Below are 56,718 nucleotides of genomic sequence, written 5' to 3'. Positions count from 1 at the left end.
CAGGCATTGTCCGGCGCCGTGGTGCGCGTCAGGGTCACGGTGAAGGACTTGGTTTCGCCCGGCGCGAGCGCCAGGGTGGCAGGCGAAACCGCCACGCTGTAGCCGCTGACCGAGGCGCTGGCCGTGTAGGTGGCGCTGCTGCTGCCCACGTTGGTGACGCGGCGCGTCACCGTCTGCGTGCCCAGCACGTTGCCGATGGTGATGGACGGCATGTTCAGGTTGTAGCCGGCCAGGGTGCCGCCCGCGCATTCGGCCGTCATGCCGACGCCGCACATGTATTTCTTGTAGTCGGCCAGGCTGGCGTCATACACGAGGCCGGGATCGGTCGCCTTGTTCGGCGTCACGTGGCCGGCGCCCTGGCCCCAAGGCAGGATGCCGCGCGCGTCGCCCGCCTGAACGTCGGGCAGGGTGGTGCTGCCGGTCGTCATCAGGGCCGATTTGATGGCGGCCGGGCTCCAGTCCGGATGCTGCTGGCGCAGCAGGGCGGCCAGGCCGGCCACGTGCGGGCTGGCCATCGAAGTGCCTTGCAGGAAGATGTAGGCTTGCGGCGGCACCAGGCTGCCATCCTGCACGGCGTCGCGCTGGGCGCGCGACAGGGCAGGCGTGCCGCCGGCCAGGATGTCCACGCCAGGGGCCGTGACGTCCGGCTTGAGTAGGTTGGCGTCGTACAGGTTCGGCCCGCGTGACGAGAAGTCGGCCACCACGGGGGCGGCGGGGCCGTTGCCGTTGGTGACGAAACGCGAGATGGCGGCCGTGGCCGTGCCCGTTTGCGCCTGGGCATTGATCAGCGCGCCATCGGCGGCGCTCACGTGCACGGCCGGCAGCACGTGCGGGTCGGATACCAGACCGATGCCCGTGTCGACCAGCACCATGCCGGCGCCGCCCGCTTCGAGCACGGCGACGCCCTTGTCGGTACGCGCCGTGGTGCCGCGCAGGCAGCTGACGACCTTGCCGGCCACCTTGGCCGGGTCCAGCAGGGCCACGCCGCCGTTGTCGCCGGCGCGGTAGCACAGCGCCAGTTTTTGCGCATCGGCGCCGGGCAAGCCCGCATCCTGGGCACGGATCAGGGTGGTGGCGGGCAGCGGGTTGTAGTTGAGCGAGGCGCCCGTGTAGCTGGCGCCGTTGCTGAGAGTCACTTTGGCCTGGTTGGCGCGGTTGTGCGTCGAAGCGGCCACGGTGGTGATCCATGGGCTGACGTGGGCCACGGTATTGGCTGGCCCCGCATTGCCGGCGGACGCGGCAACGAAGACGCCCGCGTTCGACGCGTGCAGGAACGCTTGCTCGACCGGGTCGTTGACGGTGCCGCCGCCGCTGATCGAGTAATTGATCACGTGTACGCCGTCCTGTACGGCTTTTTCGATCGCCGCCACGCTGTCGCCGCCGTAGCAGCCGTTTTTCGCGCCGGTCGGCTGGGTGGCCAGGTTGTAGGACCAGCACACCTTGTAGACGGACAGGCGGGCGCGCGGCGCCACGCCGGAAATGGCGCCCAGCGGCGAACCGCCGACGGTGACGGGCACGCCCGCATTGCCGCCCGCGGTGGATGAGGTATGCGTGCCGTGGCCGCCTTCGCCATTCGGGTCGCCGATGGAATCGCGCGGCGAGGTGTATTCGCTCCAGTGCTGGATCTTGTCCGTCTCGGTCAGGCGCACGGCGTTGAAATACTGCGCGCCGAGCAGCTTGTTGTTGCAATGGTCTTGCGTAAAGCCTTCACCCGTCTGGCAGCTGCCTTTCCAGGCGGCTGGCGCGGCGCCGTAGGCCAGGGTGGCGTTCGGGTCGAAGGTCGGTGCGCCGTTGGCGTCGACCTTGTCCGCATACGACAGGTTTTCCGGCCACACGCCGCCATCGACGATGCCGATGATGATGTCTTCGCCCGCATGCTGCTTGCCGCCCAGCTGGCTCCACAGGCCGCCCGGCTGGTCCAGGCCCAGGAAGGTGGGCGTGTAGTTCGTCTGCAGGGCGCGGGGCTCGTCGGGGGCGATGCTGGCCACTTCGCCGCTCGCTTGCAGCTGGCGCACTTCGGCGTCCGTCAGCAGGGCGGAGAAACCGTTGAGGACGATCTTGTACTGGTATTGCACGGGCGCGGCGGCGACGAGGGCTTGTACCCGGGCCTGTTTCTGCTCAAGGTAGTCGCCGTACAGCTGCACTTGCGCGCTGGCCAGGTCGAGGCGGCCGCCGGCGGCAGGCTGGGTGGCGCCCAGTCCTTCCACCGAGCCGGTGTAGGAGGCGATCGGTTTGTCGGTCAGTTGCACGATGTAGGGACGGCGCAGGTCGTCGGCGTGGGCCTGGAAGCTGAGGCTGGCAAACAGGCTCAGCACGGCGAGCGAAATAGGACGCAAGGCGGGACGGAATGTCATGTCGGGTTTCCTGGTGACGGTAGCGGGAATCGAAAGGGATAAATCAGGCTTGCTGGCGGCGGCGCGCCGCGAAACCGATGCCTGCCAGGCCCAGCAGCATCATCGCGTAGGTCGATGGCTCCGGTACCGAGGCGACGATATTGTCGAGTGCAAACTGGCCCTTGTTGCTGCTGAAGGCGTTGCAACTGCCGGCCGTGTTGCAAGTGAAACCGAAGAAGGCCAGCGAGGCGAATTGCTGGCTGCCGAAGTTGGCGCTGGTGCTGTAGCGCTGGAACTGGAAGTTGCCGCCGAGCGGGCCGCCCAGCTGGTACGTTTCATACAGGGAAGAGCCGTCCGCATAGAAGCCTTGCACGCGCAGCAGGCCGGCCACGGCCGGATAGGTGACGCCCTGGGCATAGCCGATGAAGCTGGCGTCGAAGCCCTGCAGGCTGACGCTGCCGCCCGTCTTCAGCGGGTCCAGGTAGACGATGCCGTCGTTGAGGGCCGCATAGTAATTGCTCGTATTGTTGGTCGGGCACGCCATGCCGCAGGCGGCCGGGTCCGTGCCGTCGAAGACTGCGCCGACCAGGTCGCCATTACTGGCGCCGTCGGCATTTGAGAGGCCCGTCAGCAGGAAATTTTTGAATTCCAGCGAGTCGCCGTGGCCGACGAACTGGCTGTCGAGATTATCGAAGTTGATCACGTCCGCGACGGCGGCGGGAGCCCAGGCGGCGGACAGGGCCAGGATGGCGGCGCCGGTCCACTGCTTGGCCGAGAAAGGACTTGCTGCGGCAGTTGCCTTCGGATGCACAATACGAGTCATGAATTTTCCCTTGGTGATTATGTCGGATGCAATATGTTTTGCGTCTTGGATGCTGTCTTGGATGCTCTTTCCTGCGCGGCCGGATAGGATCAACGCGGACCCATGCGCAGAAAATTGATTTTTACTATAGCAAAAGAGGCAATTACATTGTTTGATATTCTTTCAAATTTAATTTGAAAGTTACAAATAATGAATGAATAAAATTCATCATTTACTATGGTTTGACAACCAAAAGTAGATAGTTTCCGCATTGAAAATAGTTGAATAATTGACTAGCCAGTCAGGCGCGCGCGGCGCCGTGGCCCTTTCGTACACACTGGATGGTTTCCGCAGGAATTTGTTGTTCACAGAGCAAAGAAAAGATTGTATTAACCATAACCGGCATGGTAGGCTGATAAGCATCAGGCAAGCGCGTGTCGCCCGTGCGTGGTCATCCGCCGCGCACAGCGACGCAATGTATTGAAGGTAGGCAATAAGGAGTTACCGGATGCATGCAGCACACAGGCAGAACCTTGCGGCAACGCGCCATACGCGCGGCTTTACCTTGCTCGAACTGCTGGTGGTCATCGTGATCATCGGCTTGCTGGCGGCCTATGTGGGCCCCAAGTATTTCGCCCAGCTGGGCAAATCCGAAGTGACGGTGGCCAAGGCGCAGATCGAGGCGTTTGAAAAATCGCTCGACACCTACCGCCTCGACGTGGGCCGCTATCCGACCACGGAAGAAGGCCTGGCCGCGCTGCTGGCCGCGCCGCCCGCCGCCGGCACGCGCTGGAATGGCCCTTACCTGAAAAAAGCCGTGCCGCTCGACCCCTGGGGCCATGCGTATCAATACCGCGCGCCCGGCAGCAAGGGCGAGTACGACATCGTCTCGATGGGCAAGGATGGCCAGCCCGGCGGCAGCGGCGAAAACGCCGACATCAGCTCGCAATAGCGCCAGCGCCATTCTTTTTCCTACGGACAAGCCATCATGCAGTTTGAAGTACGCGCGCTTTCCACGGACCAGGCCGTAGCTACCTTGCATACGTGCGTGATCGACGGCCGCGACGAGGCGGACGCGCGCCGCCAGGCCGAGGCGCGCGGCCTGTTCGTCAGCGCCATCCGCCCCGTGCGGGCCACGCCGTTCAGCGCGGCCGGGCGCCAGCGCGCACGGGCCTTACCCCTGCTGCTGTTCAGCCAGGAATTGCTGGCGCTGCTGCAAGCGGGGCTGGGCATCGTCGAAGCGCTGGAAGCCTTGCTGGAAAAGGAAGCGTCGCCGGCCACGCGCAGCGTGCTCACGCGCCTGCTGGAAGGCTTGCGCGAAGGCAAGCGCTTTTCCGCCGTGCTGGCAGAGCAGGCCGAACTGTTTCCCCCCTTGTATATCGGCATCGTCAAGGCGGCCGAGGGCACGAGCGACTTGCCGCGCGCGCTGTCGCGCTACATCGACTACCAGCAGCGCATCGATACGGTGCGTGGCAAGATCGTCAGCGCCGCCATCTATCCGACTATTTTGCTGGCCGTGGGCGGCGGCGTCAGCGCCTTTCTGATCAGCTATGTGGTGCCCCGTTTCGCCGAGGTCTACCAGGGCGCCGGGCGCAATCTGCCGTGGATGTCGCAAGTGATGCTCAGCTGGGGCCAGTTCGTCACGCAGCATGGCGTGCTGCTGTTGCTCGGACTGCTGATCACCGGCAGCGGCGTGTTCACTGCCGTGCGGCGCGCGCTGCGCCATGGCGGCGTGGCGCGCCTGCTGGCGAAACTGCCCGGCATCGGCGAGCGCGTGCGCATCTATGAACTGTCGCGCCTGTACCTGACCCTGGGCATGCTGGCCGAAGGGGGCATTACCATCGTACAAGCCATTTCCACCGTGCAAGCGATGGTCTCGCCGGGCATGCAGGCATCCTTGCAAGGCGCGCGCGGCGCCATCGAGGCGGGCCAGCCGCTGTCGTCCGCGTTTGAGCAACATCAATTGACGACGCCGATTTCCCTGCGCATGCTGCGCGTGGGCGAGCGCACGGGCGACATGGGCCCCATGCTGACGCAGTCGGCAGCCTTTTACGACGGCGAAATCAGCCGCTGGATCGACCGGTTTACGCGCACCTTCGAACCCTTGCTGATGGCCGCCATCGGCCTGGTCGTGGGCGCCATCGTGATCCTGCTGTACATGCCCATCTTTGACCTTGCCGGCGATATTTCATGATGCAGAGCGCAGCCGAATCCACCGCGGCCATCGCGGCCATCGACCCCGCGCTGCTGCAGCATGCGCGCATCCTGAGCCGGCAATCGAAGCGCAGCCTGGTCGAGGAATTGCAGCAACTGAGCGGCATCGAGGCGCGCGCCGTGGTGCGCGCACTGGCGCTCCCGTTCGGCCTGGACGTGCTGGAAACGGCCGACATGCTGGCCTTGTCTCCCGCCTTCGATGTGCTGCCCCTGTCGCAGGCACTGGCGCGCCACAGCGTGCTGCTGCGCGCCGCCGACGGTCAGCTGCTGGGCGTGATCGCCGACCCCTTCGACCTCGACCTGCAAACCTGGCTCGGCGCGCGCGCGGGGCAGGGCGTGTTGGACGTGCGCCTGGCGCTGCAGGCCGACATCGGCGCCTACCTGTCGAAGCAGGAAGAATCGGCGCGCGCCGTCGACAGCCTGCTGCCCGGCGCGGCGAACGATGCGCGGCGCGACGGCAAGACGGCGGCCGTGCTGTCGTTCGCCAGCGTGTCGGAAGCGGCCAGCCCCGCCGTCAAGCTGGTCAACTCGACCCTGTATGACGCCCTGAAGGCGGGCGCCTCGGACATCCACCTGGAAAGCACGGCCGGCGGCCTGGCCGTCAAATACCGCGTCGACGGCGTGCTCGATCACGCCACGTCCGTCAACGGCATCGAAGTGGCAGAACACATCATCTCGCGCCTGAAAGTGCTGGCCGAACTCGATATCGCCGAGCGCCGCGTGCCGCAGGACGGCAGCTTCCGCGTCGAGGCGGGCGGGCGCGAAATCGATTTGCGCGTCTCCATCATGCCCAGCATCCATGGCGAGGACGCCGTCATCCGCATCCTCGACAAGCGCGCCATGATCGAGGCCTACGGCGCGCTGACCCTGGAAGCGCTGGGCTTTGACGCGCCCTCGCTCGAAGCCCTGCGCGCGCTGGCCCAGGAAGCCTACGGCATGCTGCTCGTGACCGGTCCCACGGGCTCGGGCAAGACGACGACCCTGTATGCGGCGCTGACGGAAATCCATAACGGGCGCGAAAAGATCATCACCATCGAGGACCCCGTCGAATACCAGCTGCCCGGCATCCTGCAAATCCCCGTGAATGAAAAGAAGGGGCTGACCTTCGCCAAGGGCTTGCGCTCGATCCTGCGCCACGACCCCGATAAAATCATGGTGGGCGAGATCCGCGACCGCGAGACGGCGGAAATTGCCGTGCAATCTGCCCTCACGGGCCATCTGGTGCTCACCACCGTGCATGCGAATAATGTGTTCGACGTGTTTGGCCGCTTTACGCACATGGGCATCGATCCGTATGCCTTCGTCTCGGCCCTGAACGGCATCTGGGCACAGCGCCTGATCCGCACCAACTGCCCCCATTGTGCCACCGGCTACACGCCCGACGACGCGGAGCTCGCCAGCGTGGGCCTGGCGCGCGCCGACGTGGCAGGCTATGAATTCAAGCAGGGCAAGGGCTGCGGCGACTGCCGCGGCACGGGCTACAAGGGACGCCGCTCGATCGCCGAGATTCTCGTGCTGACCGATGAAATCCGCGAACTGATCGTCGATAAAAAACCGATCCGCCAGATCAAGGCGGCCGCGTATGCGAACGGCACGCGCAGCCTGCGCCTGGCGGCGCTGGAACTGGTCAAGCGGGGCGCCACCACCATCACGGAAATCAAGAGGGTCACCCTGCATGCGTAGCGGTTTTGCGAAGTTGAGATTTGGGAGATTTGGACAGGGATTGCGCCTGGGCGTGGCGGCGGATGGCTTGAGCTTGTGGCGGGGCAGCCGCTGGCGCGCGCCCGCCTGGACGCCGTTGGGCGAAGCCGCGTATGTGCCGGACGTCGCTCATGGCCTGCATGGCGATTTTTCCGCCCTGGGCCAGGCGCTGGCGCAGTTGCTGGAGCGGCTGCTGCCGACGGACCAATACGCGGGCTGGCCCTTGTCCGTGGTGCTCGACGACGCTTTGGCGCGCCTGTGGCAGGTGGACCTGCCGCAGGGCGCCGCGCGTCTGGCCGACATCGAGGCGGCCGCCGCGCTGCGCTTCCAGTCGCTGTATGGCGATGCGCCCGGCCTGTGGCACAGCAGCAGTGCCTGGGATGCGCGCGTGCCGTTTTTCTGCGCCGTGCCGCGTGCGCTGCTGGCGCAGCTGACGCGCGTGGCGGCCGAACGCAAGCTGGCTTTGATTTTTATTACGCCGCAATTCGCGCGCCACTGGAACCGCTGGCACGGCGCATTGAAACCGGGCGCCTGGTTCGGCCAGTTGCAGGAAAACGCCTTGACCCTGGGCGTGCGGCACGATGGCCGCCTGTGCGCCGTGCGCGCGCTGCCCGTGCCGGCTGGTGCCGACAGGGACTGGCTGGTGCAGACGCTGGCGCGCGAGGCGCTGCTGCAAGGCGTGACCGCGCCGGCGCTGCTGCAGCTGTGCGGCGCGCCGCCGCCCGCATGGCTGACGCCGACAAAAGAGTTCCACTGCCAGGTTTTTTCCACGCCGGACGGGGAAGGCGCCTTGTCGCCGGCCGCCCGGCTGGCGCAGCGGAGGCGTGGCATGACGCGCCTCGATATCGATTTCGCGCCGCCTGGCTGGCGCCGCAGCCTGCACCGCGTGCCCGCCTGGGCATGGGGAACGGGGGCGCTGGGCATGGTGCTGGTCGTCACGGCGGCGTACAGCGGCAGCGCTGCGCTGCAGCGCCAGCAGCTGCGCGAGGGGCAGTTGCAGCGCGCGCAGCAACGCGTGCTGGCCGCCACGCTGGGCCCGGCGCCTGCGCCGCAAATGGCCATCGCACCGGCGCAGGCGGCGGCCGTGAATGCGGCCATCCTGCAATTGAACCTGCCGTGGCGCGACCTGCAGGATGCGCTGGCCAGCGCCACGCCGCCCGCCATCGCGCTGCTGGCGCTGGAGCCGGACGCGCGCAAGCGCGTGCTGAAGATCACGGCCGAAACGACCGGCAGCGACGCCATGGTGGCCTATATCGCGCAATTGAAGCAGCAGGAGCTGTTCGGCTCCCGCGTGCAGCTGCTGCGCCATGAAATCAACGCGCTCGATCCGAACAAACCTTTGCGCTTCCAGCTTCAAGCGCAGTGGGGCACGCCATGACGGCCATCGATATCAATATCTTGCGCCTGCGCGCGCAACTGCTGCTGCGTCGCCTGGGCGTGCCCGCCTGCCTGGCCGTGCTTTTGCTCGCACTGGGGATCGCCGCCTGGGCGTGGGCATGGCAGCAGCGCGCCGTGGCGGCGCAGCTGGAAGCGCGGCCCTTGCCGCAGCCAGCGCTGGCCGTGGCGGCCCTGGCGCCGCCGGCGACGGCCAGCGAAAACCTGGCCCGTTTTTATGCCGCCCTGGGGCAGCAGCGCCATGCGGAGCAGCAGGTCAAGCAGCTGTTCGACCTGGCCGCGAAAAACGGCTTGCTGCTGACGCAGGGCGAATACAAGAGCGGCTACGACAAGGCCAGCCGTGTCGCCACCTGGCAGGTGACCTTGCCGCTGAAGGGCAGTTATGCGGCCGTATGGCAGTTCGCGCTGCAAGCGCTGCGCGCCGTCCCCTTTGCCTCGCTCGACGAACTGAGTTTTCGCCGCGAGCAGATCGCCGATACGCAACTCGAGGCGCGCCTGCGCCTGACCTTTTATCTGACCGATACGCCTGGCGTTGCGGGAGAAACACCATGACCCCACGCCATTGGCTCATGCTGGCCGGCGTGCTGGGCGCGGGCGCCTTGCTGCTGTTCGACGAGCGCCAGCCCGTGGCCGACGTGGCCGAGGCGGTGGAGCGGGCCGTCGCGCCCGCGCGTAAGCCGGCCGGCAAAGCGGAGGCAGCGCAGCCGGCCATCCTGGCCCTGCTGCCGCGCAGCGAAGTGGCGGGCGAGGATGGCGACACCTTTGGCGGCGCCGGCGCTGTCTTCCAGAGCCAGAACTGGAATCCGCCGCCGCCGAAAACGGCGGTGACGGCTGCGCCGCCGCCACCGCCGCCGACGGCGCCGCCGCTGCCCTTCGTCTACTTGGGCAAGGCGGCCGCCGACGGTGCCTGGGAAGTGTTTTTGTCGCGCGCCGACAAGACGTATATCGTGCGCGCCAATACCGTCATCGATGGCGCCTACAAGGTCGTGACGATCGCGCCGCCCGTCATGACGCTCACCTATCTGCCGTTGAACCAGGTTCAGCAGCTCAACATTGGAGTACTCGAGTGATGTCTCGTTCCTTTTCACCGGCGCCTTTGCTGGCGTTGCTGGTGCTGCTGTCCGGCTGCGCGGGGCAGCAAGCTTACCGCGACGGGCGCGAGCTGATTGCGCAAGATCAGATCCCGGCCGGCCTGCAAAAACTGCAGGAGGCGCTGCAGCAGGACCCCGGCAACGCGCAATACCGCAGCGCGTATCTGCAGGCGCGCGAACGGGCCACCAGCAGCCGCTTGCAGCAGGCCGAGCGCCAGGCGCAGGCGGGACAGGGCGACCTGGCGCGCACCTCCTTCATGAGCGTGCTGGAAATCGATGCGCAGAACGAACGCGCCAGCAGCGGCTTGCGCGCGCTCGAACGCGAGCAGCGCCAGGGCAAGCTGCTGGCCGAAGCGCAGAAGGATCTTGACGCCAAGCGCTACGACCCCGCGCGCCAGCGCCTGAACGCCATCCTCACGGAGCAGCCGAATCACGCCGGCGCGCGCGCGCTGCTGCGCGAGGTCGATGAAAAAACGGCGCCGCCCGTGGTCGAATCGGGCCTGGCCAAATCGTACAAGCAGCCGATCACGATCGAGTTCCGCGACGCGCCGTTAAAACAGGTGTTCGAGCTGATCGCGCGCCGCTCGGGACTCAATTTCGTCTTCGACAAGGACGTCAAGGCGGACGCGAAAACCTCGATCTTCCTGAAAAACAGCACGGTGGAATCGGCCGTCTACTTCCTGCTGGTGACGAACCAGCTGGAGCAGCAGGTGATGGATGCGAACACGATTTTGATCTACCCGAACGTGGCGGCAAAATTGAAGGAGTACCAGGAAGTGCTGGTAAAGACCTTCTTCCTGGCGAACGCGGATGCCAAGCAGGTGGCCAACACGCTCAAGACCATTTTGAAGACGCGCGACGTGGTGGCCGATGAAAAGCTCAACCTCGTCATCGTGCGCGACACGCCCGAGGCGATCCGCCTGGCCGAGCGCCTGATCGCGCTGCAGGACGTGCCCGAAGCGGAAGTGGTGCTGGAACTGGAAATCCTCGAAGTCAAGCGCAGCCGCCTGATGGAACTGGGCGTGGCCTGGCCATCGAGCCTGACCCTGACGCCACTTTCCACTTCGGGCGGCGTGGGGCTGACCATCAACGACCTGAATAACCTGAACCAGCGCACCATCGGCGTGAGCGACCTGTCCGTGACGGCGAATGCCAAGAAGACGGATGGCGACGCGAATATCCTGGCCAACCCGCGCATCCGCGTGCGCAACCGGGAAAAGGCGAAGTTCGTCATCGGCGACAGGGTGCCCGTGGTGACCACCACCATTTCGCCGGGCACGGGCGGCTTCGCTTCCGAGTCGATCAGTTACCTGGACGTGGGCTTGACGGTGAACGCCGAGCCGACCATCTATTTGAACAATGAAGTGGGCATCCGCATTTCGCTCGAAGTGAGCAACCTGGGGGCGGCCACCACCACCCGCAGCGGCTCGACCCTGTACCAGATCGGCACGCGCCAGGCCTCGACCATGCTGCAACTGAAGGATGGCGAAAACCAGGTGCTGGCGGGCCTGATCAACAATGAAGAGCGCAGTTCGGGCAACAAGGTGCCGGGCCTGGGCGACATCCCCGTGCTGGGACGGCTGTTCGGCAGCAGCAAGGACGACAGCCAGAAGACGGAAATCGTGCTGTCGATCACGCCGCACCTGGTGCGCACCGTGCAGCGTCCGGAAGCGAAGGAATCGGAATTCTCTGCCGGCACGGAAGGCAGCTTCCGCCGCCGTCCCGACATGGCGGCCAAGGCGCCCACGCAGATGCCGGGCACGGTCATCGTGCGTTCCGGCCCGTCGGCCGTCGGCATGCAGCCGGCGCCGGCGCAGCCGATGATGACGCCGGGCCAGGTGCCATCGACCTTGCCGCAGAGCGTGGCGGCGCCGGAAGTGGCGCCGTCGCCCGAGCCGGCCGCGTCGCCTTTGCCGATATCGTCGGGCCAGCCCGTACCGCTGCAGGCGGCACCCTTGCCGCTGTCGTCGAGCCAGCCGGTGCCGGTGGTGCCGCCGCCCGCCAAATGAGCGTGACGCGCGCGCAGGGCGGATTCACCCTGATCGAACTGCTGGTGACCCTGGCCATCCTGGGCGTGCTGGCCACCCTGGTGATCCCCGTCACGCAGGTGACGATGCAGCGGCGCCAGGAGCAGGAATTGCGGCGCGCGCTGCGCGACATCCGCCAGGGGCTCGACGCCTATAAACGGGCTGGCGACGAGGGCCGCATTCTGCGCGCGCCCGACGCCAGCGGTTATCCGAAAAGCCTGGAACTGCTGGTCGAGGGCGTGCCGGACCAGCGCAACCCGAAGCGCAGCAAACTGTTTTTCCTGCGCCGCGTGCCGCGCGACCCGTTCAACGGCGACGCTGGTCTGAGCGACGCGCAAACGTGGGGCAAGCGCAGCTACGCCAGCGAAGCGGCCGAGCCGCGCGAGGGCGACGATGTCTACGATGTGTATTGCACGTCCGGCAAGACGGGCTTGAACAACGTGCCTTACCGTTTATGGTGAACCATGTCCGCTGAAAACGCCCCACGCCGCAGGCGCGGCTTTACCCTGATCGAATTGCTGGTGGTGCTCGGCATCGTGGCGCTGTTGCTGACCCTGGCCGTGCCGCGCTACTTTCCCAGTCTCGACAAGGCGAAGGAAACCGTGCTGGCGGATAACTTGCGCAACCTGCGCACCACCATCGACCAGTTCCACGGCGATACGGGGCGCTACCCCGATTCGCTGGAGCAACTGGTGGAAAAGAAATACCTGCGCGCCATGCCCATCGATCCCATCACGGACAGCGACAGCAGCTGGCTGATCGTGCCGCCACCGGACGACACGCCGGGCCAGGTGTATGACGTGAAAAGCGGCGCGCCCGGCAAGGACCGCAGCGGCACGCCGTTCGCCGACTGGTAGCGGCCATGTACCGTTCTGCGCGCCGCCAGCGCGGTTTTACTTACCTGGGCCTGATCATTCTGGTGGCTATTCTGGGCCTGGTAGGGGCGGCCGGGCTGAAGATGGGCTCCTTGCTGCAGCGCCAGGCGGCCGAGCAGGAATTGCTCGATATCGGCGCGCAGTTTTCAGACGCCCTGTACAGTTATGCGGCGGCCACGCCGCCGGGCCAGCCGCAACAGCCGCCGACCCTGGCCGCCTTGCTGCGCGATCCCCGTACGCCCGAGCTGCGCCGGCACCTGCGCAAGTTGTTTGTCGATCCCATCACGGGCCGCGCCGAGTGGGGCTTGCTGTATCAGCCGGGCAGCAACGGCATCATCGGCGTGTACAGCCTGTCCCAGGCTGCGCCATTAAAGGTTGGCAACTTCGAGGCCCGGTTTGCCGGCTTCGAAGGCAAGGCGCATTTCTCGGAATGGCGCTTCATGGTCGATGCACGGGTGTCATCCGTGCCGTCAGCGGGACCGGCAGCTGTGCCAGCGAGTGATGAGGACAGCATCGCGCCCGCCTTGCCCGCGTCACCGTTGTTTTTTCGCCCTGTTACCCCACCGCAAGAACAAACGCCACCAGAGCCAAATGAACAGCTTGAACCGCAAAATTCCGCCGAAAACACTGCCGAATAGACGGTTTTACCTTAAAACATGGAAAAAATAAATGTATGCCTCGGTAACTATTTTTCCCTGGAAATTCATAGATGCCGGCAAATAGTTCATTTTGAAAATAGTTATCAGCGGTGAAACTTAGATAAAAAATTTATAAGTAATTCAATGCAATTATGTTACCATTCTGTTCAGTACTTCCGGTACTAATAAACTATTGGTGGCCTGCGTATTGCAGCCATAAATTACTTTTTAAGGGATAAGCTATGAAATTGAAATTTATCGCTGCAGGCATCATGGCAGCAGCATCGTTCAGCGCGTCGGCAGCAACCTACGACCTGGGCATTCTGGACCCAGCCGGTTCCGATACCCTGTCGGCTTTCACGACCAAGTTCGCGATCAATTCGCAGATCAATGATTCGTGGACCTTCCAGTTGCTGGCTCCATCGTCGACTTCGTTCGGTGCACTGCAAACGTTCTCCGTTGCTAACGGCGCGATCAAGGATTTCGCCGCGACCCTGGTCGGCTATGGCGACCTGGCCAAGAGCACGGCTAGCGGTATCCAGAATCTGAGCTGGGCAGGCGAATTGGCCGCTGGCACCTACACGGTGCAAGTCACGGGTCTGACCCTGGTGAAAAATGTTCAGTACGTAGGCACGGTTTCGGCCCTGCCAGTACCAGAACCAGAAACCTATGGCATGCTGCTGGGCGGCCTGGCATTGGTTGGCGCCGTGGCACGCCGCCGCGCCAAGAAAGCTGCTTAAGCTTTCGCTGCAATGAAAAAAACCCGCTCCGGCGGGTTTTTTTTCGTCTGGATCATTTGTGCAAGGCAGTACGCCGGCAACAACATCCTGCGCAATATGGGCAATCTGCGCAGGACCAGGCGCCAAGTTGAAGACAGTATGCGAGTACGGCGAGACGCCGGCAACAACGTCCTGCGCAATCGGGACAAGCTGCGCAGGCCCAGGCGCCAAGTCGAAGACAGTACGCGAGTACGCGAGACGCCGGCATCAACGTCCTGCGCAATCTGGACAAGCTGCGCAGGACTAGGCGCCAAGTCGAAGACAGTACGCCAGTACGGCGAGACGCCGGCAACAACGTCCTGCGCAGCTTGTCACGCGTGGCGCTTGAAGTCGCGGAAGCGGAAGCCAACTGCAAATAACGTCGCAAAGTACGCCACGCCGCACACGGCCACCACCAGGGCCAGGGCACCGGCCCGCAGCAGCGGATGGGCTTGCATGGCGATCCAGTCGATGCGCATGGCGCCAGCATACGCCACGCCGCCCATCACGATGAGTGCCGGCAGCAGGCGCGCGAAGAATTTGGCCCAGCCCGGTTTCGGCTGGTAGATGCCGCGCTTGCGCAAGCCCCAGTACAGGAAACTGGCATTCAGGCAGGCGCCCAGGCCGATCGACAGGGCCAGGCCGGCCACGGCGATGTAGGGCACGAACAGCAGATTCATCAGCTGCGTGGCGATCAGCACGCCGATGGCGATTTTCACGGGCGTGCGGATGTCCTGGCGCGCATAGAAGGCGGGCGCCAGGGTTTTGACGAGGATGATGCCGATCAGGCCCAGGCTGTAGGCCACCAGCGGCTGCGTCGACATGGTGACGGATTCGGCCGTGAACTTGCCGTAGTGGAAGAGGGTGGCGATCAGCGGCGTGGCCAGGGTCGCCATGCCGACGGCGGCGGGCAGGGCCAGCAGGAAAGTCAAACGCAAGCCCCAGTCCAGCAAGGCCGAGTATTCCGTCTTGTCGCCGTCCACGTTCGCTTTCGACAGGCTGGGCAGCAAGATGGTGCCCAGGGCCACGCCCAGCATGGCGGTCGGGAACTCCATCAGGCGGTCCGCATACGACAGCCAGGAAATACTGCCTTCGGCCAGGCGCGAGGCGATGCTCGTGTTGATCATCAGGCTGATCTGCGCAGCAGACACGGCGAACACGGCCGGGCCCATCTTTTTCAGCACGCGGCGCACGCCGCCGTCGGCCAGGCCGATGGCGGGATTGATCGACAGCCGCGGCAGCATGCCGATCTTGATCAGCGCGGGAATCTGAATGGCCACCTGCAGCAGGCCGCCGGCGAACACGGCGATGGCCATGGCGTAGATCGGCTGTTTCAAGTATGGCGCGAGGAACAGCGAGGCGGCGATGAAGGACAGGTTCAGCAGCACTGGCGTGAACGCGGGAATCTTGAATTCGCGCCAGGTATTCAAGATGCCGCCGGCCAGGGCCACGAACGACATGCAGGTAATATAAGGGAACATCAGCCGCGTCATCCACACGGCCGCGTCAAAAGCGCTCGGGTCCTTGGACAGGCCCGTGGCGATCACGTAGACGAACCACGGCGCGCCGACGATGCCGATGGCGGACACGAGCAGGGTGGCCCAGACGAGGGTCGTGGCCACATGGTCGGCCAATTGCTTGCTCGCTTCCTGGCCGTGCTGGTTCTTGTATTCAGACAAGATCGGTACGAAGGCTTGCGAGAACGCCCCTTCGGCAAACAATCGGCGCAACAGGTTGGGGATGCGGAAGGCAACAATGAAAGCGTCCGTGTAGGCGCCGGCGCCAAAGGCGCGCGCGAACAGGCTTTCGCGCAATAATCCGGTTACACGGGACAGCATGGTCATGCTGGAAATGGCGGCGAGGGTTTTAAGCAAGTTCATGGGGGCAGATTATAGCCGGGCGCGGTACCGTTAAACGCTTAAAATATGGTAACAAACGCTGCCGATTCGCTGCGCATTCGCCCTTGCCAGCCCCATTTTCAGGTGTTTTTGGCGTGATACACGGTTTTTTGATTTGCCCCCGCTTGAAAATATCGCTATAATCGAAGGCTGTACAGAATTCTGTTACGCAGACACTAATGTTTGACAGGCACTGGTTTGGCACACATGGTTCGGCAGACGCACAGAACGCACCGGTTGGCAAACACTAATGTTTGCAAACGCACTTTGACCCTGTTTTAGGAAATTCCATGGCAAATACCGCACAAGCGCGCAAACGCGCTCGTCAAGCAGTTAAGCAAAACGCACACAATTCGTCCCAACGTTCGACCTTGCGCACGGCTATCAAAGCTGCTCGCAAAGCGATCCAGGGCGGCGACAAGGCAGCTGCTGCTGCAATCTTCCAGGCATCCGTGTCGACCATCGACCGTATCGCTGACAAGAAGATCATCCACAAAAACAAGGCAGCTCGCCATAAGAGCCGTCTGGCAGCTGCTTTGAAAGCACTGTCCGCTTAATATTCGCCAGCAGGCAAGCCACCACGGTGGCCTTGCCTGTGCCGGTATGCTGGCACTGGTTGAAAAGCAAAAACCCGCAGATTCGTTCTGGCGGGTTTTTTCGCGTGCGCGCGTGCTTTTCCGCGCAACTGCGGCGGCGGTTTCCGGCAGCGCCTTGCTGCCGGCCGCCACTGTCTAGCGCAGCGCCGGCAAGTTACCGATGCTCATGCCCGGCTTGATGTTCTTTTGCTTGAACCAGCCCAGGTGCATTTCCAGCGCATAGCGCACGGGCACGGTCTTCGTGGAGCAATGGCTGTCGAGCGTATGCGGCTGCATGTCTTCGATGTTGACGATCTTGCCGCTGGCATCGAGAAAGGCCACCGACAGGGGCAGCGGCGTGTTTTTCATCCACATGCATTGCGTCGACGGATTGCCAAAGACAAACAGCATGCCCGCATTCGCCGGCATTTTTTCACGGTACATCAAGCCCTGTTCGCGTTGCTCTTCTGTTGCCGCCACTTCCGCCTGGATCAAATGCATGCCGGCCGACAGCTGCACGCTTTTTGTTTGCGCCTGGGCCATGCTGGCGCAAGACAGCAGGGCGATGGACAGGAAGAGACGGCGAAGGGGATTTTTCATGGGACGGGATGGGTGGCTGCGAAGCGGCGATTAAGCCATGCTGGCGGCCGCCTGGTCAAGCATGCGGTCTGGCCGCGCCAAAAGCGTGGGGTGACAGCAACATAGTCGCTGCCGTCACCCCGGGAACGACCTTTATTTCACCGGCTTGCCTGTTTCAGCGGCCGGCTGCTTCGTCTTGCGCGCCTGGGGAATCAGGCGCGACGCGTCCGTCGCGGCGGACGCGTTGACGGAAGCCGACGCCGGCGGCACGGGCTTGCTGGCATCGGTGGCGGCCGAAGCCTGGCTGGCTGCCGATGCGGGTGGCGGCTTGACGGCATCGGTCGCGGCGGAAGCGTGCACCTGGGCGCCCGACTGGGCCAGTGCGGCGCCGGCAAGCAGGGAGGCGGCCAGCGTGAATATTACTTTTGTCATCATCTTTCCTTTCCGTCATGTGAAGGTCAGATGATTTTAATGCATTATCTAAAAATAAATAGTGCTTATTGGAAAAATTTCAGCAAGGAAAACCGTTTTTCTTGTGCCGTTCACATTTTCCCAATGTTCTCGGCCGGCACTTCGCACCATTCTCCGGGCATCAATGGGTGGCTGGCCAGAGAAAATGGGCCGATGGCGCTGCGCACCAGGCGCAGGGTGGGCAGGCCGACGGCCGCCGTCATGCGCCGCACTTGCCGGTTTTTTCCTTCTTTTAAAGTGATCGCCAGCCAGGAGGTGGGCTTGTCGGCGCGCGCGCGGATCGGCGGGTTGCGCGGCCACAGCCAGTCGGGCTCGGCGATGCGCACGGCCTTGCACGGCTTGGTGATGAAGTCGCCCAGGTCCAGCGGCGCCTGCAGGCGCGTCAGGCTGGCCGCGTCGGGCACGCCATCGACCTGCACCAGATAGGTTTTCGCTTCCTTGCGGTCCGGGTGGCTGATCTCGTGCTGCAGGCGGCCGTCGTCCGTCAGCAGCAGCAAGCCTTCGCTGTCGGCGTCGAGCCGGCCGGCCGGGTAGATGCCGGGAATGGCGAGGTGGTCGGCCAGGGTGGTACGGCCTTCCTGCGGCGAAAACTGGCACAGGACCTGGAATGGTTTATTGAAGAGAATGAGTGGCATGCTGGATAAATTGATGCAAACGAGGGTGGCTGCTGGTCGGCGCCGCAAAAGCGTGGCGCCCTGTAAGATACTGGTGCATAATGTGAAACGTTAGTCTTATGTCTTATAGAAGACGTAGGCGATATGGCAACGAGGTTCTTTGGCGCCGCGGATGACTCGGCTGTTCTTTCCCTGCTAAAGTGCGTTATTGTCGCCCTGTTCGGACTTGTTTTTGTAAACTCTGCAACCGCAGAGCGCGTCGCCGGCCCGTGTTACCCGCCAGCGGTGTGTCCCACTTCGGAGATCACGATGTATCAACATATCACTGTACCTGCTGACGGCCAAAAAATCACCGTCAACGCCGATTTTTCGCTGAATGTACCAGATAATCCCATCGTTCCCTTCATTGAAGGCGATGGCACGGGCATCGATATCAGCCCGGTCATGATCAAGGTGATCGACGCTGCCGTGGCCAAGGCCTACGGCGGTGCGCGCAAGATCAGCTGGATGGAAATCTACGCGGGCGAGAAATCGACGAATGTGTACGGCCCCGATGTGTGGCTGCCGGAAGAAACCTTGCAAGTGCTGAAAGATTACGTGGTCTCCATCAAGGGCCCGCTGACGACGCCCGTCGGCGGCGGCATCCGCTCGCTGAACGTGGCCCTGCGCCAGCAGCTCGACCTGTACGTCTGCCTGCGTCCCGTGCGCTACTTCACAGGCGTGCCGTCGCCCGTGAAAGAGCCGGAAAAGACGGACATGGTGATTTTCCGCGAAAATTCGGAAGATATCTACGCCGGCATCGAGTACCAGCAGGGCTCGCCCGAAGCGAAGAAACTGATGGATTTCCTCGTCAATGAAATGGGCGTGACGAAAATCCGCTTCCCGGCCACGTCGGGCCTGGGCATCAAGCCCGTGTCCATCGAAGGCACGGAGCGCCTCGTGCGCAAGGCCATCCAGTACGCGATCGACAATGACAAGCCTTCCGTGACGATCGTGCACAAAGGCAACATCATGAAATACACGGAAGGCGGTTTCCGCGACTGGGCTTATGCGCTGGCGCAAAAGGAATTCGGCGCCGAGCTGATCGATGGCGGCCCATGGTGCAAGTTCAAGAATCCGAAGACGGGCCGTGACATCATCGTCAAGGATTCGATCGCTGACGCGTTCCTGCAACAGATTTTGCTGCGTCCGGCCGAATACAGCGTCATCGCCACCCTGAATCTGAACGGCGATTACATTTCCGACGCGCTGGCGGCGCAAGTGGGCGGCATCGGCATCGCGCCGGGCGCGAACCTGTCCGATTCCGTTGCCATGTTCGAAGCGACGCACGGCACGGCGCCGAAGTACGCGGGCAAGGATTACGTGAACCCCGGTTCGCTGATCCTGTCGGCGGAAATGATGCTGCGCCACATGGGCTGGCTGGAAGCGGCCGACCTGATCATTTCTTCGATGCAAAAGTCGATCGCCTCGAAGCGCGTCACCTACGATTTCGCCCGCCTGATGGAAGGCGCGACGCAAGTGTCGTGTTCCGGTTTCGGCGACGTGATGATCGAGCACATGTAATAAGCGGGGGCAGGGTGCTGGGCACCCTGCGGACGAAAAAAAACCCCGTTTGACAACGGGGCTTTTCACATCTGAGGGCCGGCGATGCTTAGGCTGCTTGGATGTTGGAAGCTTGCTTGCCTTTAGGGCCTTGCGTGACTTCGAATTGAACTTTTTGACCTTCTTTGAGGGTCTTGAAACCGTTCATGTTGATTGCGGAGAAATGAGCAAACAAATCTTCGCCGCCATCATCTGGAGTGATGAAGCCAAAACCTTTGGAATCATTGAACCACTTAACTGTACCTGTTGCCATAAAAAGAACTTTCAAAATTAAAACAAATCACACGAGCCATAAAAGCAAGAAGCTTCTTGCCCCCTCCTCGACGTCTCACTTCTTATCAAGCTGTACATTACTGCAACAGTCGATACAGCATTGTTGGCGGAATAAATAATGAAGTCAAGCGCTTTTCCATCGATATTGACAAATTCTTCACGACGACCAAAAAAGCAACTCTTGATTTTGACAGCAAGGTCGCCATCTGCGCACTATTAAGAAAACGCGTAAGATTGAAAACAATTGGAAAGGCGTAGATATTGCGCATGACAACCACTGTGAAAGCATTAGAATAAGCGTATGGCAACCAAGCACGACTCAGAAACCCTGCTGGAGCGGCAAGTGCTGAAGCCGCCGCCGCTCTATCAGGTAGCCTTGCTCAATGACGACTACACCCCGATGGAATTTGTGGTGGCCATCATTCAGGAGTATTTCAACAAGGACCGTGAAACGGCGACGCAAATCATGCTCAGTGTTCATCGCTACGGCAAAGGAGTGTGCGGCGTGTTCTCTAAAGATATAGCGTGTACCAAAGTGGAGTTCGTTTTAACGCATGCGCGCAAGGCGGGGCACCCCCTGCAGTGCGTGATGGAGGAAGTATGATTGCGCAGGAATTAGAAGTAAGTTTGCACATGGCGTTTGTCGAAGCTCGGCAGGCACGGCACGAATTCATCACGGTTGAGCATTTACTGCTGGCACTGCTGGACAATCCCTCCGCTGCCGAGGTATTGCGTGCCTGCGCGGTCAATATAGAAGACCTGCGCAAGACCCTCACCAATTTCATCGGCGATAACACGCCGACCGTGCCTGGCACGGGCGAAGTCGACACCCAGCCGACGCTTGGTTTCCAGCGCGTGATTCAGCGCGCCATCATGCACGTCCAGTCCGCCTCGAACGGCAAGAAGGAAGTCACGGGCGCCAATGTGCTGGTGGCCATCTTCGGCGAAAAGGATTCGCATGCGGTCTACTACCTGCACCAGCAGGGCGTGACACGCCTGGACGTGGTCAATTTCATCTCGCACGGCGTGCGCAAGGACCAGTCGACGGAAAGCGCGAAAGCCTCCGAAGGCGTGGAAGAAGCGCCCGTCGATGGCCAGCCGAAGGAAAGCCCGCTCGACCAGTTCACGCAAAACCTGAACAAGGCCGCTGCCGAAGGCAAGATCGACCCGCTGATCGGGCGCGAGGAAGAAGTCGACCGCGTGATCCAGATCCTGTGCCGCCGCCGCAAGAACAATCCGCTGCTGGTCGGCGAGGCGGGCGTGGGCAAGACGGCCATCGCCGAAGGCCTGGCCTACCGCATCACGCAAAGCGACGTGCCGGAAATCCTGCAGAATGCCGTCGTGTATTCGCTGGACATGGGCGCCTTGCTGGCCGGAACCAAATACCGCGGCGACTTCGAACAGCGCCTGAAAGCCGTGCTGAAACAGTTGAAGGACAATCCGAACGGCATCCTGTTCATCGACGAGATCCACACCATCATCGGTGCGGGCTCGGCGTCGGGCGGTACCCTCGATGCGTCCAACCTGCTGAAACCGGCACTGGCCAACGGTCAATTGAAGTGCATCGGCGCGACCACGTACACGGAATTCCGCGGCGTGTTCGAGAAAGACCATGCGCTCTCCCGCCGCTTCCAGAAAGTGGACGTCAACGAGCCGACCGTCGAGCAAACCGTGCAAATCTTGCGCGGCCTCAAGTCGCGCTTCGAAGAGCACCACGGCGTCAAATACTCGGCCTCGGCCCTGTCGACGGCGGCCGAACTGGCGGCGCGCTTCATCAACGACCGCCATTTGCCCGACAAGGCGATCGACGTCATCGATGAAGCGGGCGCGGCGCAGCGCATCCTGCCGAAGTCGAAGCAAAAGAAAACCATCGGCAAGGCCGAGATCGAGGACATCATCGCCAAGATCGCCCGTATTCCGCCGCAAACGGTCAACCAGGACGACCGCAGCAAGCTGCAGACGATCGACCGCGACTTGCGCAATGTCGTGTTCGGGCAAGATCCGGCCATCGACGCGCTGGCTTCGGCCATCAAGATGGCCCGTGCCGGCCTGGGCAAGACGGACAAGCCGATCGGCTCCTTCCTGTTCTCCGGTCCGACCGGCGTCGGCAAGACCGAGGTGGCCAAGCAATTGGCGTTTATCCTCGGAATCGAGCTGATCCGTTTCGACATGTCGGAATACATGGAACGCCATGCCGTCAGCCGTCTGATCGGCGCGCCGCCGGGCTACGTCGGTTTCGACCAGGGCGGCCTGCTGACGGAAGCGATCACCAAGAAACCGCATGCGGTCTTGCTGCTCGATGAAATTGAAAAAGCCCATCCGGACATTTTCAATATCCTGCTGCAAGTGATGGACCACGGTACCTTGACGGACAACAATGGCCGCAAGGCCGATTTCCGCAACGTGATCATCATCATGACGACCAATGCGGGCGCGGAAAGCTTGCAAAAGACGTCGATCGGCTTCACCAATTCGAAGCAGGCCGGCGACGAGATGGCCGACATCAAGCGCATGTTTACGCCGGAGTTCCGCAACCGCATCGACGCGACCATCAGCTTCCGCGCGCTGGACCAGGAAATCATCCTGCGCGTGGTCGACAAGTTCCTGATGCAACTGGAAGAACAGTTGCACGAGAAAAAGGTCGAAGCCGTGTTTACCGAGAAGCTGCGTGCTTTCCTCGGCAAGAAAGGTTTCGATCCGCTGATGGGTGCGCGGCCGATGGCGCGTTTGATCCAGGACATGATCCGCAAGGCGCTGGCCGACGAACTGCTGTTCGGCCGCCTGGTCACTGGCGGACGGGTCACCGTCGACCTCGACGACAAGGACCAGGTCTTGCTGGAATTCCCGGAACCGCCAGACGCGGCGCCGACGGCAGCACCGGAAACGGTGGAAGTGGAATAAACTTCCTGCCGTCAACAAAAAACCCGCCCACGCAAGTGGCGCGGGTTTTTTTACGTTTTTATGGACAATAAAGAAGGTTTTAAGAAGGTTTTCTTTGGTCGTAGTTATGCCAGAATTGCTGTCCGGTATCGACATGATGTCCATGCCACCTGACCGCTATCTGGATGCCACATGAAAATTTCCCGCAATCTCTCCTTGCTCCTGTTGTCCGCCGGCTTGCTGGGCAACGCCGCCGCTGCCGCGCCCGCCGGCAGTTATTTCCGCTTTCCCGCCGTGCGCGGCGATACCGTCGTCTTCACGGCCGAAGGCGATTTGTGGAAAAGCAATCTGCGCGGTGGCGCGGCCCAGCGTCTGACCACGCATCCCGGCTATGAAACGAACGCGGCGATTTCTCGCGACGGCCAGTGGCTGGCGTTTTCCGCCGCCTATGAGGGGGCGCAGGAAGCGTATGTGATGCCGCTGGCCGGTGGCTTGCCGCGCCGTATTTCCTTTGACAATGGCGGCGTGCTGGTGCTGGGCTGGACGGCGCAGGGCGAAGTGCTGGTCAGCACGCAAAATACGGACGGTCCCGCCTCGCGCCGCATCGTCGCCGCCATCGATCCCGTGAAACAGACGCGGCGCGTGTTTCCCGTGGCCGACGCCAACGACGCCGTGCTCGACGACGCGGGCAAGACCCTGTTCTTCACGCGTTTCGGCCTGGCCATGACGAACGACAATGTGCGCAACTACCGGGGCGGCGCGCATGCCACCCTGTGGCGCTATGCGCTCGACGGCAAAGGCGAGGCCGTGCGCATGCACGCGGAGCCCGCTGTGTTGGCAGGCAACAACAAGCGCCCCATGTGGTGGCAGGGCCGCGTGTATTACATCAGCGACGAGGGCGGCAGCGACAACCTGTGGAGCATGCTGCCCGACGGCTCCGACCGCCGCGCGTTGACCAGCCACACGCAGTGGGACGTGCGCAACGCGCAGCTGGGCGACGGCAAGATTGTGTATCAATTGGGCGCAGACCTGCGGGTGCTGGACCTGGTCGCAGGGACGGATTCATCGCCATTGCCGATCAGCCTTGTCTCCGATTTCGACCAGCAGCGCGCGCGCCAGATCCGTTCGCCGCTCGACACCCTCTCGAACGTGCAGCTATCGGGCAAGGATGAGCGCATCATCCTGACGGCGCGCGGCAAGGTCAGCATCGCCGGCACGGGCAGCCTGCGCCGGGTCGACATCGCCATTCCCGACGGGGCAAGGGCGCGCGACGCCGTCTTTTCCAGCGACGAGAAATCCGTGTTCGCCATCGTCGACACGAGCGGAGAGAATGAAATCTGGAAATACGCCGCCGATGGCTCGGGCAAGGGCGAGCAACTGACGACGCAGGGCGACAACCACCGCTGGAAATTGTATCCGTCGCCGGACGGACGCTGGCTGGCGCACACGGACAAGAAGGGCCGTTTCTGGCTGCTGGACCTGGCCACCAGGGGCAACCAGCTGATCGACGACGCGGGCAAGGCGGGCGTGGACAAGCACGACGAAGTGCAATGGTCGCCCGACAGCCGCAACCTGGCCATCGTGCGCGTGGCCAGCAACGAGCAGCGCGAGCAGATCGGCTTGTACAACCTGGCGTCGAAGCAGCTGCAGTTCGTCACCAGCGACCGCTATACCTCCGGCTCACCCGTGTTTTCGCCGGACGGGCGCTGGCTGTATTTCATGTCGGCGCGCAATTTTCAGCTGGCCAATGGCTCGCCCTGGGGCGACCGCAACATGGGCCCCGTGTTCGACAAGCGCATCGGCGTGTATGCGCTGGCGCTGCAGCCGGGCAACCGTTTTCCGTTCCAGCCCGACGATGAGCTGAGCCGCCCGGGAGTGAAGCCGGCCGAGACGGATGATGAAAAGGCGGCCGAATCGGCGGCGGAAAAAGCATTGGAAAAGGCCGGCGGCAAGTCGGCCGTGAAGAAAACGCCGGCCGCCCTGCCGGACGTCGTCTTCAAGGGGCTGGCCGGGCGCCTGTATGAAGTGCCGCTGGCGGCCGGCAATTACAGTGCGCTGGCCATCGATGACAAGCGCCTGTATTTCCTCGAGCGCGACAGCGGCGAGAACAAGTTCAGCCTGAAAACCCTGGCCATAGGCAATGCGGGTTCCAAGCCGGAACTGCTGGTGGCCAATGTGCGCGAATTCGACCTGGCACAGGATAAAAAGCATTTGTATTACAGGACGGCAACCAGCGCGGCAGCCACCGGCCCGGGCGAGATGCTGGTGATCGAGGCGGGCGCCAAGCTGCCGTCCGACCTGTCGAAGGCGAAAGTAAAAGTCGACGACTGGACGTTTGTGTCGAACCCGCGCCTGGAATGGAAGCAGATGTTCAACGATGCCTGGCGCTTGCACCGCGATTTCCTGTACGACGCGAAGATGCGCGGCGTGGACTGGAAGGCGGCGCGCGACAAGTATGCGCCGCTGGTCGAGCGGGTCACGGACCGGGCCGAGCTCAATGACGTGCTGGGCATGATGGTGGCCGAAGTGGGCGCCCTGCATTCGCAGATACGTCCCGGTGAATTGCGCCGCACGGAGCAGGAAGGCGCGCCGGCGGGCCTGGGCGCCGTGCTGGCGCGCACCAGCGAGGGCTACCGGGTCGAGCATGTCTACCGCAGCGAGGCGGAACTGCCCTCGGCGCGCGCTCCGCTGTCGCGCCCCGAAGTGGATGTGAAGGAGGGCGACGTGATCACGGCCGTCAACGGCAAGGACGTCCTGGGCGCGCGCGACATCAGCGACCTGCTGCTGAACCAGGCCGACAAGCAGGTGCTGCTGCAGGTCAAACGCGGTCATGGCAAGGGCGCGCCGCGCGCCGTCATCGTCACGCCCGTCAACATGGCGAAACAGACGGCGCTGCGCTATGGCGACTGGGAATTGAGCCGCGCCGAGCAGGTGGCCGCCGCCTCGCAGGGGCGCATCGGCTACCTGCACCTGCGCGCCATGGGCGCCAACGACATCGCCTCGTTCGCGCGCGATTTTTACGCCAACATCAACCGCGAAGGCCTGATCATCGATGTGCGGCGCAATAACGGCGGCAATATCGACAGCTGGATCATCGAAAAACTGCTGCGCAAGGCCTGGGCCTACTGGGCGCCGCCGGGCGTGCAGCCGTCGTCGAACATGCAGAACACCTTCCGCGGCCATCTGGTCGTGCTGGTCGATGAACTCACGTATTCCGATGGCGAGACCTTCGCCGCAGGCATCAAGGCATTGAAACTGGCGCCGCTGGTGGGCAAGCGCACGGCCGGCGCCGGCGTCTGGCTGAGCGACAATACGCGCCTGGCCGATAACGGCATGGCGCGCGTGGCGGAAAACGGCCAGTTCGGCATCGACGGCCAGTGGCTGATCGAAGGCGTGGGCGTGGTGCCGGACGTCGAGGTGGAAAATCCGCCGCACGCCACCTTCAATGGCGCCGACCGCCAGCTGGATGTGGCGCTCGACATGCTGGCGAAAAAGCTCAGGGAGCAGCCGCGCCCCGCGTTCCAGGCGCAGCCGATCCCCGCGCTGAAGTAATTCCGTTACAGGCTGCAGGCGGTCTTGACGCGTGGCACCAGATAGCCGTACTGCTCGTGATGGCGCAGGTCGGCGGTGGACGGCACGTCCTGGTGCGAGCCAATCCGCTGGTGCCGCCCGCGCCGCCGTGTCCCGTGCCGCGCTGCCATAGATCGTGCGGGTGAGGCCTGCCGTCCACGGTTTTTTTGTATGGCCGAAAAATCAGCCGGCGCGCAGGCGGCGCCACAGCGTGGTGCGGCTGATGCCGAGGTATTGGGCGGCGGCGTCGCGGCGCCCGCCGAAGCGCGCCAGTACGGCGCTGGCGCTTTCGTCTTCCAGGCGCGGCGGCGCGGTGGCGGCAGGCGCCGGCGTGCCTGCGGCGTTGGCCAGTTCCGGCGCCACGCCCAGCACGAAGGCGGGCGTCAGCGCCTGCAGCGGTTCGGCTGCCAGGAACAGGGCCAGGCGCTCGGCCAGGTTGCGCAGTTCGCGCACGTTGCCGGGCCAGCCGTAGCGGCGCAGCAGCGGCGCGCAAGCCTGGATTTCCGCGTGCAGGTTGGGGTGCGGGCGGGCGCCCAGCGCGGCCAGCGCGTTTTTCAGCGACCATTCGGCCAGGCCGGGAATGTCGCTGGCGCGTTCGCGCAAGGCGGGCAAATGCAGGCGCAGCACGGCCAGGCGGTAGAACAGGTCGGCGCGGAAGCGTCCTTCGCGGATGCGCTGCTCCAGGTCGCAGTGCGTGGCGCTGATGATGCGCACATTGATGGCGATGGGCCGCGTGCCGCCCACGCGCACCACTTCGCGCTCTTCCAGCACGCGCAGCAAGCGCGTTTGCAGGGCCAGCGGCATTTCGCCGATTTCGTCGAGGAACAGGGTGCCGTGGTTGGCCGCCTCGAACAGCCCCGCATGGCCGCCCCGGCGCGCGCCCGTAAACGCCCCGTCCTCGTGGCCGAACAGTTCCGATTCCAGCAAGGACTCGGCGATGGCGCCGCAATTGATGGCAATAAAGGGCCGGTTCGCGCCCAGGCTGCGCGGGCTTTCGCGGTGGATGGCCTGCGCCACCAGTTCCTTGCCGCTGCCCGTCTCGCCCTGGATCAGCACCGTCGCCGGCGACCGCGCATACAGCACCACCGACTGGCGCAGCGCTTCCATCGCCTCCGATTCGCCGCGCAAATCGTGCAGGCCGTGGCGCGCGCGCAGAGTGTCGGCCACCACCGTGCGCCGCCCCCGGTTCGATTCGATCTGGGTCAGGCGTGCCAGTTCCAGCGCGTCGTCGAAGGCGCGCCGGATGGCCGTGGCCGAATACACGAAGACGGCGGCCAGGCCCGCTTCCTCGGCCAGGTCGGTGACGAGGCCCGCGCCGACGACGGCTTTGACGCCCTCGGCCTTCAGTTCATTGATCTGCGCGCGCGCGTCTTCCTCGGTGGCGTAGGTGCGCTGCGCGATCTGGAAGCCGAAGGTGGCGGCAAATTCGCCCAGTTCCGGCATCGGGTCCTGGTAGGTGACGACGCCGATGTGCGGCGAGATGCGCCGCGCGCGCGCCAGCGCCTGCATCACGTCGTAGCCGCTGGCCTTGGCGATGATGACGGGTACCGACAGCCGGCCTTTCAGGTAGGCGCCGTTGGAGCCGGCCGCGATGACGGCGTCGCAGCGCTCCGTGGCCATGCGTTCGCGGATGTGGCGCACGGCGTCGTCGAAGCCCAGGTTGATCGGCTCGATCGTCGCCAGGTCGTCGTATTCGAGCGTGATGTCGCGGAACAGGTCGAACAGCCGCGAGACGGAGACGGTCCAGATGACGGGTTTGTCGCGGTGGTCGAGCGGAGGTTGGGGAGGGCGGCGCATGCTTTATTCTAAACGATTTGTTTCATATTTTTGCTGTGCAACGGCGTTGCAACATGCGTGTTGCACGTGGTCTGTGGCGTTTCAGATATTGCCAGTAAGGAATATGAAAAAACCCCGGGAAACTGGTTTATGATCTAACAGCACTATGATGCCTGATGAATATATTGCCCAGGTGCATTTCGACCGCCAACAACCGAACCATGGTGTCCATGAACCGCGTACCGACCAGTCCCGATTTCATCGCCGATGCCTTGCAGCTGATCGCCTTGCCTGCTTGCGCCTGCGATGCCTGCGGCATGGTGGTGGCCGCGAATGGCGCCTTGCAGTCCTTGCTGGGCAGGGATATATCGGGCCGGCTGCTGGCCGACTGTTTTACGGACGCCTACCGCGCGTCGAGCACCAGCATGCTGCGCGGCGCGCTCGGCGCGGCCGGGCGCGAGCGGCAGTGGGACAGCAGCCTGCAAGGGAAGGCGGGCGCCATCGCCGTGCAGGTATGGTCGAGGCCGCTGCTGGTGGACGATGGCTTGCCGGGCGCGACCCTCGTGTTTGCCGACATCCGCGTGCAGCAGCGCGACCAGCAAGCCTTGCGCAAGACCCTGCTGGAACAGCAGGCCATCCTGGAAAGCGCGGCCGTCGGCATCATCTTTTCCAAGGGCGGCTTCATCGAGGAATGCAATATCCGCGCCGCCGAGATGCTCGGCTATGCGCGCCACCAGCTGACGGGCATGCCGGGCGCGGTGCTCTACCGCTCCGCTGAGCATTGCCGCGCGCTGGGGCTGGAAGCGGCGCCGCTGCTGTCGAAGGGCAAGCCATACCGCACGGAGCTGGAATTGCGGCGCCAGGATGGCACCCTGTTCTGGAGCCGCCTGCACGGGCGCGCCGTCGATCCCTTGAATACGCATGACGGCACGGTGTGGATCATCGAGGATATCAGCGACCACCGGCGCGATGAAGACCAGCTGCGCCGCGCGATGCTGGAAATGCAGGCCGTGATGGACAACGCGCCGCTGGCCATCGGCTTCCAGCGCGACAAGGGCGTGCTGCGCTACAACCGGCGCTTCGCGGAATGCTTCGGCTTCGATGGCGACAGCGGCGTGGGCCTGGCCGTCGCCGACCTGTATCCGTCGCGCGCGGCCTACGAGAACGTCGTGCGGCAGGCTGCGCCCCTGCTGCGGCGCGGCCTGCCGTTTCAGGGCGAGATGGAGATGCGCCGCCGCGACGGTTCGACCTTCTGGGCGCTGGCCTACGGCTATGTGCTGAACCCGGAAAACCAGCCCGACCGCGCGCTGCGCGACACGATCTGGCTGTTCGATGACCGCAGCGCGCAAAAGGCGGCCGAGGAGGCGACGCGCCAGCTGATGCTCGAGCAGCAGGCCATCCTCGATAATGCCTCCGTCGGCATCCTGTTTTCGCGTTCACGCCTGATCCTGCGCTGCAATCCCCGCTTCGCCGAAATGTTCGGCTATGCGCAGGAGGAGATGACGGGCATGCCCGCCGCCGAACTGTTTCCCTCGCCGGCCGCCTACGAGGCATTCGGCGTGCAAGCGACGCCGCTGCTGGGACAGGGCTTGCCGTACGAGCAGGACGAATCGCTGTTCCGCCGCCGCGATGGCAGCCTGTTCTGGTGCCGCATCCGCGCCAAGGCCGTTGACCAGGCGCACAGCGAGCAGGGCGCCATCTGGATCCTCGAAGACATCACGGCCAGCCGCCAGGCGCAGATGGAGGTGGCGGCCATCATGACGAATGCCTCGGTCAGCATCCTGTACACCAAAAACCGCCAGATCACGCGCTATAACCTGGGCTTTGCCGCGATGTTCGGCTACAGCGGCGACGAGGCGCTGGGCCTGCCGGGGCGCGCGCTGTACGTGTCGCAGCAATCGTACGATTTATTGGGCGCGGCCGCGTTTCCCTTCCTGTCCGTCGGCAAGCCCTTCCAGACGGAAGTGGAGATGATGCGCCGCGACGGCAGCACTCTGTGGGCGCAGCTGATCGCCTATGTCGTCAACCCGGACGACCCGGCCGCCGGCACCATCTGGATCATCGAGGACCGCACGGAAGCCAAGCGCGCCGAAGAATCCCTGCGCAACGCGCTGCTGGAAAACCAGGCCATCCTCGACAGCGCCGTGCTGGGCATCTCGGTGATAGAGGGCGGCTACAATTTGCGCGCCAACAGCAAGATGGAAGAGCTGTTCGGCTATGGGCCCGGCGAGATCAACGGCCTGTCCGTGCGGGCCCTGTATCCGGACGTGGCCGCGTGGAAGGTGGCGCGCGGCGAGACGGCGCGCGATTTCGATGCGGGCAGGGTGCACATGTCGGAATACCAGCTGGTGCGCAAGGATGGCAGCCGTTTCTGGGCGCGCCTGTCCGGCCGGCCGTTCGACCTGGCGCATGCGCATGGCCGTTCCGTGTGGCTGGTCGACGACGTGACGGCGCGCCGCGAGGCGGCCGAGGCGGTGCGCCGCGCGCGCGACGAACTGGAATTGCGCGTGCAGGAACGCACGGCCGAACTGGCCGGCGCCAACCTGCTGCTGCAGGGCGAAATCGTCGAGCGGCGCCAGGCTGAGGCGCGGGTGCACCACATGGCTTACCACGACAACCTGACGGGCTTGCCGAACCGCGCGCTGCTGTCGGACCGGCTGGAACGGGCCATGCTGGCCTCGCAGCGCTCGGAGCGCAAGCTGGCCGTGATGTTCATCGACCTCGATCGTTTCAAGACCATCAACGATTCGCTGGGCCACATGACGGGCGATCTGCTGCTCAAGGAAGTGGCCGCGCGGCTGTGCGGCGCCGTGCGCGCCAGCGACACGGTGGCGCGCCTGGGCGGCGATGAATTCGTCGTGCTGGTGCCGGGCATCCGTGGCGGCGAGGAAGCGGCGCGCGTGGCGGAGAAGATCATCGAGGCGCTCACGCCCGCCTTTCCGCTCGACGGCCACGTGCTGCACGTGACGCCGTCGATCGGCATCTGCCTGTATCCGGACGATGGCGGCGATGTCGACGCCCTGATGCGCCATGCCGATGCGGCCATGTACCACGCCAAGGGCAACGGCCGCAACAACTACCAGTTCTTTACGCAGACGATGAACCAGGCGGCGGCCCTGCACTTCGATTTGGAAAGCAGCTTGCGCACGGCGCTGGCGCTGCAGCAGTTTGAACTGTTTTACCAGCCGGTCATCGATATCGCCACGCGCCGGCTGCACGGCATGGAAGTGCTGCTGCGCTGGCGCCGCCCCGGCCACGGCCTGGTGCTGCCGGACCGCTTCATCCCCATCATGGAAGAAAACGGCTTGATCGTGCCGGTGGGCGAGTGGGTGATGCGCCAGGCGTGCGAGCAAAGCATGGCCTGGCAGCGCCAGGGCTTGCAGCCGGTGCCGCTGGCGGTGAATTTGTCGCCGCGCCAGTTCATGCACAAGGGCCTGGTGGCGGCGATTGGCGCCGTGGTGCGGGAAACGGGGATCGATCCGTCGCTGCTGGAATTCGAGATCACCGAGACGGCGCTGATGCAGCACGGCGAGCATACCCTGGAGATTCTGCGGCAGATCAATGGCATGGGCCTGCGTCTGTCGATCGACGATTTCGGCACCGGCTATTCCAGCCTGGCTTACCTGAAGCGCTTTCCCGTGAAGAAGGTCAAGATCGACCGCGCCTTCATCAAGGACCTCGAGCACAGCGCGGAAGACCGCGCCATCGTGTCGGCCATCATCGCGCTGGCCGACAGCCTGCAATTGTCGGCCGTGGCCGAGGGCGTGGAAACGGAGGAGCAGTTCGCGCTGCTGCAGGCGAACGGTTGCCGCTATGCGCAGGGCTATCTGTTTTCCGCGCCCGTGCCGGCGGTCAATGCGCAGGCCTTGCTGGAGCGGATAGCCCTTAGTTAATCGATCGTTGCCACCACCGGCGCATGGTCGGACGGTTGTTCCCACTTGCGCGGCACGCGGTCGATCACGCAGGCCGTGCAGCGGGCTGCGAGAGCGGGCGAGAGCAGGATGTGGTCGATGCGCAGGCCCTTGTTCAGGCGGAAGCCCAGCTGGCGGTAATCCCACCAGCTGAACGATTTTTCCGCCTGTTCAAACAGGCGGAAAGCGTCCGTCAAGCCGATGTCGAACAGGCGCTGCAGGGCGGCGCGTTCCTTGTCCGAGACCAGCACCTGGCCTGCCCAGGCGACGGGATCGTGCACGTCGCGGTCGTCGGGCGCGATATTGTAGTCGCCGACGACGGCCAGCTGCGGGTGCTGCTGCGCTTCTTCGGCCAGCCAGTCGTGCAGGGCGGACAGCCAGCCCAGCTTGTATTCATATTTGTCCGAGTCGACGCTCTGGCCGTTCGGCACGTAGGCGCAGACGACCCGCACGCCGCCGATGGTGGCGGCCAGGATGCGCTGCTGCGCATCGTCATAGCGCGGGTTGTTCTTTACCACGTCGGTGATCGGCAGCTTCGACAGGATGGCCACGCCGTTGTAGGTCTTCTGGCCGCTGAAGACCACCTGGTAGCCGGCCGCCTCGATCTCGGCGACGGGGAACTTGTCATCCGTGAGCTTGGTTTCTTGCAGGCACAGTATGTCGACCGGGTTGTCGGTCAGCCACTGCAGCACTTGCGGCAGGCGCACTTTGAGCGAGTTGACGTTCCAGGTGGCGAGTTTCATGGGAAAAATCCTTGCTTGAGTAGGTGACGATAGGCGCGAATCTTACCGCATGCGTGTCGATGGCGTCCTGCCCCGCCTGCCGGGCATGGGCTTGATTGACGGGCGGGGAAAAAGCCGTGTTAACAAAGTATTTGCATTTAACCAATCGTGGCGCATGAATATTATGTTTTTGTGTATCATTGATCAACCCCTATGTTTGATTTGGCATAAGTGGCTGGCATGGCAGGCTGCGTCTTGCCGTTGGGCGCGACAAAGGTGTAAAGTTTCTCGCTAAAACGCGATAAAAACTACTAAAATGGCACAATGTAACAACTGTGTCACACGGCTTTGTTACAGCCAAGTTAAGAACCGAACAGGAAGCAGTTGTAATTAGTTGTAATTGCTATTCCGATTACATGACCACTGTGCCGGGGACGGAACGTTAATTCCGTCCCTGGCGCCGCCAGACTTGTTATATAAATTGCAGTACTGTATCTATGAGACTGTTTTGCGACATCAATAGATGGTACTATTTTGAAATGTTGCAGTTTTAATAGTGAGACTTGCGCGTAGCATTTGCAAAGGAAGAAAATGCGAACTGCATTTGAAGCGTGGGCGCAGCGTGACGGCCACATTGTGCGGCGAAGAGAAGACAAACCGGATGAGTACCTGATTTTCGAGACCCAGCGCCGCTGGGTTATCTGGCAGGCGGCTCTGACGCATGGCAAGACGGCGACCAAGCCGCGCGTGAGCGCGGCCGAAAAGGCGGCGAAAGCCCAGCGCGCGCTGGAAATGTCCTCCGATGAAGCGACCGTACGCAACAAGGTGCTTAATGAGGTGCTCGACGCCTTCAGCGGCGCCGATGGCGCGGCCGGCATGGAAGGCATACTGAAAGTGATCCAGGGCCTGAAGCAGAAGCAGAAGGCGCTGGCCGACGACAAGAGCGAAGATTCAACGGCTTGAGGGGACGGCGATGCGTTATCGGCACTATAAGGGCGGCATTTACGAACTCGTGTGCGAAGCCACGCTGGAAGCGGATCTGACGCCGATGATCGTCTATCGCGCCGCCGACGGTTCCATCTGGACCCGTCCGAAAGACGTTTTTTTTCAACTGATCGAAGTCGAAGGCGTCATGGTCCAGCGTTTCGCTCCCATCAACTGATGGCCGCCTGCGTGCGTGCCCGGGATACTTTTCATGCGTAAATTGCTGCCTGCCGCTTTGGTGCTGGGCTTTGCCTGCGCCGCGGCGCATGCCGAAACCATCGGTTCGGTCGATACGGTGTTCAAACTGATCGGCCCTGACCATAAAATTGTCGTTGAAGCGTATGATGATCCGCGCGTCGCCGGCGTCAGCTGCTATCTGTCGCGCGCCAAGACGGGCGGCATCAAGGGCGCCGTCGGCCTGGCCGAAGACAAGGCCGATGCGGCCGTGGCTTGCCGCCAGGTGGGGCCGCTGCAATTCAAGGGCAAGCTGCCGCGCCAGGAAGAAGTGTTCACCGAGCGCGCCTCGATCTTCTTCAAGCACGTGCGCGTCGTGCGCATGGTCGACAGCAAGCGCAATGCGCTGGTCTACCTCGTGTATTCCGACCGCCTGATCGAGGGCAGCCCGAAAAACAGCGTCACCGCCGTCGCCGTGCCTGGCGACCAGCCGATCCCCGTCCGTTAAGCGAGCTTCCCATGCGCGTGCCATCGTCTGCCGCCCTTGCCGCCTTTGCCGCCAGGACGCTGCTGCTGTTTGGCCTGGGCGGCTGCGCCACCCTGACGGGCAACACGGACCAGATGGTACTGGTGCAAACCATCCAGGACAACCGCGAACTGACGGGCGCCGGCTGCATCCTCAGCAACGACGTGGGCAAGTGGTTCGTCACCACGCCGGGACGCATCACCATCCGCAAGAGCCAGGAACCGTTGAAAGTCGATTGCCGCAAGCACGGTTCGCCCGCCATCGCGACGGACGACCACATCGATCCCAAGCTCAATGGCAGCGTATGGGGCAATGTCATCCTGACCCTGGGCGTCGGCTATTTCGTCGACCGCAACACGGGCGCCGGCTTCGACTACCCATCGATCCTGACCATCGTCATGCAAGACCCGGCCCGCCTGGCGCCGCCGCCAGCACCCGTCGCCGTGAAGCCTCCGCCGGCTGCCGTGCCGGAAACGGTGGTGCAGCCCAAGGTGGCACCGTCGCCGTTGCCCAATCCCGTCGTCTACTGATTAATACGCCACGCATGAAAAAACCGCCAGGGTCAGTGACCGTGGCGGCTGTCTTCTTGCGTAACGACGCCTGACAAAACCGTAGCGAGCGGGAGCTAGTGGTGGCCGAGAAGCGCAGCTGTACTTTATGTACAGCGAGCATCGCCGGCCGCCAATAGCCCCGCGCAGTAGGTTTGGTCTGGCGTTATACCCGGTTGATCAGGAACGTGGTGAGCATTGGTACTGGACGGCCGGTCGCGCCCTTCGATCCGCCCGATTTCCATGCCGTGCCGGCGATGTCCAGATGCGCCCAGGTGTACTTCTTGGTGAAGTTTTCCAGGAAGGCAGCTGCCGTTACCGAGCCGCCGCCTGGCGTGCCGATGTTGGCCAGGTCGGCGAAGTTCGACTTCAGCTGTTCGTTGTACGCCTCTTCGATCGGCATGCGCCATGCCGTGTCGCTCGATTGCTTGCCCGCTGCCAGCAGTTCATTGGCCAGCTGGTCATGCGCCGCATCGCTGCGCGTAAACAGGCCGCTGTTGTGGTGGCCCAGGGCGACGACGCAAGCGCCCGTCAGGGTGGCGATATCGACCACGGCTGCCGGCTTGAAGCGTTCGGCGTAGGTCAGCGCGTCGCACAGCACCAGACGGCCTTCGGCGTCCGTGTTCAGCACTTCGATGGTCAGGCCGTTCATGGAGGTGACGATGTCGCCCGGCTTGGTGGCGCGGCCCGACGGCATGTTTTCGCATGCGGCGATGACGCCGATGACGTTCAGCTTCAGGTTCATTTCGCCGATGGCGCGGAAGGTGCCCAGCACCGAGGCGGCGCCGCACATGTCGTACTTCATTTCATCCATGCCGGGACCGGCCTTGATCGAAATGCCGCCCGTGTCGAAGGTGATGCCCTTGCCGACCAGGACCACCGGCGCATCCTTGGCCTTGCCGCCCATGTGTTTCAGGACGATGAATTTCGGCGGCTGCTCGCTGCCGTTGGTGACGGACAGGAAGCTACCCATTTTCAGCGCTTCGAGCTGTTTGCGGTCCAGTACTTCGACTTCGAACTTGTAATCCTTGGCCAGCTGCTTGGCCGTGCTGGCCAGGTAGGTCGGATTGGCGATGTTCGCCGGCAGGTCGCCCAGCTTGCGCGTCAGGTCGGAACCGTTGGCAATGGCGATGGCTTGCGCCAGCGCGCCGCGCGTGCCTGCCGTTGCTGGCGCTGCCAGGACGAGTTTGCGCACGCCTGCCGGCGCCGGATCTTTTTTGCTTTTTTGCGAGTCGCAGCGGTATTCGCTGTCATGTGCTGCTTGCACCACGCAACGGATTGCCCAATTTACGTCGCGCTCTTTCACTTCAGCCAGCGGTAATGCGATAATGGCGTCCGCAGCGCCCAGCGAGCCGAAGGCCTTCAGCGCGGCTTGTACGCCGGTTGCGAAGCTTTTTTCGCTGACAGTGTCATCGCTGCCCATGCCTACCAGCAGAACACGTTCGGCGGCGACGCCATCGACTGCGCGCAGCAGCAAGGTGCTGCCAGGCTTGCCGCTGATGTCGCCGGACTTCAGCGCAGCCGAAATCGCACCCTTGCTGTCCAGCGATTTTGCCGCTGGCGACAGTTTTTTGTTTTCGAATACCGCAACCGCGATGCATCCGCTTTTGGCCGTGCCGAGGGTGCTCTTGGTATCGAATGCTTTTATGCTAAAGTCCATTTGGTTCTCCGTTTTCATTTACTAGTAACGTGTTACTCAACTAACTGACCCGAATTATAAACTCCGAATGATCTTTCAACGCGCCCTTCGACGTGAATTGGCTAGTGCCGCCGGGGCCACCTTCACTGTTTTGTTCAGCATCCTGCTCACCTGGATGCTGATCGGTATTCTCGGCAAGGCGGCGGGCGGCAAGATCGCGTCGGCCGACGTCATGTCCCTGATGGTCTTTTCCGCCCTGATGCAGCTGCCCACCATCATCATCCTCACCGGATTCATTTCGGTGCTGATGGTCGTCACGCGCAGCTACAAGGAGTCGGAGATGGTGGTGTGGTTCGCCTCGGGCCTGAGCCTGTCGCGCTGGATCTGGCCCGTGCTCAGCTTCGGCCTGCCGCTGGTGCTGGCCACCGGCGTCCTGAGTTTGTACGCCACGCCGTGGGCGCAAAAGAAAAGCGATGAATATGTGGCGCGCTTTGAAAAGCGCGAAGACCTGCAGAAAGTCACGCCGGGCCAGTTCCGCGAATCGGCCGGCAGCAACCGCATCTTTTTCGTCGAGGGCGCCAGCGGCGAAAAGAACGTGGTGCAGAACGTCTTCGTCAATACCGTCGATGAAAAAGGCAGCGCCGTCGTCGTCGTCGCGAAGGAAGGCGTGATCAATACCGACGCCAAGGGCGAACGCTTCCTGGTGCTCAAGAGCGGCCGCCGCTACCAGGGCGTGCCGACACAGGCGGACTTCCAGACCATGGAATTCGAGCAGTACATCATGCGCATCGAGAGCAAGCAGCAGGAACTGGGCGCGGAACTGGGCGTGCGCGCCATGAGCACCATGGCCCTGGTCGCCGATCCGAATCCCTACACCATGGCCGAGTTGCTGTGGCGGGTCAGTGCGCCGTTGATCGGCCTGATGCTGATCCTGCTGGCCATTCCGCTGGGCTTTGTCAATCCGCGTGCCGGCAGTTCGGCCAATCTGATCATCGCCCTGCTGATTTTCTTCACCTACAGCAATCTGATCAAGGTCGTCGAAGCGAGCGTGAAACAGGGGCGCCTGACCTTCGGTCTGGCCTGGTGGCCGCTGCACCTGCTGGCGGCGCTGGCCGTGGTGGCGCTGTTTGCGTGGCGCCTGAATGTGAACCACCGCTATCATCCGCTGGTCCTGCTGGCGGCGTTCAAGCGCGCGCGCCGCGCCGGCAAACCAAGTAAGGCGGTATCGAAATGAAGATTTTACAGCGCTATTTTGCGGTCTCGATATTCCAGGCGGTGCTGTTCGTGCTGCTGGCCTTTCTGGCTTTGCAAGCCTTCATCGACCTGACGGGCGAGTTGCCCAAGGTGGGCCGCAACGGCTACACCATCCAGTATGCCTTCCTGTATGTGCTGGTGCTGGTGCCGGGGCACGTGTACGAGGTGATGCCGATCGCGGCGCTGATCGGCACCATCTACACGATGGCGCAGTTTGCCGCCAGTTCCGAATTTACCATCATGCGCGCATCGAGCATGTCGACGGCGATGGCCGCCGGTTTCCTGTTCCGCATCGGTATCGTCTTCGTCGTCATCACCTTCATCTTCGGCGAGGTGATCACGCCGCGCACGGAGCCGCTGGCCGAACGCCTCAAGCTGACCTCGCGCGGCGCGGCCGTGTCGAGCGAGTTTCGCTCGGGCCTGTGGACCAAGGACATGGTCAAGAGCGACGGCCTGACGGGTACCGTCACCGGCTCGCGCTTTTTCAATGTGGGCGAAGCGCGTGCGGACGGCCAGCTGAAAAACGTCAAGCTGTATGAATTCGACACCGATATGCGTTTGCGCACCCTGACCGTGGCCAAAGGCGCGACGTATCAGGGCAATAATATCTGGCGTCTGACCGATGTGACGGAAACCTCGTTCTCGAACAGCGCGGCCACCTCGCCTGGCTTCGAGCCAAAGCTGGCGAACTACTATGGGCAGGAAACGAGCCTGGTGCGCACGGTGCAGAGCGCCAGCAAGGACATGACGTCGGAGGTGACGCCGAAGATCCTGACGGTGTCGGCGTCCGACCCCGAGCGCATGTCGGCCAGCGAACTGGCCGTGTACACGCGCCACCTGGCCGAGAACAAGCAGGAAACCGAGCGTTTCCGCATCGCTTTCTGGAAAAAACTGATCGATCCGCTGGCCATCTTCGTGCTGATGGCGCTGGCGCTGCCGTTCGCCTACATGCATACGCGCAGCGGCGGCATCAGCCTGAAGATCTTCATCGGCATCATGATCGGCGTGAGCTTCATGCTGGTCAACACCCTGTTCTCGCATCTTGGCTTGCTCAGCACCTGGCCCGCCTTCCTGACGGCGGTGGCGCCGAGCGCCCTGTATCTGCTGCTGGCGCTGGGCGCCCTGTGGTGGGTGGAGCGGCACTGATGGAGACGAACGTGAAACAGGCATTGATCTTGTTTGCCCATGGCGCGCGCGCCGCATCGTGGGCCGCCCCCTTCGAGCGGCTGCGCGACCTGACCCAGGCGCGCATGCCCGGCGCCAGCGTGCACCTGGCCTTCCTGGAACTGATGACGCCACGCCTGCCCGAGCTGGTGGCGAGCCTGCTGGCCGAGCTGCCCGCCGGCGCCATCCTCGACGTCACCGTGGTACCCGTGTTCCTGGGGCAGGGCGGGCATGTGCTGCGCGACTTGCCGTTGCTGCTGGAAGAACTGCGCCAGCAGCATCCGGCACTGCGTCTGAAGGTGGTTGAGGCGGTGGGCGAGAACGCCAGCGTGCTCGCCGCCATCGCCGATTACTGCGTGGCGGCGCCAGGTTCCAGCCCTTTGCCTTGAGCGGCATCGACATCGTCTACCTGTGGGTAGACGGCGCCGATCCCGCCTGGCGCGCGCGCCGGCGGCACGCCTATGCCGTTTGGGCGCAGGCGCATCCCGGCCAGCTGGCCCTGCACGGCAACGTGGCGGGGCGCTACCGCGACAACGGCGAACTGCGCTACAACCTGCGCGCGCTCGAGCGCTTCTTTCCCGGCCATGGCCACATCTATCTGCTGACGGACCGGCAAGTGCCCCGCTGGCTGCGCGCATCAAAGCGCCTGACGGTGATCGACCATGCGAGCCTGATGCCCGATGCCTCCCTGCCGGTGTTCGACTCCGGTCATATCGAATCGTACCTGCACCATATTCCGGGATTGTCCGAACGCTTCCTGTATCTGAACGACGACGTATTTTTCGGCGCGCCGTTCGAGCCTGCATTCTGGTTTGGCGGAGAAGGGGACCGGCGTTTGAGTGTTTTCACGGAGAGCGCGCTGCACGATGATGTGCCGGGCTTGCGCGCCGACGTGGCTGCGCCCGTCAATTGCGCGACCTTGTCGCGGCAATGGCTGTCGTCGCAGTACCCCGCTTACCTGCATGAACCGCGCCTGTATGCGCATGCGCCGCGGCCCATGTTGAAAAGCGCGCTGCATGCGCTGGAAGGGCTGGCGCCGGCCATGTTTGCCGCTGTGCGCGAGACGGTGTTCCGTTCGTGGCAGGTGCCGGCATTGCTGCCCGACCTGGTGCCGCGCTGGATGGTGCATCAGGGGATTGCGCGCTCGCGCATGCTCGACCCGCTGCATATCGCCAGCGGCGATGCGCAGGCGCCGCAGCAGCTTGAGGAACTGGCGGCGCGTTTCGGCAGCTTGCCGTTTTTCTGCATCAACGATACCTGCGACGAGGCCGGGGACGACGACCCGCGCCTGCTGCGCGTGGCCGCTACCTTGCAGCGGCTGCTGCCGCTGCCGTCATCGTTTGAAGTTGCTTAAGCCGCTTTCTTCTTCGGCGCCAGGCTGATGCGGGCGGCGGCCGTGCTGTCGGACAGCGAAGCGAGGAACAGCAGCAAATAGGCGCCCAATTCGAGCACTTCCTCACCGAGCAGCGCGTAGGCGTCCGGCATGCCATGAAAGACCTTCTTGTCGAAAGGCCAGCCAGCGACCATCAGCAAGCCGCCGATGGCCGTCAGGATGGTGATGCGCATGCTGAAAATCTGCGGCGCATGGGCAAACACCTTGCGCGCGCGCGGCGCGAAGAAGATCAGCAAGCGTATCAGGATCAGCAACTCCACCAGACGCAGGGCTTTTTCCAGCTGCGCCCAGGCGGGCGCCGTGCCGAACTGATCGATATCGAGTTCGCGCAGCAGGAAGCCGAACAGCAGCGCGCACAGGCCCGCATGCATGAGGAAGCGCAGGGACTGGCGGTCAGTCTCTTGCCAGGCGCGCACGCCGTGCACGGTGCAAGCCAGGGCCAGGAACAGCGCCTGCAGCCATTCCAGCAAATGGTTTTCGTCGTCGATATTCGGGAAGACCGTCCACAGGGCGATGGAGGCGAGCATGCTGAGCAGCACGGCGCTGGCGACGCCGACATTGCTGCGGCTGAGCGAAGTCAGGGCTTCGCGCATGGAGGTGAAATTCATGTGTGGTCGTAAGGCTAAAGTTGCGCGGCGCGGTATTGCAGCCTGCGGGCGCAGCTTTTTTCGGGGAGGGTCAGCCGGGATACCGCACGGCAAGCGCTATGGCGGGGCGAAGCGTGAATTTATTGCTATCACGCAACAACTTCTCGAGAAAAGATGCGTGAGCATCGTATCATGTTTCCCCGGAAGACGTCGGTTACTGACTTTAAAGTCGGTAAAATACGCTGTGTTTATTCAAGCATGGCGCGCCAGAATGGCGGCCGTTTCTTCGATGGCCTGGTGCGTGCGCGCGGCCATGGCGTCGCCCAGCATCACCAGCACGGGGCCGTGGGTGTCGCCCAAGCCGTGCGCCAGGGCGCTCAGCGTCAGGCGCACGATGCGCTGGTCCGGGCGGCTGCAGTTTTCTATCACCACCACGGGGGTGTCGGCACGGCGGCCCTGGGCCAGCAAGCGCTGCGCCGTGGCAATGGCTTCGCGGCCACCCATGTATTGCACCAGGGTGTCGCAGTCGGGAATGCGCGTCTGGTCCGGTTCGCCCGGCGCCGTGCTGGATGTGAAAAAGGCCACGCTGCGCGACACGCCCCGCTTGGTCAGCGGCTGCTGTGTTGCGGCCGCCGCCGCCAGCGCCGTGGTAATGCCGGGCACCACTTCGACGGCGATGCCCGCTTCTTCCAGCGCCCGCAATTCCTCGTCGGCACGGCCGAATAGCATGGGATCGCCCCCTTTCAGGCGCACCACGATGGCGTGCTTGCGCGCGTTGTCGACCAGTTGCTTGTTAATAAAGGCTTGTGCCGTCGACAACTGGCCGCAGCGCTTGCCGACCAGGATTTTTTGCGCCTGCGGGCACAGCTCCAGCATCTCTTCGGTGACCAGTGCGTCGTGCAGCACGACGTCGGCCTGCGCCAGCAGGCGGGCGCCGCGCAAGGTCATCAGGTCTTGCGCGCCGGGGCCTGCGCCGATCAGGTAGACCTTGCCGGGGAGAGATGCGGAGTTGTTCATGCTAGCCTTCTTCAGTCGAGATACGGGTTACAGCCGAACCATGCCCGCGGCCACGGTCTGGTGGGTGACTTCATCGATCAGGATGAATGCCCCCGTGGCGCGGATATCGGCATACGCATCGGCCGCCAGCGCCTGCTGCACGTTCAGGCTGATGCGGGCGATGTCGTTGAGCTTCAAGCCTTCGGCAGGATGGCGCTGCTGCGTATTGATGTCGAGAATCGACTCGATCGCCGTCACCTTGGCCGCCGTCTGCTTGGTGCCGTGCTTGATCCAGTACTTGCGGCGCAGGTCCAGCGCGTCTTCCGACAGCCAGCACACGTCGGCCACTACCTGTTTCAGCAAAGTGGCGGGGCGCTCGCTGCTGGCCAGCAAGTCGCCGCGCGAAATGTCCAGATATTCATTGAGCAGCAGGGTCACGGACTGGCCCACCACGGCCGTCGGCAGCGAACCGTCGAGGGTGACGATATCCTTGACGGTTGCCGTCTGGCCCGATGGCTGCACCACCAGGGTGTCGCCGATGCTGACCTTGCCCGCCTCGATGCGGCCCATGTAGCCGCGGAAGTCGTTCGCTTCGTGGCCGTTGTGGCGCGCCACCAGCTGCACGGGGAAGCGGAATGGCGTGTCGTGCGATTCGTCGTAGACGGACAAGGACTCAAGCAGCTCGATCAGGGTCGGGCCCGTGTACCAGCCCAGCTTGTCGCCGCGCTCGACGACATTGTCGCCCGTCAAGGCGGACAATGGAATCGGCGTGATGTCCTTCAGGCCCAGCGACTGGGCAAATTCGCGGTAGGCGGCGACGATGCGGTTGTACACCGTTTCATCATAATCGACCAGGTCCATCTTGTTGACGGCCACGACCACGTGCTCGATCTGCAGCAAATGGGCAATCGTCGAATGACGTTTGGTCTGGATCAGCAGTTCCACGCTGCCGTCGTCACCGAGTTTGACTTTCGACACGTCGATCAGGATGATGACGGCGTCGGCCGTGGACGCTCCCGTGACCATGTTGCGCGTGTACTGTTCATGGCCCGGCGTGTCGGCGATGATGAACTTGCGCTTCGGCGTGGCAAAGTAGCGGTAGGCCACATCGATGGTGATGCCTTGCTCGCGTTCCGCTTCCAGGCCGTCCGTCAGCAAGGACAGGTCGACCGTGTCGCCCACCGTGCGCTTGTGCTTGGAGCGCGACATGGCGTCGAGCTGGTCGGCGAAGATGCCCTTGCTGTCGAACAGCAAACGGCCGATCAGGGTGCTCTTGCCGTCATCGACGGAACCGGCTGTAATAAAACGCAACATGCCGCGTTCAACGCTGTCGGTGAGAGTGGTGCTGGAGATTGCTGCGTTCATTAGAAATACCCTGCTTTCTTGCGTTTTTCCATCGAGGCTTCGGAAGTCTGGTCATCCATGCGGGTGGCGCCACGTTCCGTGATTTGCGTGATTGCCGTCTCGGCGATGATGGCGTCCACCGTCGCCGCGTCGGACGACACGGGGCAGGTGCACGAGATATCGCCCACCGTGCGGAAGCGCACGACTTGCGTTTCCACCGTTTCGCCGTCGCGCGGCGGTGTCAGATCCGTCAGCGGCACCAGCAGGCCGTTGCGCGGGATTACCTGGCGCTCATGCGCGAAGTAGATCGGCGGCAATTCCAGTTTCTCGCGGGCGATGTATTGCCACACGTCCAGCTCCGTCCAGTTCGAGATGGGGAAGACACGCATGTTTTCACCGGGATGCACGCGCGTGTTATACAAGTCCCACAGCTCGGGACGCTGGGCTTTCGGGTCCCAGGCGCCGAATTCGTCGCGGAAGGAAAAAATGCGTTCCTTGGCGCGGGCCTTCTCTTCATCGCGGCGCGCGCCGCCAATGCAGGCGTCAAAGCCATGTTCGGCGATGGTTTCCAGCAAGGTCACGGCTTGGGCCGCATTGCGCGAATCCGTGGCCGGGTTGCGCAGGCGCACGGTGCCGCGCTTGATCGAGTCTTCGACGGAGCCGACGATCAGGCGCTCGCCCAGCTCGGCCACTTTCTTGTCGCGGAAAGTGATGACTTCCGGGAAGTTATGGCCCGTGTCGATATGCACGAGGGGAAACGGGAACTTGCCTGGGCGGAAGGCTTTCTCCGCCAAACGCAGCAGGACGACGGAATCCTTGCCACCGGAAAACAGCAGGGCGGGATTGGCCGATTCGGCCGCCACTTCGCGCATGATGTGGATGGCTTCCGATTCAAGGCTGTCGAGGTGACGCTGGTTCAAAATATTGCTCATATAGGATGCTTTCTTGTTCTGTGTGTCTGTTCAGGCTGCCACGGATTTGATGCGTATCAGTTTGCCGTCCACCATGTGCAGGCCGCATTCCTTGGAATCCGGGTTTTCCCACCACCAACGCCCGGCGCGCACATCTTCGCCCGGCTGCACGGCACGCGTGCATGGTTCGCAGCCGATGGACGGGTAGCCCTGGTCGTGCAGCGCGTTGTACGGCACGTCGTTCGCGCGGATATAGTCCCACACATCCTGCTCGGACCAGTCGGCCAGCGGATTGAATTTCGTCATCGCATGCGCCGCGTCGTCTTCCTGCACGTGCAATTCGGCGCGCGTGGTGGACTGGGCGCGGCGTTGGCCCGTGATCCAAGCCTTGTTGCCGGCCAGGGCGCGGCCCAGCGGCTCGACCTTGCGGATGCGGCAGCATTCGCGGCGCATCTCGACGCTGTTGTAGAAGGCGTTGAGGCCGTTCTGTTCCACGTAGGAAGCGACAAGCTCCGGCTGCGGGCGGTACAGGGTGATGTCGTGGTCGTAGCGGGTTTTCACCTTGTCGAGCACGGCCAGGGTTTCCTGGTGCAGCCGGCCCGTTTCCAGGGAAAAGATGCCGATCGGCAGCTTTGCCTTGAGAATCATGTCGGTCAGCACCATGTCTTCGGCTGCCAGGCTGGACGCGAACACGGCCGGCGAAAAGTCCGCGGCGATGCGTGTCAGCGTTTGCTCGGTGGCGTGAATCAAAGAAGTCAGATCGCTCATGATGGGTCCTCAGATGCCGGCCGCGTTGTCGAGGTCAGGATTCTGGCCTTCGCGGTGGTGGCGGCGGAACAGCGGCGATTTCTGGTCCCACGACGCCTGGTAGGTTTCCGAAAAGACGGACAGACCTTTCAGGGCGTCATGGATGCTGCGGTCCGGACGCGTCGCATAGGCATCGAAGCCGACGCGGTGCATGGAAAACAGCTGGTCGCGCAGCACGTCGCCGATGGCGCGCAATTCACCCTGGAAACCCAGGCGGGCGCGCAAATTGAACGCGATGGAATAGCCGCGGCCATCCGTGAATTTCGGAAAGTCCACGCCGATGACGGGCAGTTGCGCCACGTCGGCCGCCAGGTCTTCCGGCCGTTCGTCGCTGGCCAGCCACACGCCGATGTCGGGCAGGCGCGCCGTCAGGGTCTCGCGCTGGGCTTGCCACACGGGCAGGGGGACGATGACCTTGCCGGTAGGCACGACCACCGTTTCCGGCGTGTCGGTCTCATCGAGGCGCAGCAAGCCCCAGGTATTCGGCACCACGGCGGCGTTCTTGATGATTTCTTCGCGTACTTCAAACATATTCGTCTTCTCCCACCAGGTTGCCGACCGTGATCGGCGTTGCATATACGTGTTCCTTGAACGGCGCCAGGCCCAGGCGCTGGGCCGTATCGACGAAGCGCTCGCCTTCATGGCGGTCGCGCACGTAGACGTGCAGCAGGCGGCCGATGACTTCAGGCATCTGCAGGGAAGAGAACGATGGTCCGATAATCTTGCCGATGGCCGCGTTGTTGCCTTGCGCGCCGCCGATCGACACTTGATACCATTCGCTGCCATCCTTGTCGACGCCGAGGATGCCGATGCTGCCCACGTGATGGTGGCCGCAGGCATTGATGCAGCCGGAAATATTCAGTTCGATCTCGCCGATGTCGTGCTGGAAGTCGATGCTGTCGAAGCGTTCCGCGATGGCGGCCGCGATCGGCAGCGACTTGGCGTTCGCCAGTGAGCAGAAATCGCCGCCCGGGCAGCAGATCATGTCGGTCAGCAGACCGATGTTCGGCGTGGCCAGGCCGTGCGCCTTGGCTTCCTGCCACAGTGCGAACAGTTTCGACTGTTCCACGTCGGCCAGCACCAGGTTTTGTTCATGCGTCACGCGCAGTTCGCCAAAGCTGTAGCGGTCGGCCAGATCGGCCACGAAGTCGATCTGCTCGGCCGTCGCGTCGCCGGGCGGCACGCCCGTTTTCTTCAGGGACAGTACCACGGCCACGTAGCCAGGACGCTGGTGCGGCTTGACGTTGCGCGCTAGCCAATTTACATACGCCTTGTTGTCCGCGTGTTCGGCCTGGTAGTCGAGTTCTGGCAGGGCAAGGTAGGCGGGCGGATCGAAGAAGTCCGCCACGCGCTGCATTTCCTCGGCCGTCAAGGTTTCCGGACCATCCTTCAAATCGACCCATTCCGCTTCCACCTGGCGCGTGAATTCTTCCACGCCGATGGCTTTCAGCAAAATCTTGATGCGCGCCTTGTATTTGTTGTCGCGGCGGCCGTGCAGGTTGTACACGCGCATGATGGCCTGGATGTACGTCAGCAAGTGCTGCCACGGCAGGAAGTCGCGCACAACGCTGCCCAGGATCGGCGTGCGGCCCATGCCGCCGCCGGCCATCACCTTGAAGCCCACTTCGCCGGCCTCGTTGCGCACGGCCGTCAAGCCGATGTCGTGCACGGCGATGGCGGCGCGGTCTTCCTCGGCGCCATTGATGGCGACCTTGAATTTGCGGGGTAGGGCGATGAACTCGGGGTGGAAGGTGCTCCACTGGCGTAATACTTCCGCGTACGGGCGCGGATCGATGATTTCATCGGCGGCGACGCCCGCAAACGGGTCCGATGTTGTATTACGGATACAGTTGCCGGACGTCTGGATCGCGTGCATTTCCACGGAAGCGAGGTCCGTCAGGATATCGGGCGTCTGTTCCAGCTCAATCCAGTTGAACTGGATGTTCTGGCGCGTCGTGAAGTGGCCATAGCCGCGGTCATACTTGCGCGCGATGTGCGCGAACATGCGCATCTGCTTGGACGACAGCAAGCCGTACGGCACGGCGATGCGCAGCATGTAGGCGTGGCGTTGCATGTACAGGCCGTTTTGCAGGCGCAGCGGAATGAATTCCTCTTCCGTCAGTTCATTGGCGATACGGCGCGCAACCTGGTCTCGGTACTGGGCGATGCGTTCTTTGATGATGAGGTGGTCGTACTGATCGTAATGGTACATATCAATTCCTAAAAAAGCCGGGGTGCTGGAAGACTGCCTGGGATGATGTTCTTGATACTGCTCTTGTCACTTGTTCGGTCATTAATAGATTAGCTTCACTGCCACGCCGGTCAAGGTCATCGCCAGCAGCACTCGTAAAAACTGTTCCGGCACGGATCGCGCGACCCAGGAGCCGAGCGTGATGCCGGGCAGGGAGCCGACCAGCAAGGAAGCCAGCAATTCCCAGTGGATGGAGCCGAGCCACCAGTGGCCCAGCGCGGCGATGGCCGTCAGGGGCACGGCGTAGGCGATGTCGGTGCCCGCCACTTCGGCCGAGCTCATGCGTGGATACAGCATCACCAGCAAGGTCGCGCCGATGGCGCCGGCGCCGATCGACGAGACCGTCACCAGCACGCCCAGCACGGCGCCGGCAATGATGGTCGCGGCGGCAAGCTTGTTGCCTTGTAATTGTTTCTCGGGGTGGGCGTTGATCCAGGCCAGCATGCGGCCCTTGAAGATCAGTGCCACGACGGTCAGCAGCACGGAGCCGGCGATCGAGTAACGGATGATCTGGCCGATTTGCGGCGACAGGGTGCCGAACGATTTGAGCGCCAGGGTCGCGATGACGGCGGCGGGCAGGGCACCGATGCACAGGCGCTTGACGATATCCCAGCGGATGGTGCCGCGCAGGCGGTGCGTCAGGGTGCCGGCGCTCTTGGTGATCGAGGCGAAGGCCAGGTCGGTACCCACCGCCACGGAAGGCGGTACGCCAAACAGCAGGGTTAACAGCGGCGTCATCAGCGAACCGCCGCCCACGCCGGTCATTCCTACGAGTAATCCTACGGCAAATCCTGAGACTATATAAGACAAAGTCATGCTTGCACCCCCAAAGTACTCGCAATAGTAATAAACTTAGTGTTTATTCCAAACTACTAAGTACGCATTTGCTTATATGCGATATGCGTATATGCATGCATGCAAAATCATGGGTGGGGCGGAAACTCGGCAAATCACGGCAATCTAGGGCAAACCAGCAATGAATCTCCATCAACTGCGCTTCGTGCGCGAAGCGGTCCGGCAGAACTACAACCTGACGGACGCCGCCAAGGCATTGTTCACGTCGCAACCGGGCGTATCGAAAGCCATCATCGAGCTGGAGGAAGAGCTGGGCGTGGATATTTTTACGCGCCACGGCAAGCGCATCCGCGGCTTGACGGAGCCGGGCCGCCTAGTGCTGGAGTCCGTCGAGCTGATTATGCAGGAAATCGACAGCATGAAGCGCATCGGCAAGGAATTCGCGGCGCAGGACAGCGGCAGCTTTACCATTGCCACCACGCATACACAGGCGCGCTACACCTTGCCCAAGGTGGTGCAAGCCTTCATGCTGAAGTTCCCCAAGGTGCGATTGTCTTTACTGCAAGGAAATCCGCGCCAGATCGCCGAGATGGTGCAGCGCGACCAGGCGGATCTCGCCATCGCCACGGAATCGATCGCCGCCATCGATGGCCTGATCACCTTGCCATGCTATCAATGGGAACACGTGGTGGTGGTGCCCGTCGACCATCCGCTGCTCAAATCGAAGTCCGTGACCCTGGAAGAAATCGCCGCCTTCCCCCTGATTACCTATGACAGCGCGTTCGCCGGACGCAACAAGATCGACCATGCTTTCGTGCTGCGCGGCCTGAAGCCGGACATCTTGCTGGAAGCCATCGACGCCGACGTGATCAAGACTTATGTCGAGTTGGGCATGGGGATTGGTATCATAGCGGGTATGGCCTTCGATGCCGAGCGCGACAAAGGCTTGCGCGCCATCCCTGTCGGGCACCTGTTCGGCATGAATGTGTCGCGCGTGGCCGTCAAGCAGGGCGCGTATTTGCGCAGCTATATTTATACCTTTATCGAGTTGCTGACGCCGACCTTGAACCGCAAGCTCATCGAGCAGGCGATGAGCGGTGATAAAGAGCACTACGAACTATAACAATGCATGAAGTCGGCCGGGCGAGGTGCCTGGCCAAGATTATTTAAGAAGAGAAGAAACAATGATTACCGATCAGCTTGCCAAATATTACGCCACCATCGCGCAGCAGTACGAGCGCGTCTATGACAAGCCCGAACGCCAGGAAGACCTGGAAGTGTTGCGCGACAAGGTCGCCGACGTGCTGGAAGGCCACACCGTGCTGGAACTGGCTTGCGGCACCGGCTACTGGACGGAAGTGGTCGCCGAGTCGGCCGAGTCCGTACTGGCCACCGATATCAACGATGAAATGCTGGCGCTGGCCCAGGCACGCGGCTTGCCCGACAACGTCACCTTCGCCAAGCTCGATGCCTTCAACTTGCCCGACGACATGCTGGGCAAGTTCACGGCCGTGTTCGCGGGCTTCTGGTGGTCGCACGTCAAGCGCGAAGACCAGGACAAATATCTGAAGCAATTGCGCACGAAGCTGGGCAAGGACATCCTGCTGGTGCTGATCGACAACTCGTATGTCGATGGCAGCAGCACCGTGATCGCGCGCACCGACCTGGAAGGCAATACGCACCAGTTCCGCACGACGGAGGCGGGCGAGCGCTATGAAGTGCTGAAGAATTTCCCATCGGATAGCCACCTGCGCAAGAAGTTTGCCCACTCGGCCCGCGAAATCCGCATGAAGCGCCTGGAATACTACTGGCTGTTGAGCTGCCGTCTGAAGTAAGGCTGATCTGTCTATATGGTATCGGTAGGTCAGATTAGCCCGTAGGGCGTAATCCGACAGGCGTTGCCGAAGGTGCTAGTCGGATTACGCGTGGCCTTGCCCCGCTAATTCGACCTACGGTAAATAGGCCTTGCCGCCGCATGAACCGCCTCCGGGCGGTTTTTTTTCGCCTGTTGTTTTTATCTGACAAGATGTTGTTCCAAAAAACAACATCTTGTCGATGTCATATTGTTGAAGTATTTCGTGGGCATGATTCGGTTCAGCAGCTAAGCAGCACCATTCTTGTCCAACCTAATGTAGAGAATCTCAAGTGAAAAAAATTACTCTGGCAGCATTGATCATCGGCACCTTCGCAGCAGCTACGGCACAAGCACAATCGAACGTCACCGTGTACGGCCTGGTTGACCTCGGTATTGCCAAGACCACTGGCCAGCCGACGGTACAACGCGAAAACAATGCGTCGCGCCTCGGTTTCAAGGGTACGGAAGATCTGGGTGGCGGCCTGTCCGCAATTTTCAACCTGGAAAGTGAATTCCTGGCCGACACCGGCGCGCAAAAAGGCGTGTTGTTCGACCGTCAAGCGTACGTGGGCTTGAAAGGCGCTTTCGGTACCGCCATCCTGGGCCGCACCAAGAATCTGGTCGATGGCACCATCGCCCGCGTCGACCCATTCAACACCTACGGCGTGGTCGGCAAGAACAATGAAACCCTGCTGCGTTCGGGCGTCGGCTCGTCGCGCGTCAACAACGCCGTCACCTACAACAGCCCAAGCTTTGAAGGTTTCGTGGGCAGCCTGCAATACGTGCTGAGCGAAGTCAACAGCGCTGACGCGGGTGTGATCGGCTTGGCAACCTACGACAATGGCCCGATCAGCCTGCACGCCGGCTACGAAAAAGCCGTGCAAGCAACGGCAACGGCGGCCAAGCCTGACCTGTGGTCCATCGGCGGCGGCTATAAATTCGGCCCGGCCAAGATCACGGCCGCCTACTCGAAAGGCGACACCAAGGTTGCGACGACTGGCGAATTCAAGTCCTACTTGATCGGCCTGAACTACACGGTGGGCGGCGGCGATGCCAAAGTGTCGTATGGCAAGCAAGAGCAAAGCAACAACAAGTTCAAGGATCAGGACACCATCAAGGAATTCGGCGTCGGTTACGACTACCACCTGTCGAAGCGCACCGACGTGTACGCTTACGCTGGCCGCGAGCGCGTCAAGTCGCTGACTTCGTACCAGATCGGTCTGGCACACAAATTCTAATCATCATTCGATGTGACGAAGCAAAGGCGCCTGTGGGCGCCTTTTTTTATTGCATCGCTGCGGATGCCGCCTCGGCATTCATGGGCAGCGAGATGTCGATGCGTGTGCCGCCAAGCTCGCTATCGGCGCCGATATGGATGCTGCCGTTCAAGCCCCAGACCCGCTCGCGCATGCCCAGCAGCCCTAGTGCCGTGGCTTTTTCCAGGTCGTGTTCGGCAATGCCGCGGCCGTCATCCTGGATGGTGATGGCCAGCGAGGAATCGATGCGGTGCAGGGCGATGGTGATGTGGTTCGCTTCGGCATGGCGCGCGATATTCGTCAGTGCTTCCTGCACGATGCGGTAGATGGCCGTGCTGCGCGCGTCGTCGAGCACGAGGTCAGCCTCGTCGGCCAGCAAGTCGAAATGGATGGCGCGGCGCAGCAGGAAGTCGTGGCGCAGTTTTTGCAGCGCAAAATACAATCCCCCTTCATCGAGCGCGCGCGGGCGCAGGTTGCTGGCGATGCGCCGCAGCGAGGTAATGGCCGTCACCAGCAAGCCGTCCATGCTTTGCAGCAGGGCATGCAGGGGCGCGGTGGTGTCCGTGTGCTGGCGCACCAGGGTCAGGTCGACGCGCAAGGTGGCCAGCAATTGCCCCAGGTCATCATGCAGTTCGCGCGCGATATGCTTGCGTTCTTCTTCGCGGATGGTTTGCAGCGCGCTCGACAATTCACGCAATTGCGAAAAGGAGCGGGCCAGCTGTTCATGCATCTGCTGACGCGCCGTAATGTCGCGCACGATGATGGTAAAGACGCTGTGGCCGTCTTCCTGCATGGCCGAGAGCGATCCTTCGAGGGGAAACATGACGCCATCGCTGCGCCGTCCCGTCAAGGTGTAATCGGTGGCGCGCCGGCCCGTCAGGCGCAGTTCCTGGCTGATATCGCCAAACGGCGGCTCGCCATCGTGCTGGCCCAGGCCGCCGAGGGTGCGCAAGTCGCGCAGGATGTAGTGACCCAGGCGCATGCCGCGCATGCCGGCCGGCGTGTCGTCGAACAATCTGGCCGCTGCCGCGTTTGCATGCAGGATGATTTGCTGGCTGTCGATGCTGATGATGGCGTCGCTGGCGCTGTCGATGATGGCTTGTCCGCGCGCCTGCTGCTGCCGGCGGGCTTTCAGTGGCGGAAACAGGCACAGCAAAAGCGCTGCCGCCATACCCAGCGGCAAGATGCGCAGCAGTGCAGGACTGCCTCGGTCGGGCATGGGGCTTCTCCTTGCGAACGTGTACGAAGGCAGACAGGACAGCGATGGAGAGTTGGACTTTATCTAGCCTATGCCTGCTGGTGCGGCGCGGCTTGATGTGGCGCAGGAAGGGGAAAGGAAGAGATCAAGGCGCCGCACCGGCCTGGGCCGGGCGGCGGCGGAGTCTTACATTTGCTTGAACAGGTGCAGGAAGCTGCGGCTCACTTCGAGCTTGTCGGACTTGCCTTTGATGAGTACCAGGTGACGGCCGCGGATGTCGCGCGTCACGCCTTCGATGGCATTCACGTTGACCAGGGTGGCGCGGTGGATTTGCCAGAACAGCGAAGGGTCGAGCTCTTCGGCCAGGTCGCGCACGGGCTTGCGGATCAGCGCCTCATACTTGGCCGTCTGCACGCAAGTGTATTTCTCATCCGAACGGAAAAATAAAATTTCTTCCACGGGGATCATGCGCAAGTCCTGGCCGATGCTGGCCTGTATCCATTGCAGGTAGGTGGGCTTGGCCGTGATTTTTTCCGCCAGTTGCGACAGCATGGCCGTGACGCTGCTGTTGACGTCCAGGGCCGGCTTGTTCAAGTGCGTTTTCAGGCGCTCCACCGTCACCAGCAGACGCTCATGCTCGGGCGGCTTGAGCACGTAGTCGACGGCGCCCCGCTCGAAGGCTTCGACGGCGTGACTGTCATAGGCAGTGACGAAGACGATATGCGTCTTGCTGCCTATTGCTTGCGCCGCCTCCATGCCCGTCTTGCCCGGCATGCGGATATCGAGGAAGGCAAAATCGGGTTTGAGTTGTTCCACCAGTTCGATCGCCTCGTCGCCATTCTTGGCTTCGCCGATGATTTCCAGTTCAGGCCATGCCTGGCCCAGGCGCAGGCGTAGCTGGTCGCGCATCAGTCTTTCGTCGTCGGCAATAATAGCGGTAGGCATAGGTCTCAAGTGTGAACAGGCGAAGATTGATTATTCAATGATTTAGCGTTTTTATCAACTACTCTGTCTTACTTGGACAATTGATATGGCACTTCGATCACGGCGCACACGCCGGACGGTTGATTTGGCGTAATGGTCAGGCTGCCCTCGTCGCCATGCAGCAGCTTCAGGCGTTCGCGTATGGTGGGCAAACCCAGTCCCGTGCCATCGCTGGGCACTACGCCAAAGCCCAGGCCGTCATCGGTGACGGTCACGCGCAGCTTGCTGTGCGCCACTTCGGCCACGATGCGCAGGGTGCCGCCTTCCGGTTTGACTTCCAGGCCGTGCTTGATGGCATTTTCCACCATCGATTGCAGCATCATGGGCGGGAAGGCGGCGCTGCGCAGGCCGTCGGGAATCTGGAAGTCGACGGTCAGGCGTTCTTCCATCCGCATTTTCAGCAGATTCAAGTACGCTTGCACCATGTCCGCCTCACGGCCCAGGTTGGTAATCAGGGCGTTGTCGCGCATTTGCGGCAGCACGGCGCGCAGATACTGGATCAGGCTGCGCTGCATCTTGGCCGCGCGCGGCGGATCGACCTGGATCAGGTGTTCGACGGAGGCAAGCGTATTGAACAGGAAGTGCGGCTCGACTTGCGCCTGCATCATCTGCATCTTCGCTTCGCTGAGCTGGCGCTGCATGGATTCGCGCTCGGCCGCCTCATTTGCGGTCACGGTTTCCGCTTCGGCCCGCTTCTTGCCGCCGACCAGGGCCTTCATGGCGAACAGGGCCAACACCAGCAAGGAGACAAAACTCTTGAACCAGGTCGAGGCTTGCTGGTGGTAGCGCGACACTTTTTGTTCCGCCGCATCATCGACCGCTTCTTCGATGGCATTCGACAGCTCTTCGCCGATTTGCGGCGGCAATTCGATATGGACTTCTTCCCCTGAAGCATTGGTGGTCACCGGATAGTTGGGCTTGGCGGGGGCGGCTGGTGGTTGCGGCGGTTCCGGCGGCACGGCACTGGCTTTTGCGTCTGCCTCGGCGGCATCGGCTGGATCGCTGACCGCCTCGGCCGCGCTGCTGCGGCGATTCTTGCCGCTGCGGGGATTGAAATGGATGCCCGTATCGTCGATCAGGATATTGGTTTCCCCCGAACCCTTGCTGCTGCGTTTATGCGACTTGATGACCACTTCTTCGTCCGGGCTGGACGAGAACAGCTCATCTTGCAAAATGGAGCCGGCGATCAGAGCCAGCGCAGCGAACAGGAAGAATTTCCACCAAGACAGTTGGGTGACCCAAGTCGTCGTCGCGTCGAATGCCCGTTGTAACCAAGCGAGGATGGTTTTCAACAATTGGGGCAGGCTGGAAATCGGAAGCATGAGGGGACACTTTCAAGTACTAGAGTTTAATCGACGCAGCGTGCAAGTTTAACCCCTTGTTGAGTAGCGTCAGAGTCTGATATTGCCACTGTGCCTAAAGACCACGAACTACGCCAGCCGATTGCGACAGGCTGCACAAAAAGGCGCTTGAAGTGAAGACAAGGCTTGCTGGGCGGTGAGCGCGGGAAAATAGCGCTTGCGGGCCGCGCGGCGCAGGGCTATAATTCGCCCCCTCGCTGAACGACGCATGCAAATGCCGAGTAAAGCAGGGTGAAAAAAGAAGGTTGACGAATGAGCCGAAACGCTTCATACTCTTCCTTCTTCGCAGCTGACAAACACAACGCTTTGTCGATAGCGCGAAAGTAGCGCCGAATACAGTTCTTTAACAATTAACAGTCGATAAGTGTGGGCATTTGATGCAAGTGCAGCGTCAATCTTCGGATTGGCGTCTAACTTAAAATATCAAATGTTCACGAAGAAATAAATGAAATAGGACGCTTCGCAAGAAGTGGCCTGTCAGTTGTTTTTGAAGTGAGCGACCCGTCAGCAATGACGGTGCCGGTAAAACGGCAAAGTAACAGAGATTAAACTGAAGAGTTTGATCCTGGCTCAGATTGAACGCTGGCGGCATGCCTTACACATGCAAGTCGAACGGCAGCACGGAGCTTGCTCTGGTGGCGAGTGGCGAACGGGTGAGTAATATATCGGAACGTACCCTGGAGTGGGGGATAACGTAGCGAAAGTTACGCTAATACCGCATACGATCTACGGATGAAAGTGGGGGATCGCAAGACCTCATGCTCGTGGAGCGGCCGATATCTGATTAGCTAGTTGGTAGGGTAAAAGCCTACCAAGGCATCGATCAGTAGCTGGTCTGAGAGGACGACCAGCCACACTGGAACTGAGACACGGTCCAGACTCCTACGGGAGGCAGCAGTGGGGAATTTTGGACAATGGGCGAAAGCCTGATCCAGCAATGCCGCGTGAGTGAAGAAGGCCTTCGGGTTGTAAAGCTCTTTTGTCAGGGAAGAAACGGTGAGAGCTAATATCTCTTGCTAATGACGGTACCTGAAGAATAAGCACCGGCTAACTACGTGCCAGCAGCCGCGGTAATACGTAGGGTGCAAGCGTTAATCGGAATTACTGGGCGTAAAGCGTGCGCAGGCGGTTTTGTAAGTCTGATGTGAAATCCCCGGGCTCAACCTGGGAATTGCATTGGAGACTGCAAGGCTAGAATCTGGCAGAGGGGGGTAGAATTCCACGTGTAGCAGTGAAATGCGTAGATATGTGGAGGAACACCGATGGCGAAGGCAGCCCCCTGGGTCAAGATTGACGCTCATGCACGAAAGCGTGGGGAGCAAACAGGATTAGATACCCTGGTAGTCCACGCCCTAAACGATGTCTACTAGTTGTCGGGTCTTAATTGACTTGGTAACGCAGCTAACGCGTGAAGTAGACCGCCTGGGGAGTACGGTCGCAAGATTAAAACTCAAAGGAATTGACGGGGACCCGCACAAGCGGTGGATGATGTGGATTAATTCGATGCAACGCGAAAAACCTTACCTACCCTTGACATGGCTGGAATCCCCGAGAGATTGGGGAGTGCTCGAAAGAGAACCAGTACACAGGTGCTGCATGGCTGTCGTCAGCTCGTGTCGTGAGATGTTGGGTTAAGTCCCGCAACGAGCGCAACCCTTGTCATTAGTTGCTACGAAAGGGCACTCTAATGAGACTGCCGGTGACAAACCGGAGGAAGGTGGGGATGACGTCAAGTCCTCATGGCCCTTATGGGTAGGGCTTCACACGTCATACAATGGTACATACAGAGCGCCGCCAACCCGCGAGGGGGAGCTAATCGCAGAAAGTGTATCGTAGTCCGGATTGTAGTCTGCAACTCGACTGCATGAAGTTGGAATCGCTAGTAATCGCGGATCAGCATGTCGCGGTGAATACGTTCCCGGGTCTTGTACACACCGCCCGTCACACCATGGGAGCGGGTTTTACCAGAAGTAGGTAGCTTAACCG

At 62.3% G+C, this 56,718-nt stretch carries 49 protein-coding genes and 1 rRNA gene (1 of these 50 only partly in view); 29 read left to right on the top strand and 21 right to left on the bottom strand.

The window, feature by feature from the left end:
• Positions 1–2,354, bottom strand: the 5' portion of a protein-coding gene (locus tag AC1RBA_RS14900; RefSeq protein WP_492418853.1) for a S8 family peptidase. 799 nt of this gene lie to the left of the window's left edge; only the first 2,354 of its 3,153 coding nucleotides appear in the window; it begins with the start codon at positions 2,352–2,354; its stop codon lies beyond the left edge, outside the window.
• Between the two features lie 43 nt (positions 2,355–2,397).
• Positions 2,398–3,156, bottom strand: a complete 759-nt coding sequence (locus AC1RBA_RS14895) for an NF038120 family PEP-CTERM protein (RefSeq protein WP_492418851.1) — start codon at positions 3,154–3,156, stop codon at positions 2,398–2,400.
• Between the two features lie 487 nt (positions 3,157–3,643).
• On the opposite strand from AC1RBA_RS14895, the gene gspG reads away from it, so the two are divergent.
• The 11 genes from gspG (at position 3,644) to AC1RBA_RS14840 (ending at position 13,816) form a co-directional block, all read left to right on the top strand.
• Positions 3,644–4,087: a type II secretion system major pseudopilin GspG gene (gspG, locus tag AC1RBA_RS14890; RefSeq protein ID WP_492418849.1), complete on the top strand. Its 444-nt coding sequence runs from the start codon at positions 3,644–3,646 to the stop codon at positions 4,085–4,087.
• Positions 4,088–4,123: 36 nt separating this feature from the next.
• Positions 4,124–5,329: a type II secretion system F family protein gene (locus AC1RBA_RS14885; RefSeq protein WP_492418847.1), complete on the top strand. Its 1,206-nt coding sequence runs from the start codon at positions 4,124–4,126 to the stop codon at positions 5,327–5,329.
• Positions 5,326–7,032, top strand: coding sequence for a GspE/PulE family protein (locus tag AC1RBA_RS14880; protein ID WP_492418845.1), 1,707 nt, complete (start codon positions 5,326–5,328; stop codon positions 7,030–7,032). Before AC1RBA_RS14885 ends, AC1RBA_RS14880 begins: the two co-directional genes overlap by 4 nt.
• Before the next feature lie 67 nt (positions 7,033–7,099).
• A complete protein-coding gene (locus AC1RBA_RS14875) occupies positions 7,100–8,428 on the top strand; it encodes a hypothetical protein (protein ID WP_492418843.1) in 1,329 nt (442 codons plus the stop codon).
• The gene (locus AC1RBA_RS14870; RefSeq protein ID WP_070312106.1) at positions 8,425–8,997 is read left to right on the top strand and encodes a hypothetical protein; all 573 of its coding nucleotides are present in this window, start codon (positions 8,425–8,427) and stop codon (positions 8,995–8,997) included. Before AC1RBA_RS14875 ends, AC1RBA_RS14870 begins: the two co-directional genes overlap by 4 nt.
• Positions 8,994–9,515: a hypothetical protein gene (locus AC1RBA_RS14865; protein WP_492418841.1), complete on the top strand. Its 522-nt coding sequence runs from the start codon at positions 8,994–8,996 to the stop codon at positions 9,513–9,515. Before AC1RBA_RS14870 ends, AC1RBA_RS14865 begins: the two co-directional genes overlap by 4 nt.
• The gene (locus AC1RBA_RS14860; protein ID WP_492419305.1) at positions 9,515–11,545 is read left to right on the top strand and encodes a secretin GspD/PilQ domain-containing protein; all 2,031 of its coding nucleotides are present in this window, start codon (positions 9,515–9,517) and stop codon (positions 11,543–11,545) included. The genes AC1RBA_RS14865 and AC1RBA_RS14860 overlap by 1 nt, the downstream gene beginning before the upstream one ends.
• Complete coding sequence (locus AC1RBA_RS14855; protein WP_070221381.1) at positions 11,542–12,024, top strand: type II secretion system protein; 483 nt, start codon at positions 11,542–11,544, stop codon at positions 12,022–12,024. The genes AC1RBA_RS14860 and AC1RBA_RS14855 overlap by 4 nt, the downstream gene beginning before the upstream one ends.
• Positions 12,025–12,027: 3 nt before the next feature.
• Positions 12,028–12,420 (top strand): type II secretion system protein, encoded by a 393-nt coding sequence (locus tag AC1RBA_RS14850; RefSeq protein WP_492418839.1) that lies wholly within the window; start codon positions 12,028–12,030, stop codon positions 12,418–12,420.
• A 5-nt stretch (positions 12,421–12,425) separates the two neighbouring features.
• Entirely contained in the window at positions 12,426–13,076 is a 651-nt protein-coding gene (locus AC1RBA_RS14845) for a type II secretion system protein (protein WP_492418837.1), read from the top strand.
• 242 nt (positions 13,077–13,318) lie between these two features.
• Complete coding sequence (locus AC1RBA_RS14840) at positions 13,319–13,816, top strand: FxDxF family PEP-CTERM protein (RefSeq protein WP_070221384.1); 498 nt, start codon at positions 13,319–13,321, stop codon at positions 13,814–13,816.
• Positions 13,817–14,166: 350 nt separating this feature from the next.
• Here AC1RBA_RS14840 and murJ read toward each other — a convergent pair whose 3' ends face one another.
• Positions 14,167–15,714, bottom strand: coding sequence for a murein biosynthesis integral membrane protein MurJ (gene murJ, locus AC1RBA_RS14835; protein WP_492418835.1), 1,548 nt, complete (start codon positions 15,712–15,714; stop codon positions 14,167–14,169).
• 308 nt (positions 15,715–16,022) lie between these two features.
• On the opposite strand from murJ, the gene rpsT reads away from it, so the two are divergent.
• Complete coding sequence (gene rpsT, locus AC1RBA_RS14830; RefSeq protein WP_010395935.1) at positions 16,023–16,289, top strand: 30S ribosomal protein S20; 267 nt, start codon at positions 16,023–16,025, stop codon at positions 16,287–16,289.
• Between the two features lie 174 nt (positions 16,290–16,463).
• On the opposite strand, the gene AC1RBA_RS14825 is transcribed toward rpsT, so the two are convergent.
• The 3 genes from AC1RBA_RS14825 to AC1RBA_RS14815 all read right to left on the bottom strand — a co-directional run bounded on the left by AC1RBA_RS14825 (position 16,464) and on the right by AC1RBA_RS14815 (position 17,992).
• Positions 16,464–16,907 (bottom strand): DUF192 domain-containing protein, encoded by a 444-nt coding sequence (locus AC1RBA_RS14825; RefSeq protein WP_492418833.1) that lies wholly within the window; start codon positions 16,905–16,907, stop codon positions 16,464–16,466.
• Between the two features lie 132 nt (positions 16,908–17,039).
• A complete protein-coding gene (locus AC1RBA_RS14820; RefSeq protein WP_070221387.1) occupies positions 17,040–17,318 on the bottom strand; it encodes a hypothetical protein in 279 nt (92 codons plus the stop codon).
• A gap of 110 nt (positions 17,319–17,428) precedes the next feature.
• Positions 17,429–17,992, bottom strand: coding sequence for a pseudouridine synthase (locus tag AC1RBA_RS14815; RefSeq protein ID WP_492418831.1), 564 nt, complete (start codon positions 17,990–17,992; stop codon positions 17,429–17,431).
• Positions 17,993–18,280: 288 nt separating this feature from the next.
• Here AC1RBA_RS14815 and icd point away from each other — a divergent pair, with 288 nt between their 5' ends.
• A complete protein-coding gene (gene icd / locus AC1RBA_RS14810; RefSeq protein WP_070221389.1) occupies positions 18,281–19,534 on the top strand; it encodes an NADP-dependent isocitrate dehydrogenase in 1,254 nt (417 codons plus the stop codon).
• A gap of 88 nt (positions 19,535–19,622) precedes the next feature.
• Here icd and cspE read toward each other — a convergent pair whose 3' ends face one another.
• Positions 19,623–19,826 (bottom strand): transcription antiterminator/RNA stability regulator CspE, encoded by a 204-nt coding sequence (gene cspE / locus AC1RBA_RS14805; RefSeq protein WP_010395943.1) that lies wholly within the window; start codon positions 19,824–19,826, stop codon positions 19,623–19,625.
• A 321-nt stretch (positions 19,827–20,147) separates the two neighbouring features.
• Here cspE and clpS point away from each other — a divergent pair, with 321 nt between their 5' ends.
• The 3 genes from clpS (at position 20,148) to AC1RBA_RS14790 (ending at position 26,278) form a co-directional block, all read left to right on the top strand.
• Positions 20,148–20,450 (top strand): ATP-dependent Clp protease adapter ClpS, encoded by a 303-nt coding sequence (clpS, locus tag AC1RBA_RS14800; protein ID WP_070221390.1) that lies wholly within the window; start codon positions 20,148–20,150, stop codon positions 20,448–20,450.
• Positions 20,447–22,747 carry an ATP-dependent Clp protease ATP-binding subunit ClpA gene (gene clpA / locus AC1RBA_RS14795; protein ID WP_034751575.1) on the top strand — a complete coding sequence of 767 codons (2,301 nt, stop codon included), beginning with the start codon at positions 20,447–20,449 and terminating at the stop codon, positions 22,745–22,747. The genes clpS and clpA overlap by 4 nt, the downstream gene beginning before the upstream one ends.
• 171 nt (positions 22,748–22,918) lie before the next feature.
• Positions 22,919–26,278, top strand: coding sequence for a S41 family peptidase (locus tag AC1RBA_RS14790; RefSeq protein ID WP_492418829.1), 3,360 nt, complete (start codon positions 22,919–22,921; stop codon positions 26,276–26,278).
• Between the two features lie 201 nt (positions 26,279–26,479).
• Here AC1RBA_RS14790 and prpR read toward each other — a convergent pair whose 3' ends face one another.
• Entirely contained in the window at positions 26,480–28,093 is a 1,614-nt protein-coding gene (gene prpR, locus AC1RBA_RS14785) for a propionate catabolism operon regulatory protein PrpR (RefSeq protein ID WP_492418827.1), read from the bottom strand.
• Between the two features lie 209 nt (positions 28,094–28,302).
• On the opposite strand from prpR, the gene AC1RBA_RS14780 reads away from it, so the two are divergent.
• A complete protein-coding gene (locus tag AC1RBA_RS14780; RefSeq protein ID WP_492418826.1) occupies positions 28,303–31,965 on the top strand; it encodes a sensor domain-containing protein in 3,663 nt (1,220 codons plus the stop codon).
• Here AC1RBA_RS14780 and xth read toward each other — a convergent pair.
• Positions 31,962–32,726: an exodeoxyribonuclease III gene (gene xth, locus AC1RBA_RS14775; protein WP_070219481.1), complete on the bottom strand. Its 765-nt coding sequence runs from the start codon at positions 32,724–32,726 to the stop codon at positions 31,962–31,964. The genes AC1RBA_RS14780 and xth overlap by 4 nt on opposite strands.
• 570 nt (positions 32,727–33,296) lie before the next feature.
• Here xth and AC1RBA_RS14770 point away from each other — a divergent pair.
• Genes AC1RBA_RS14770 through AC1RBA_RS14755 form a run of 4 tightly spaced genes read left to right on the top strand, consistent with a single transcriptional unit; the run spans position 33,297 to position 34,919 of the window.
• Entirely contained in the window at positions 33,297–33,668 is a 372-nt protein-coding gene (locus tag AC1RBA_RS14770) for a phiTE_015 family protein (protein WP_070219480.1), read from the top strand.
• 10 nt (positions 33,669–33,678) lie between these two features.
• A complete protein-coding gene (locus tag AC1RBA_RS14765) occupies positions 33,679–33,867 on the top strand; it encodes a DUF1653 domain-containing protein (protein WP_034782199.1) in 189 nt (62 codons plus the stop codon).
• Positions 33,868–33,900: 33 nt separating this feature from the next.
• Positions 33,901–34,371: a CreA family protein gene (locus AC1RBA_RS14760; protein ID WP_070219479.1), complete on the top strand. Its 471-nt coding sequence runs from the start codon at positions 33,901–33,903 to the stop codon at positions 34,369–34,371.
• A gap of 11 nt (positions 34,372–34,382) precedes the next feature.
• Positions 34,383–34,919 (top strand): hypothetical protein, encoded by a 537-nt coding sequence (locus tag AC1RBA_RS14755; protein ID WP_070290518.1) that lies wholly within the window; start codon positions 34,383–34,385, stop codon positions 34,917–34,919.
• Positions 34,920–35,103: 184 nt separating this feature from the next.
• Here the strand turns inward: AC1RBA_RS14755 and AC1RBA_RS14750 are convergent, their stop codons facing one another.
• Positions 35,104–36,597, bottom strand: a complete 1,494-nt coding sequence (locus tag AC1RBA_RS14750; RefSeq protein ID WP_492418823.1) for a leucyl aminopeptidase — start codon at positions 36,595–36,597, stop codon at positions 35,104–35,106.
• Positions 36,598–36,664: 67 nt separating this feature from the next.
• Between AC1RBA_RS14750 and lptF the strand changes: the two genes are divergently transcribed.
• From lptF to AC1RBA_RS14730, 4 genes are read left to right on the top strand one after another with little or no spacing between them, the layout of a single operon-like run.
• Positions 36,665–37,810, top strand: a complete 1,146-nt coding sequence (gene lptF, locus AC1RBA_RS14745; protein WP_070219476.1) for an LPS export ABC transporter permease LptF — start codon at positions 36,665–36,667, stop codon at positions 37,808–37,810.
• Positions 37,807–38,976, top strand: a complete 1,170-nt coding sequence (gene lptG / locus AC1RBA_RS14740) for an LPS export ABC transporter permease LptG (RefSeq protein ID WP_070219475.1) — start codon at positions 37,807–37,809, stop codon at positions 38,974–38,976. Before lptF ends, lptG begins: the two co-directional genes overlap by 4 nt.
• A complete protein-coding gene (locus AC1RBA_RS14735) occupies positions 38,976–39,383 on the top strand; it encodes a sirohydrochlorin chelatase (RefSeq protein ID WP_070219474.1) in 408 nt (135 codons plus the stop codon). The genes lptG and AC1RBA_RS14735 overlap by 1 nt, the downstream gene beginning before the upstream one ends.
• A complete protein-coding gene (locus AC1RBA_RS14730) occupies positions 39,380–40,348 on the top strand; it encodes a stealth family protein (RefSeq protein WP_492418820.1) in 969 nt (322 codons plus the stop codon). The genes AC1RBA_RS14735 and AC1RBA_RS14730 overlap by 4 nt, the downstream gene beginning before the upstream one ends.
• On the opposite strand, the gene AC1RBA_RS14725 is transcribed toward AC1RBA_RS14730, so the two are convergent.
• The 8 genes from AC1RBA_RS14725 to AC1RBA_RS14690 form a co-directional block, all read right to left on the bottom strand.
• Entirely contained in the window at positions 40,345–40,995 is a 651-nt protein-coding gene (locus tag AC1RBA_RS14725) for a hypothetical protein (RefSeq protein WP_139143061.1), read from the bottom strand. The genes AC1RBA_RS14730 and AC1RBA_RS14725 overlap by 4 nt on opposite strands.
• A 231-nt stretch (positions 40,996–41,226) precedes the next feature.
• A complete protein-coding gene (gene cobA, locus AC1RBA_RS14720; RefSeq protein ID WP_070290522.1) occupies positions 41,227–41,991 on the bottom strand; it encodes a uroporphyrinogen-III C-methyltransferase in 765 nt (254 codons plus the stop codon).
• A gap of 27 nt (positions 41,992–42,018) precedes the next feature.
• On the bottom strand, positions 42,019–43,335 hold the full coding sequence (locus tag AC1RBA_RS14715) for a sulfate adenylyltransferase subunit 1 (RefSeq protein WP_121668790.1): 1,317 nt from the start codon (positions 43,333–43,335) through the stop codon (positions 42,019–42,021).
• Positions 43,335–44,246, bottom strand: coding sequence for a sulfate adenylyltransferase subunit CysD (cysD, locus tag AC1RBA_RS14710; protein ID WP_230504054.1), 912 nt, complete (start codon positions 44,244–44,246; stop codon positions 43,335–43,337). The genes AC1RBA_RS14715 and cysD overlap by 1 nt, the downstream gene beginning before the upstream one ends.
• Before the next feature lie 30 nt (positions 44,247–44,276).
• Entirely contained in the window at positions 44,277–44,993 is a 717-nt protein-coding gene (locus tag AC1RBA_RS14705; protein ID WP_230504056.1) for a phosphoadenylyl-sulfate reductase, read from the bottom strand.
• Between the two features lie 9 nt (positions 44,994–45,002).
• A complete protein-coding gene (locus tag AC1RBA_RS14700; protein ID WP_492418817.1) occupies positions 45,003–45,563 on the bottom strand; it encodes a DUF934 domain-containing protein in 561 nt (186 codons plus the stop codon).
• Positions 45,556–47,244, bottom strand: coding sequence for a nitrite/sulfite reductase (locus AC1RBA_RS14695; protein WP_492418815.1), 1,689 nt, complete (start codon positions 47,242–47,244; stop codon positions 45,556–45,558). The genes AC1RBA_RS14700 and AC1RBA_RS14695 overlap by 8 nt, the downstream gene beginning before the upstream one ends.
• A gap of 81 nt (positions 47,245–47,325) precedes the next feature.
• A complete protein-coding gene (locus tag AC1RBA_RS14690; protein WP_070219465.1) occupies positions 47,326–48,099 on the bottom strand; it encodes a sulfite exporter TauE/SafE family protein in 774 nt (257 codons plus the stop codon).
• 160 nt (positions 48,100–48,259) lie between these two features.
• On the opposite strand from AC1RBA_RS14690, the gene AC1RBA_RS14685 reads away from it, so the two are divergent.
• The 3 genes from AC1RBA_RS14685 (at position 48,260) to AC1RBA_RS14675 (ending at position 51,171) form a co-directional block, all read left to right on the top strand.
• Complete coding sequence (locus AC1RBA_RS14685) at positions 48,260–49,201, top strand: CysB family HTH-type transcriptional regulator (protein ID WP_034751505.1); 942 nt, start codon at positions 48,260–48,262, stop codon at positions 49,199–49,201.
• Between the two features lie 61 nt (positions 49,202–49,262).
• Entirely contained in the window at positions 49,263–49,913 is a 651-nt protein-coding gene (locus AC1RBA_RS14680) for a class I SAM-dependent methyltransferase (RefSeq protein ID WP_070219464.1), read from the top strand.
• Between the two features lie 310 nt (positions 49,914–50,223).
• On the top strand, positions 50,224–51,171 hold the full coding sequence (locus tag AC1RBA_RS14675) for a porin (protein ID WP_046682561.1): 948 nt from the start codon (positions 50,224–50,226) through the stop codon (positions 51,169–51,171).
• Between the two features lie 46 nt (positions 51,172–51,217).
• Here the strand turns inward: AC1RBA_RS14675 and AC1RBA_RS14670 are convergent, their stop codons facing one another.
• The 3 genes from AC1RBA_RS14670 to AC1RBA_RS14660 all read right to left on the bottom strand — a co-directional run bounded on the left by AC1RBA_RS14670 (position 51,218) and on the right by AC1RBA_RS14660 (position 54,693).
• A complete protein-coding gene (locus AC1RBA_RS14670; protein WP_409026935.1) occupies positions 51,218–52,408 on the bottom strand; it encodes a PAS domain-containing sensor histidine kinase in 1,191 nt (396 codons plus the stop codon).
• A 165-nt stretch (positions 52,409–52,573) separates the two neighbouring features.
• Positions 52,574–53,332, bottom strand: coding sequence for a LytR/AlgR family response regulator transcription factor (locus AC1RBA_RS14665; protein WP_070290528.1), 759 nt, complete (start codon positions 53,330–53,332; stop codon positions 52,574–52,576).
• 68 nt (positions 53,333–53,400) lie between these two features.
• A complete protein-coding gene (locus AC1RBA_RS14660; RefSeq protein ID WP_070290529.1) occupies positions 53,401–54,693 on the bottom strand; it encodes a sensor histidine kinase in 1,293 nt (430 codons plus the stop codon).
• A gap of 586 nt (positions 54,694–55,279) precedes the next feature.
• Here AC1RBA_RS14660 and AC1RBA_RS14655 point away from each other — a divergent pair.
• A 16S ribosomal RNA gene (locus AC1RBA_RS14655) occupies positions 55,280–56,718 on the top strand; the annotation flags it as partial.

It is taken from the genome of Janthinobacterium sp. GW823-FHT03B06 (genome assembly GCF_058796955.1).
This window is presented reverse-complemented; position numbering and strand designations above follow the sequence as displayed.

Excerpts from the sequence above, each read along its gene's own strand:
- AC1RBA_RS14665 (WP_070290528.1), bottom strand. The coding sequence starts at position 53,332 with ATGCCTACCGCTATTATTGCCGACGACGAAAGACTGATGCGCGACCAG.
- AC1RBA_RS14840 (WP_070221384.1), top strand. The coding sequence starts at position 13,319 with ATGAAATTGAAATTTATCGCTGCAGGCATCATGGCAGCAGCATCGTTC.
- AC1RBA_RS14765 (WP_034782199.1), top strand. The coding sequence starts at position 33,679 with ATGCGTTATCGGCACTATAAGGGCGGCATTTACGAACTCGTGTGCGAA.
- AC1RBA_RS14690 (WP_070219465.1), bottom strand. The coding sequence starts at position 48,099 with ATGACTTTGTCTTATATAGTCTCAGGATTTGCCGTAGGATTACTCGTA.
- AC1RBA_RS14700 (WP_492418817.1), bottom strand. The coding sequence starts at position 45,563 with ATGTTTGAAGTACGCGAAGAAATCATCAAGAACGCCGCCGTGGTGCCG.
- AC1RBA_RS14870 (WP_070312106.1), top strand. The coding sequence starts at position 8,425 with ATGACGGCCATCGATATCAATATCTTGCGCCTGCGCGCGCAACTGCTG.
- AC1RBA_RS14770 (WP_070219480.1), top strand. The coding sequence starts at position 33,297 with ATGCGAACTGCATTTGAAGCGTGGGCGCAGCGTGACGGCCACATTGTG.
- AC1RBA_RS14735 (WP_070219474.1), top strand. The coding sequence starts at position 38,976 with ATGGAGACGAACGTGAAACAGGCATTGATCTTGTTTGCCCATGGCGCG.
- clpS (WP_070221390.1), top strand. The coding sequence starts at position 20,148 with ATGGCAACCAAGCACGACTCAGAAACCCTGCTGGAGCGGCAAGTGCTG.
- lptF (WP_070219476.1), top strand. The coding sequence starts at position 36,665 with ATGATCTTTCAACGCGCCCTTCGACGTGAATTGGCTAGTGCCGCCGGG.
- AC1RBA_RS14715 (WP_121668790.1), bottom strand. The coding sequence starts at position 43,335 with ATGAACGCAGCAATCTCCAGCACCACTCTCACCGACAGCGTTGAACGC.
- AC1RBA_RS14750 (WP_492418823.1), bottom strand. The coding sequence starts at position 36,597 with ATGGACTTTAGCATAAAAGCATTCGATACCAAGAGCACCCTCGGCACG.
- AC1RBA_RS14860 (WP_492419305.1), top strand. The coding sequence starts at position 9,515 with ATGTCTCGTTCCTTTTCACCGGCGCCTTTGCTGGCGTTGCTGGTGCTG.
- icd (WP_070221389.1), top strand. The coding sequence starts at position 18,281 with ATGTATCAACATATCACTGTACCTGCTGACGGCCAAAAAATCACCGTC.
- AC1RBA_RS14685 (WP_034751505.1), top strand. The coding sequence starts at position 48,260 with ATGAATCTCCATCAACTGCGCTTCGTGCGCGAAGCGGTCCGGCAGAAC.
- xth (WP_070219481.1), bottom strand. The coding sequence starts at position 32,726 with ATGAAACTCGCCACCTGGAACGTCAACTCGCTCAAAGTGCGCCTGCCG.
- cysD (WP_230504054.1), bottom strand. The coding sequence starts at position 44,246 with ATGAGCAATATTTTGAACCAGCGTCACCTCGACAGCCTTGAATCGGAA.
- cspE (WP_010395943.1), bottom strand. The coding sequence starts at position 19,826 with ATGGCAACAGGTACAGTTAAGTGGTTCAATGATTCCAAAGGTTTTGGC.
- AC1RBA_RS14760 (WP_070219479.1), top strand. The coding sequence starts at position 33,901 with ATGCGTAAATTGCTGCCTGCCGCTTTGGTGCTGGGCTTTGCCTGCGCC.
- AC1RBA_RS14855 (WP_070221381.1), top strand. The coding sequence starts at position 11,542 with ATGAGCGTGACGCGCGCGCAGGGCGGATTCACCCTGATCGAACTGCTG.
- AC1RBA_RS14790 (WP_492418829.1), top strand. The coding sequence starts at position 22,919 with ATGAAAATTTCCCGCAATCTCTCCTTGCTCCTGTTGTCCGCCGGCTTG.
- AC1RBA_RS14820 (WP_070221387.1), bottom strand. The coding sequence starts at position 17,318 with ATGACAAAAGTAATATTCACGCTGGCCGCCTCCCTGCTTGCCGGCGCC.
- prpR (WP_492418827.1), bottom strand. The coding sequence starts at position 28,093 with ATGCGCCGCCCTCCCCAACCTCCGCTCGACCACCGCGACAAACCCGTC.
- clpA (WP_034751575.1), top strand. The coding sequence starts at position 20,447 with ATGATTGCGCAGGAATTAGAAGTAAGTTTGCACATGGCGTTTGTCGAA.
- AC1RBA_RS14880 (WP_492418845.1), top strand. The coding sequence starts at position 5,326 with ATGATGCAGAGCGCAGCCGAATCCACCGCGGCCATCGCGGCCATCGAC.
- cobA (WP_070290522.1), bottom strand. The coding sequence starts at position 41,991 with ATGAACAACTCCGCATCTCTCCCCGGCAAGGTCTACCTGATCGGCGCA.
- murJ (WP_492418835.1), bottom strand. The coding sequence starts at position 15,714 with ATGAACTTGCTTAAAACCCTCGCCGCCATTTCCAGCATGACCATGCTG.
- AC1RBA_RS14695 (WP_492418815.1), bottom strand. The coding sequence starts at position 47,244 with ATGTACCATTACGATCAGTACGACCACCTCATCATCAAAGAACGCATC.
- AC1RBA_RS14780 (WP_492418826.1), top strand. The coding sequence starts at position 28,303 with ATGAACCGCGTACCGACCAGTCCCGATTTCATCGCCGATGCCTTGCAG.
- AC1RBA_RS14845 (WP_492418837.1), top strand. The coding sequence starts at position 12,426 with ATGTACCGTTCTGCGCGCCGCCAGCGCGGTTTTACTTACCTGGGCCTG.
- rpsT (WP_010395935.1), top strand. The coding sequence starts at position 16,023 with ATGGCAAATACCGCACAAGCGCGCAAACGCGCTCGTCAAGCAGTTAAG.
- AC1RBA_RS14725 (WP_139143061.1), bottom strand. The coding sequence starts at position 40,995 with ATGAATTTCACCTCCATGCGCGAAGCCCTGACTTCGCTCAGCCGCAGC.
- AC1RBA_RS14865 (WP_492418841.1), top strand. The coding sequence starts at position 8,994 with ATGACCCCACGCCATTGGCTCATGCTGGCCGGCGTGCTGGGCGCGGGC.
- AC1RBA_RS14850 (WP_492418839.1), top strand. The coding sequence starts at position 12,028 with ATGTCCGCTGAAAACGCCCCACGCCGCAGGCGCGGCTTTACCCTGATC.
- lptG (WP_070219475.1), top strand. The coding sequence starts at position 37,807 with ATGAAGATTTTACAGCGCTATTTTGCGGTCTCGATATTCCAGGCGGTG.
- AC1RBA_RS14680 (WP_070219464.1), top strand. The coding sequence starts at position 49,263 with ATGATTACCGATCAGCTTGCCAAATATTACGCCACCATCGCGCAGCAG.
- AC1RBA_RS14885 (WP_492418847.1), top strand. The coding sequence starts at position 4,124 with ATGCAGTTTGAAGTACGCGCGCTTTCCACGGACCAGGCCGTAGCTACC.
- gspG (WP_492418849.1), top strand. The coding sequence starts at position 3,644 with ATGCATGCAGCACACAGGCAGAACCTTGCGGCAACGCGCCATACGCGC.
- AC1RBA_RS14895 (WP_492418851.1), bottom strand. The coding sequence starts at position 3,156 with ATGACTCGTATTGTGCATCCGAAGGCAACTGCCGCAGCAAGTCCTTTC.
- AC1RBA_RS14705 (WP_230504056.1), bottom strand. The coding sequence starts at position 44,993 with ATGAGCGATCTGACTTCTTTGATTCACGCCACCGAGCAAACGCTGACA.
- AC1RBA_RS14660 (WP_070290529.1), bottom strand. The coding sequence starts at position 54,693 with ATGCTTCCGATTTCCAGCCTGCCCCAATTGTTGAAAACCATCCTCGCT.
- AC1RBA_RS14825 (WP_492418833.1), bottom strand. The coding sequence starts at position 16,907 with ATGAAAAATCCCCTTCGCCGTCTCTTCCTGTCCATCGCCCTGCTGTCT.
- AC1RBA_RS14755 (WP_070290518.1), top strand. The coding sequence starts at position 34,383 with ATGCGCGTGCCATCGTCTGCCGCCCTTGCCGCCTTTGCCGCCAGGACG.
- AC1RBA_RS14815 (WP_492418831.1), bottom strand. The coding sequence starts at position 17,992 with ATGCCACTCATTCTCTTCAATAAACCATTCCAGGTCCTGTGCCAGTTT.
- AC1RBA_RS14670 (WP_409026935.1), bottom strand. The coding sequence starts at position 52,408 with ATGCCCGACCGAGGCAGTCCTGCACTGCTGCGCATCTTGCCGCTGGGT.